This window comes from Micromonospora sp. SL4-19 (assembly GCF_047921475.1).
Taxonomy (GTDB): Bacteria; Actinomycetota; Actinomycetes; order Mycobacteriales; family Micromonosporaceae; genus Micromonospora.
Genome location: NZ_JBLROB010000001.1, coordinates 1 through 56,571, shown reverse-complemented (window position 1 = coordinate 56,571; position 56,571 = coordinate 1). Strand labels below are relative to the sequence as shown.

At 71.8% G+C, this 56,571-nt stretch carries 52 protein-coding genes and 1 pseudogene (1 of these 53 only partly in view); 31 read left to right on the top strand and 22 right to left on the bottom strand.

The features are described from left to right. Positions 1-181 carry the 5' end (the start) of an ABC transporter permease gene (locus ACNAVT_RS00265; RefSeq protein ID WP_416291637.1) on the bottom strand. 602 nt of this gene lie to the left of the window's left edge, so the window shows 181 of its 783 coding nt (coding positions 1-181); the start codon lies at positions 179-181; its stop codon lies off the left edge, out of view. Further along, the gene (locus tag ACNAVT_RS00260; RefSeq protein WP_416291636.1) at positions 178-1,080 is read right to left on the bottom strand and encodes an ABC transporter ATP-binding protein; all 903 of its coding nucleotides are present in this window, start codon (positions 1,078-1,080) and stop codon (positions 178-180) included. Before ACNAVT_RS00260 ends, ACNAVT_RS00265 begins: the two co-directional genes overlap by 4 nt. A 133-nt stretch (positions 1,081-1,213) precedes the next feature. Here ACNAVT_RS00260 and ACNAVT_RS00255 point away from each other — a divergent pair, with 133 nt between their 5' ends. Together ACNAVT_RS00255 and ACNAVT_RS00250 are read left to right on the top strand one after the other, a co-directional pair. Then, positions 1,214-2,458, top strand: a complete 1,245-nt coding sequence (locus ACNAVT_RS00255) for a sensor histidine kinase (protein WP_416291635.1) — start codon at positions 1,214-1,216, stop codon at positions 2,456-2,458. After that, the gene (locus ACNAVT_RS00250; protein ID WP_416291634.1) at positions 2,434-3,141 is read left to right on the top strand and encodes a response regulator; all 708 of its coding nucleotides are present in this window, start codon (positions 2,434-2,436) and stop codon (positions 3,139-3,141) included. Before ACNAVT_RS00255 ends, ACNAVT_RS00250 begins: the two co-directional genes overlap by 25 nt. A 62-nt stretch (positions 3,142-3,203) precedes the next feature. Here ACNAVT_RS00250 and ACNAVT_RS00245 read toward each other — a convergent pair whose 3' ends face one another. After that, a complete protein-coding gene (locus ACNAVT_RS00245) occupies positions 3,204-3,977 on the bottom strand; it encodes a D-Ala-D-Ala carboxypeptidase family metallohydrolase (protein WP_416291633.1) in 774 nt (257 codons plus the stop codon). 336 nt (positions 3,978-4,313) lie between these two features. On the opposite strand from ACNAVT_RS00245, the gene ACNAVT_RS00240 reads away from it, so the two are divergent. Then, entirely contained in the window at positions 4,314-4,952 is a 639-nt protein-coding gene (locus ACNAVT_RS00240; RefSeq protein ID WP_416291632.1) for a DUF6642 family protein, read from the top strand. Between the two features lie 34 nt (positions 4,953-4,986). Here the strand turns inward: ACNAVT_RS00240 and ACNAVT_RS00235 are convergent, their stop codons facing one another. Together ACNAVT_RS00235 and ACNAVT_RS00230 are read right to left on the bottom strand one after the other, a co-directional pair. Further along, entirely contained in the window at positions 4,987-6,501 is a 1,515-nt protein-coding gene (locus tag ACNAVT_RS00235; RefSeq protein ID WP_416291631.1) for a hypothetical protein, read from the bottom strand. A 14-nt stretch (positions 6,502-6,515) separates the two neighbouring features. After that, positions 6,516-6,872, bottom strand: a complete 357-nt coding sequence (locus ACNAVT_RS00230) for a hypothetical protein (RefSeq protein WP_416291630.1) — start codon at positions 6,870-6,872, stop codon at positions 6,516-6,518. Between the two features lie 146 nt (positions 6,873-7,018). Here ACNAVT_RS00230 and ACNAVT_RS00225 point away from each other — a divergent pair, with 146 nt between their 5' ends. Further along, complete coding sequence (locus ACNAVT_RS00225) at positions 7,019-7,483, top strand: PPOX class F420-dependent oxidoreductase (RefSeq protein ID WP_416291629.1); 465 nt, start codon at positions 7,019-7,021, stop codon at positions 7,481-7,483. Between the two features lie 6 nt (positions 7,484-7,489). Here the strand turns inward: ACNAVT_RS00225 and ACNAVT_RS00220 are convergent, their stop codons facing one another. Both ACNAVT_RS00220 and ACNAVT_RS00215 read right to left on the bottom strand, forming a co-directional pair. After that, a complete protein-coding gene (locus tag ACNAVT_RS00220) occupies positions 7,490-8,131 on the bottom strand; it encodes an NAD(P)-dependent oxidoreductase (protein WP_416291628.1) in 642 nt (213 codons plus the stop codon). A gap of 98 nt (positions 8,132-8,229) precedes the next feature. Continuing rightward, on the bottom strand, positions 8,230-9,462 hold the full coding sequence (locus tag ACNAVT_RS00215) for a serine hydrolase domain-containing protein (protein WP_416291627.1): 1,233 nt from the start codon (positions 9,460-9,462) through the stop codon (positions 8,230-8,232). Positions 9,463-9,527: 65 nt separating this feature from the next. On the opposite strand from ACNAVT_RS00215, the gene ACNAVT_RS00210 reads away from it, so the two are divergent. From ACNAVT_RS00210 to ACNAVT_RS00190, 5 genes are all read left to right on the top strand, one after another. Further along, positions 9,528-10,121, top strand: a complete 594-nt coding sequence (locus tag ACNAVT_RS00210) for a pentapeptide repeat-containing protein (protein WP_416291626.1) — start codon at positions 9,528-9,530, stop codon at positions 10,119-10,121. Between the two features lie 54 nt (positions 10,122-10,175). Then, on the top strand, positions 10,176-10,628 hold the full coding sequence (locus tag ACNAVT_RS00205; protein ID WP_416291625.1) for a pyridoxamine 5'-phosphate oxidase family protein: 453 nt from the start codon (positions 10,176-10,178) through the stop codon (positions 10,626-10,628). A gap of 78 nt (positions 10,629-10,706) precedes the next feature. Continuing rightward, positions 10,707-11,144, top strand: coding sequence for a nitroreductase family deazaflavin-dependent oxidoreductase (locus tag ACNAVT_RS00200; protein WP_416291624.1), 438 nt, complete (start codon positions 10,707-10,709; stop codon positions 11,142-11,144). 188 nt (positions 11,145-11,332) lie between these two features. Continuing rightward, positions 11,333-12,301 (top strand): hypothetical protein, encoded by a 969-nt coding sequence (locus ACNAVT_RS00195; protein ID WP_416291623.1) that lies wholly within the window; start codon positions 11,333-11,335, stop codon positions 12,299-12,301. Between the two features lie 291 nt (positions 12,302-12,592). Then, the gene (locus ACNAVT_RS00190) at positions 12,593-12,874 is read left to right on the top strand and encodes a HesB/IscA family protein (protein ID WP_416291622.1); all 282 of its coding nucleotides are present in this window, start codon (positions 12,593-12,595) and stop codon (positions 12,872-12,874) included. A 10-nt stretch (positions 12,875-12,884) separates the two neighbouring features. Here the strand turns inward: ACNAVT_RS00190 and ACNAVT_RS00185 are convergent, their stop codons facing one another. Beyond that, complete coding sequence (locus tag ACNAVT_RS00185; protein WP_416291621.1) at positions 12,885-13,988, bottom strand: beta family protein; 1,104 nt, start codon at positions 13,986-13,988, stop codon at positions 12,885-12,887. Between the two features lie 25 nt (positions 13,989-14,013). After that, positions 14,014-15,381 (bottom strand): RNA-guided endonuclease InsQ/TnpB family protein, encoded by a 1,368-nt coding sequence (locus tag ACNAVT_RS00180; RefSeq protein WP_416291620.1) that lies wholly within the window; start codon positions 15,379-15,381, stop codon positions 14,014-14,016. Between ACNAVT_RS00180 and tnpA the strand changes: the two genes are divergently transcribed. Together tnpA and ACNAVT_RS00170 are read left to right on the top strand one after the other, a co-directional pair. Next, positions 15,322-15,738, top strand: coding sequence for an IS200/IS605 family transposase (gene tnpA / locus ACNAVT_RS00175; protein WP_416291619.1), 417 nt, complete (start codon positions 15,322-15,324; stop codon positions 15,736-15,738). The genes ACNAVT_RS00180 and tnpA overlap by 60 nt on opposite strands. A 161-nt stretch (positions 15,739-15,899) precedes the next feature. Further along, positions 15,900-16,481 (top strand): YcxB family protein, encoded by a 582-nt coding sequence (locus tag ACNAVT_RS00170; RefSeq protein ID WP_416291618.1) that lies wholly within the window; start codon positions 15,900-15,902, stop codon positions 16,479-16,481. 105 nt (positions 16,482-16,586) lie between these two features. On the opposite strand, the gene ACNAVT_RS00165 is transcribed toward ACNAVT_RS00170, so the two are convergent. The 3 genes from ACNAVT_RS00165 to ACNAVT_RS00155 form a co-directional block, all read right to left on the bottom strand. Further along, positions 16,587-17,102 (bottom strand): PepSY domain-containing protein, encoded by a 516-nt coding sequence (locus ACNAVT_RS00165; RefSeq protein ID WP_416291617.1) that lies wholly within the window; start codon positions 17,100-17,102, stop codon positions 16,587-16,589. An 81-nt stretch (positions 17,103-17,183) separates the two neighbouring features. After that, entirely contained in the window at positions 17,184-18,458 is a 1,275-nt protein-coding gene (locus ACNAVT_RS00160; RefSeq protein WP_416291616.1) for an ATP-binding protein, read from the bottom strand. After that, the gene (locus tag ACNAVT_RS00155; RefSeq protein WP_416291615.1) at positions 18,455-19,150 is read right to left on the bottom strand and encodes a response regulator transcription factor; all 696 of its coding nucleotides are present in this window, start codon (positions 19,148-19,150) and stop codon (positions 18,455-18,457) included. The genes ACNAVT_RS00160 and ACNAVT_RS00155 overlap by 4 nt, the downstream gene beginning before the upstream one ends. Positions 19,151-19,586: 436 nt before the next feature. Between ACNAVT_RS00155 and ACNAVT_RS00150 the strand changes: the two genes are divergently transcribed. From ACNAVT_RS00150 to ACNAVT_RS00135, 4 genes are all read left to right on the top strand, one after another. Next, complete coding sequence (locus ACNAVT_RS00150; protein ID WP_416291614.1) at positions 19,587-21,935, top strand: M14 family zinc carboxypeptidase; 2,349 nt, start codon at positions 19,587-19,589, stop codon at positions 21,933-21,935. A 133-nt stretch (positions 21,936-22,068) separates the two neighbouring features. Continuing rightward, positions 22,069-23,349, top strand: a complete 1,281-nt coding sequence (locus ACNAVT_RS00145; protein WP_416291613.1) for a YibE/F family protein — start codon at positions 22,069-22,071, stop codon at positions 23,347-23,349. Positions 23,350-23,447: 98 nt separating this feature from the next. Continuing rightward, on the top strand, positions 23,448-23,918 hold the full coding sequence (locus ACNAVT_RS00140) for a septum formation initiator (protein ID WP_416291612.1): 471 nt from the start codon (positions 23,448-23,450) through the stop codon (positions 23,916-23,918). A gap of 270 nt (positions 23,919-24,188) precedes the next feature. Continuing rightward, a complete protein-coding gene (locus tag ACNAVT_RS00135; protein ID WP_416291611.1) occupies positions 24,189-24,581 on the top strand; it encodes a cupin domain-containing protein in 393 nt (130 codons plus the stop codon). 9 nt (positions 24,582-24,590) lie between these two features. On the opposite strand, the gene ACNAVT_RS00130 is transcribed toward ACNAVT_RS00135, so the two are convergent. From ACNAVT_RS00130 to ACNAVT_RS00120, 3 genes are all read right to left on the bottom strand, one after another. Next, a complete protein-coding gene (locus ACNAVT_RS00130) occupies positions 24,591-25,778 on the bottom strand; it encodes a threonine synthase (protein WP_416291610.1) in 1,188 nt (395 codons plus the stop codon). 8 nt (positions 25,779-25,786) lie between these two features. Further along, complete coding sequence (locus ACNAVT_RS00125) at positions 25,787-26,821, bottom strand: DNA polymerase ligase N-terminal domain-containing protein (protein WP_416291609.1); 1,035 nt, start codon at positions 26,819-26,821, stop codon at positions 25,787-25,789. A gap of 135 nt (positions 26,822-26,956) precedes the next feature. Beyond that, positions 26,957-28,165: an RNA-guided endonuclease InsQ/TnpB family protein gene (locus ACNAVT_RS00120; RefSeq protein ID WP_416291608.1), complete on the bottom strand. Its 1,209-nt coding sequence runs from the start codon at positions 28,163-28,165 to the stop codon at positions 26,957-26,959. Positions 28,166-28,320: 155 nt separating this feature from the next. Between ACNAVT_RS00120 and ACNAVT_RS00115 the strand changes: the two genes are divergently transcribed. Beyond that, a complete protein-coding gene (locus ACNAVT_RS00115) occupies positions 28,321-29,106 on the top strand; it encodes an aldo/keto reductase (protein WP_416291607.1) in 786 nt (261 codons plus the stop codon). 75 nt (positions 29,107-29,181) lie between these two features. Here ACNAVT_RS00115 and ACNAVT_RS00110 read toward each other — a convergent pair whose 3' ends face one another. Beyond that, on the bottom strand, positions 29,182-30,309 hold the full coding sequence (locus ACNAVT_RS00110) for a GH12 family glycosyl hydrolase domain-containing protein (protein ID WP_416291606.1): 1,128 nt from the start codon (positions 30,307-30,309) through the stop codon (positions 29,182-29,184). A gap of 291 nt (positions 30,310-30,600) precedes the next feature. Between ACNAVT_RS00110 and ACNAVT_RS00105 the strand changes: the two genes are divergently transcribed. Beyond that, the gene (locus ACNAVT_RS00105; RefSeq protein WP_416291605.1) at positions 30,601-31,707 is read left to right on the top strand and encodes an FAD-dependent monooxygenase; all 1,107 of its coding nucleotides are present in this window, start codon (positions 30,601-30,603) and stop codon (positions 31,705-31,707) included. Between the two features lie 141 nt (positions 31,708-31,848). Further along, on the top strand, positions 31,849-33,606 hold the full coding sequence (gene ctaD, locus ACNAVT_RS00100) for a cytochrome c oxidase subunit I (RefSeq protein WP_416291604.1): 1,758 nt from the start codon (positions 31,849-31,851) through the stop codon (positions 33,604-33,606). A 407-nt stretch (positions 33,607-34,013) separates the two neighbouring features. Here ctaD and ACNAVT_RS00095 read toward each other — a convergent pair whose 3' ends face one another. Genes ACNAVT_RS00095 through ACNAVT_RS00080 form a run of 4 tightly spaced genes read right to left on the bottom strand, consistent with a single transcriptional unit; the run spans position 34,014 to position 39,869 of the window. Then, entirely contained in the window at positions 34,014-35,252 is a 1,239-nt protein-coding gene (locus tag ACNAVT_RS00095; protein WP_416291603.1) for an MFS transporter, read from the bottom strand. Between the two features lie 40 nt (positions 35,253-35,292). Beyond that, the gene (locus tag ACNAVT_RS00090) at positions 35,293-35,874 is read right to left on the bottom strand and encodes an isochorismatase family protein (RefSeq protein ID WP_416291602.1); all 582 of its coding nucleotides are present in this window, start codon (positions 35,872-35,874) and stop codon (positions 35,293-35,295) included. A 13-nt stretch (positions 35,875-35,887) separates the two neighbouring features. Then, positions 35,888-37,174, bottom strand: a complete 1,287-nt coding sequence (locus ACNAVT_RS00085; RefSeq protein WP_416291601.1) for a nicotinate phosphoribosyltransferase — start codon at positions 37,172-37,174, stop codon at positions 35,888-35,890. Between the two features lie 16 nt (positions 37,175-37,190). Further along, positions 37,191-39,869 carry a LuxR C-terminal-related transcriptional regulator gene (locus tag ACNAVT_RS00080; RefSeq protein WP_416291600.1) on the bottom strand — a complete coding sequence of 893 codons (2,679 nt, stop codon included), beginning with the start codon at positions 39,867-39,869 and terminating at the stop codon, positions 37,191-37,193. 199 nt (positions 39,870-40,068) lie between these two features. On the opposite strand from ACNAVT_RS00080, the gene ACNAVT_RS00075 reads away from it, so the two are divergent. The 11 genes and pseudogenes from ACNAVT_RS00075 to rdgB all read left to right on the top strand — a co-directional run bounded on the left by ACNAVT_RS00075 (position 40,069) and on the right by rdgB (position 49,280). After that, the gene (locus ACNAVT_RS00075) at positions 40,069-41,637 is read left to right on the top strand and encodes a hypothetical protein (RefSeq protein WP_416291599.1); all 1,569 of its coding nucleotides are present in this window, start codon (positions 40,069-40,071) and stop codon (positions 41,635-41,637) included. A gap of 115 nt (positions 41,638-41,752) precedes the next feature. Continuing rightward, positions 41,753-42,043, top strand: a complete 291-nt coding sequence (gene clpS / locus ACNAVT_RS00070) for an ATP-dependent Clp protease adapter ClpS (protein ID WP_416291598.1) — start codon at positions 41,753-41,755, stop codon at positions 42,041-42,043. 2 nt (positions 42,044-42,045) lie between these two features. After that, positions 42,046-42,543, top strand: a complete 498-nt coding sequence (locus ACNAVT_RS00065; protein WP_416292796.1) for a DUF2017 domain-containing protein — start codon at positions 42,046-42,048, stop codon at positions 42,541-42,543. Positions 42,544-42,598: 55 nt separating this feature from the next. Further along, entirely contained in the window at positions 42,599-43,087 is a 489-nt protein-coding gene (locus ACNAVT_RS00060; protein ID WP_073832356.1) for a Mov34/MPN/PAD-1 family protein, read from the top strand. 70 nt (positions 43,088-43,157) lie between these two features. Next, positions 43,158-43,502 (top strand): MoaD family protein, encoded by a 345-nt coding sequence (locus ACNAVT_RS00055; protein ID WP_416291597.1) that lies wholly within the window; start codon positions 43,158-43,160, stop codon positions 43,500-43,502. Between the two features lie 11 nt (positions 43,503-43,513). Next, positions 43,514-44,479 (top strand): PLP-dependent cysteine synthase family protein, encoded by a 966-nt coding sequence (locus tag ACNAVT_RS00050; RefSeq protein ID WP_416291596.1) that lies wholly within the window; start codon positions 43,514-43,516, stop codon positions 44,477-44,479. A gap of 211 nt (positions 44,480-44,690) precedes the next feature. Continuing rightward, the gene (locus ACNAVT_RS00045) at positions 44,691-45,437 is read left to right on the top strand and encodes an MBL fold metallo-hydrolase (RefSeq protein WP_416291595.1); all 747 of its coding nucleotides are present in this window, start codon (positions 44,691-44,693) and stop codon (positions 45,435-45,437) included. Between the two features lie 92 nt (positions 45,438-45,529). Beyond that, positions 45,530-46,673 (top strand): annotated as a pseudogene (locus ACNAVT_RS00040) (glycosyltransferase family 4 protein). Between the two features lie 11 nt (positions 46,674-46,684). Continuing rightward, a complete protein-coding gene (locus ACNAVT_RS00035) occupies positions 46,685-47,827 on the top strand; it encodes a glycosyltransferase (protein WP_416291594.1) in 1,143 nt (380 codons plus the stop codon). A 113-nt stretch (positions 47,828-47,940) separates the two neighbouring features. Beyond that, positions 47,941-48,666: a ribonuclease PH gene (rph, locus tag ACNAVT_RS00030; protein WP_416291593.1), complete on the top strand. Its 726-nt coding sequence runs from the start codon at positions 47,941-47,943 to the stop codon at positions 48,664-48,666. Then, the gene (rdgB, locus tag ACNAVT_RS00025; protein ID WP_416291592.1) at positions 48,663-49,280 is read left to right on the top strand and encodes an RdgB/HAM1 family non-canonical purine NTP pyrophosphatase; all 618 of its coding nucleotides are present in this window, start codon (positions 48,663-48,665) and stop codon (positions 49,278-49,280) included. Before rph ends, rdgB begins: the two co-directional genes overlap by 4 nt. A gap of 26 nt (positions 49,281-49,306) precedes the next feature. On the opposite strand, the gene ACNAVT_RS00020 is transcribed toward rdgB, so the two are convergent. Further along, on the bottom strand, positions 49,307-50,695 hold the full coding sequence (locus ACNAVT_RS00020) for a DUF6186 family protein (protein ID WP_416291591.1): 1,389 nt from the start codon (positions 50,693-50,695) through the stop codon (positions 49,307-49,309). Between the two features lie 232 nt (positions 50,696-50,927). Between ACNAVT_RS00020 and ACNAVT_RS00015 the strand changes: the two genes are divergently transcribed. Further along, positions 50,928-51,599, top strand: a complete 672-nt coding sequence (locus ACNAVT_RS00015; protein ID WP_416291590.1) for a DUF305 domain-containing protein — start codon at positions 50,928-50,930, stop codon at positions 51,597-51,599. Between the two features lie 84 nt (positions 51,600-51,683). Here ACNAVT_RS00015 and ACNAVT_RS00010 read toward each other — a convergent pair whose 3' ends face one another. Next, positions 51,684-53,459 (bottom strand): LVIVD repeat-containing protein, encoded by a 1,776-nt coding sequence (locus ACNAVT_RS00010; RefSeq protein ID WP_416291589.1) that lies wholly within the window; start codon positions 53,457-53,459, stop codon positions 51,684-51,686. Positions 53,460-53,922: 463 nt separating this feature from the next. Between ACNAVT_RS00010 and ACNAVT_RS00005 the strand changes: the two genes are divergently transcribed. Continuing rightward, positions 53,923-56,571: M36 family metallopeptidase (locus ACNAVT_RS00005; RefSeq protein WP_416291588.1), on the top strand; the 2,649-nt coding region annotated here is incomplete at its 3' end.

Genomic DNA, 56,571 nt, shown 5'->3' with positions numbered 1-56,571 from the left:
CGAGCGCGAAGAGCTGGACGGTGACGATGCCGGCCGCGATCAGGCCGATGGTGATCAGCAGCCAGCGTCCGGCCCGGGTGTCGGTGAGCTTGCGCAGCTCCACCTCGGTCAGCCGGGCCAGGGAGGGTCCGGCCATGCTGGGCCGGTGGGCGGTGCGGGTGGGTGCGGTGATGGTGGTCATTTGACGGCCTCTTTCGTCGACGCGCCGGCGGTGAGGGTGAGGAAGAGCTGTTCGAGACCGCCGCTGCCGGCCGGGCGCAGCTCGGTGAGGACCACGCCCGCGTCCGCGGCGGCCTGCCCCACCGCCTCGGGTTCGGCCCGGACCAGATAGCCGCCGTCGGTGCCGGCGGCGGCGGCGGCCAGGCCGGCCCGGTCCAGGGTCAGCCGCAGGACGTGCTGGTCCCGGGCGCGGACCAGGGTGCCCGCACCGGCCAGCAGTTCGTCCTTGCCGCCCTGCGCGACGATCCGGCCGCCGCCGATCACGACGAGGCGGTCGGCAACCGCCTCCACCTCGCGCAGCAGGTGCGAGGAGAGCAGCACCGTGCCGCCCCGGTCGGCGAAGTCGCGCAGCAGGCCGCGCATCCAGAAGATGCCTTCCGGGTCGAGGCCGTTGGCCGGCTCGTCGAGGATCAGCACCCGGGGGTCGCCCAGCAACGCCAGCGCCAGGCCGAGCCGCTGCCGCATCCCGAGGGAGTACGCCCCGACCCGCCGCTTCGCCGCGGTCGCGTTCAGCCCGACCAGGTCGAGCTTCGCGGCGACCTGCCGCCCGTCCACGCCCATTGTCCGGGCGGCCAGGGTCAGCGTCTCCCGGCCGGTCCGCCCGCCGTGCTGCGCGGACGCGTCGAGCAGGACGCCGATCTCCCGGCCCGGGTTCGGCAGCTGCCGGTAGGGCAGTCCGGCGACCGTGGCGCCGCCCGAGGTGGGTGGGGTCATCCCGCAGATCATTCGCATGGTGGTGGACTTGCCGGCACCGTTCGGGCCGAGGAAACCGGTGACCGTGCCCGGCTCACAGTGGAACGAGACATCCTCGACGGCGACGTGCGGGCCGTACCGCTTGGTGAGGTGGTCGACTTCGATCATGTCCTCGAGCCTGCCGGCGCCACCCGGCCGGGCGCTGCGGCCGGCGGTCGGGAATCGCCCCTACCTCGGTCTACGCAAAGGCGTCGACTTTGGTAGGTGGTGGCGCGCGATGCGCGGTTCCTAGCATGGACGGGTGAGCAGCGCCGTCGTACCCGAGCACCCCTGGCTGCTGCCGGGCTCCCTGGTCCCCGCCGCCCGGGCGATCCGCCGGACGACCCGGGACTGGATCGTCGACAGCGTGGCGTTTCTGTTCTCCCTGCTCTGGGTGCTGCTCGCCGTCGGCGACTCGGTGAGTCCGGATCCGCAGCTCGCGCTGAACCGCGGACCGTCCTGGCTCATCGGGGTCGACCTCGTCGTCGGGATCCTGGTCAGCGCCGCCGTGTGGCTGCGCCGCCGCTGGCCGGTCGGGCTGGCTGTCGCCACCGTGCCCGTCACGCTGTTCTCGGCCACCTCGGGGATCGCCCTGCTGATCATCGTGTTCACGGTCGTGGTGCACCGGCCGCTGCCGGTGGCCGCGGCGGTGGTCGGCTGGCAGGTCCTCGCCACCCCGATCTACGTCGCGATCCGTCCCGACCCGGTGCTGCCGTTCTGGGCGGCCGTCGTGTGGACGGTGATGTTCATCGGCGGGGTGGTCGCGTGGGCGTTGTTCGTCCGGGCCCGCCGCCAACTCGTGCTGTCCCTGCGCGAGCGGGCGGACCGGGCCGAGGCCGAGCAGCAGCTCCGCGTCGACCAGGCCCGGCAGCTCGAACGCACCCGGATCGCCCGGGAGATGCATGACGTGCTCGCGCACCGGATCTCGCTGCTCAGCCTGCACGCCGGCGCCCTGGAGTTCCGCCCGGACGCCCCCGCCGAGGAGGTCGCGAAGGCGGCCGGCGTGATCCGGGCCAGCGCCCACGCCGCGTTGCAGGACCTGCGCGAGGTGATCGGCGTGCTGCGCGCCGAGGGCGGCGCGGCGGAGACCGCCACCCCGGAACGACCGCAGCCGGCGCTCAGCGACCTGCCCACCCTGGTTGCCGAGTCCCGGGCCGCCGGCGTCCGGGTCAGCGTGGTGGACGAGGTCGCCGACGCGGCGGCCGTGCCGGTCGCGGTCGGGCGCAGCGCGTACCGGATCGTGCAGGAGGGGCTCACCAATGCCCGCAAGCACGCGCCCGGAGCGGTGGTGACGGTCCGCCTGGCCGGCGGCCCCGGGGACGGTCTCGCCGTGGGGATCCACAACCCATGGCCGGTGGGCACCCCGGGCTCCCCCATCCCCGGCACCGGGACCGGGCTGGTGGGCGTCGCCGAGCGGGTCAGCCTCGCCGGCGGCCGGCTGGAACACGGGCGGGACGCCCACGGCGACTTCCAGTTGACCGCGTGGCTGCCCTGGCCGGCGGCGTGAGCGCGCAGGAGCCGGTGCCGGTCCGGGTGCTGATCGTCGACGACGACGCGCTGGTCCGGGCCGGCCTGTCGATGATCCTCGGCGGGGTGCCGGACGTCCGGGTCGTCGGGGAGGCGGCCGACGGTGCCGAGGTGCCGGCCGCCGTCGAGGCGTACGCGCCGGACGTGGTGCTGATGGACATCCGGATGCCCCGGGTGGACGGGCTGACCGCCACGGAGTCCCTGCGGGCGTTGCCGCGGCCGCCCGAGGTGCTGGTGCTGACCACGTTCGACGCCGACGACCAGGTGCTGCGGGCCCTACGCGCCGGCGCGGCCGGCTTCCTGCTCAAGGACACGCCCCCCGCCGAGATCGTCCAGGCGATCCGCCGGGTCGCGGCGGGGGAGGCGACCCTGTCTCCGGCGGTGACCCGCAAGCTCATCACGCACGTGACCGCCCCCGCCCCGGCCGGGGTCGGACGGGACCCCCGCCGGGAGCGGGCGCTGCGGCTGCTGGACGGGCTCAGCGAGCGGGAGCGGGAGGTCGCGGTCGCGCTCGGGCACGGCCGGACCAACGCCGAGATCGCGGCGGAGCTGTTCATGAGCGTGGCGACCGTGAAGGCGTACGTGTCGCGCCTGCTGACCAAGCTCGACCTGAACAACCGGGTGCAGGTGGCGCTGCTCGTCCACGACGCCGGCCTGGTCTGACCGCCGTTCCAGGGAGCCCACCACCCTGCGTCGGGTCGCCGTCGGCTCAGCCGTTGCCGGGCTCAGATCCCGCAGTTCGAGGCGGACCAGACGGTCGTGTTCGAAGCGGCGTCGGCATTGTTCTCCCGGCGCGAGTCCACGTGGACGTGATTGCTGTGGCCCGGGTAGCCGGGACCGAAGATCCCGCTGAAGCCGTGGCTGCGGGCCGACCGGGCCACCTGGCACAGCGACGAGGTACGCGAGGTCACGTCGGCCGCGTCGCCGTAGAGGTGCTGGCTCTCCGACGCGCCGCCGATCTGCCGGTTGCAGGCGAGGGCGCGGAAGCCGCTGTTCACGTAGAGGGGCTTGTCGCCGAGGCTGCGGCGCAGCGCCTCCAGCTTCCACATGGTGCGCAACGCGTTCTGCCGGGTCGCGGTCGGCGAGAGCGGGCCCCCGCTCCACCCGCCCTTGCCGCAGCCGTTGTCCAGCTCCGCATAGCTGAAGTGCTTCGGGGTGCAGTCGCTGTCCTGCAGGTCGTAGATCTTGGCGAATGTCTGCGGGCCGGCGATGCCGTCGGCGCGCAGTCCGTACGCGGATTGGAAGCGCCGGACCGCGGCGGCCGTCTCGGGACCGTACCTGCCGTCGATCTTGACGATGTCCCGGTACGCGGCCCAACCGGCCACCCGGATCTGCAGCTGACGGACGTCCTCACCGGAGCGCCCCTGCGACAGGGTCCGGTTCCAGGTGTAACAGCCGTCGGCGTGGGCCGGCGGCGCGGCGACGACCGTGGCGATCGCGGCCCCGGGCAGGGCCAGCGCGAACGCGACGGCCACCCGCTTGAGCGTGTTGACGCGCACAGAAATCCTCCCGACAGGAGAGTGATTGGGGTGTGATCAGGACATCGCCCCGGGACGTCCTGTCCCGTTCACCCTTGCACTGCCTCGTCCCATCAGCGGCGGTTTACGCGAATCCCTCTCATAATGCCTGGTAAAAGGCGCTAGATGCTTTTTGCGCGAACTGCGAACTCTCGGTTCCGGTTGGACGGCGGCCCCGTTCGACCAAAGGCGGAAAGAGATGACGGAAACGACACTCGGTGACACCGAGGGTGATATTGCCGGGCACCCGGCAGCCGGTAACGTCTGCGCCGGGACCGGGACGGCTTCCCAGGCGACCTTCGTGGCGGGGGGTGGGCGTTGGCACGTGGTGGCGTGTTCTGCGTCGAAGGGCAGTGGCACCGGGACCTCAACGAACGCGGCTCCGTCCTGCCCACCCTCGAACTGCTCGAACGGCTGGGCAAGATCCGCTTCATCCACAAGGACGCCGCCACCCGCGACGAGCTCTTCTATTTCATCGACCGTTGGCTGCTCAAGCAGTACGCCGACTACCGGGTCGGCTTCTTCGCCATGCACGGTGAACCGAGCCGGCTCTGCCTCACCGACTGGGACTCGGTCGAGCTGGCCGACGTGGCCGAACGGATGGCCGGACGCTGCGACGGGCGCCGCCTCTATTTCGGCAGCTGCTCGGTGCTGCGCGCCTCCGACGCCGCGTTGCGGGACTTCCTCGACGTGACCGGGGCGGCTCTGGTCTGCGGCTTCACCCGCGACGTCGACTGGGTCGAGTCGGCCGCGTTCGAGACCGTGCTGCTCGACGTGCTGGCCAACGGGCAGCGGCACAACGCCGCCGAGCTGCGGATGGGCTCGGCGCACTGGGCACCGCTCGCCGCGTACCTCGGCTTCCGGGTGATCTACGCCAACGGCCGCGCCTGGCGGCCCGCTGTCCGCCCGAGGGTCCCGGCGCAGCCCTCCCGCCGGGCGGCCGGACGCCCGGGCTGACCTCGACGGCCGTCCCGGGCTGACCCGCGCACGGTCACAGCGACTCGCTCTCCTCCTGCTCTTTGCGAGACCACACCATCCGCTCGACAACCCGGTGGGCGTCGCTGTTCGACCAGGCGACCTCGAGCTCGCGGCTCTCCGCCGTGACGGACACGCTGACCTCCATCTGCTGACCGTTGACGAGGGCGACCGTGAACCGGGAATCGGCGAAGCGACGGACGTAGCGACCGGTCACCTCGTCGAAGATCGGGCCCGTGGCCTCGGTGGTCTTCGGAAGCACGACCGTCTGGCTGGAGATGCTCACGACGTCCTGGTAGTGGAAGGTGGCGGTCGACTCGGTGAGAAGCTGACGTGTGGCGAGCGCCAGGTCACACTTGAACACTGACACCCGGTGGGCAGACAGGTACAGCACCAGCACCTGGTAGTGGTCGGAGCGCAGTTTGCCGTCCCGGCCGACCCGACTCTTGCTGATCGTGGTCCGGCGACGGATCACCCGCACGCCCGTGCCCCCGCCCTGTGACACGATCTGCTCGATCATCTCGTCCTTCTCGAGCCGGGAGATGCCAACCGCCGCCTGCGGCTCGACCAGCAAATCCCCGGACCCGGCACTCAGGGCTGAGTTGAGCCGCAATCGTCGCGCGCCGCGCGCCACGATCCGCTCCACGTCCTCCCTGAGCCAGCGGTCCATCTGTTCGTCGGACGGACTGCCCTCCGCCGCACTCCGGGCTTCCTCGTAGCGGCGGCGAGCGCGCCTGTCCTGCTGGTTGTCGCGCCAGACCCCGATGCCGATCATGCCGAGGATCAGGCCGGCCGCAGGCAGGAGAAGAAGAAGGGCCAGCACGACGTACCACCGCGTCTCGACATAGAAGCCGCCGCAGGGCAGCACGATCAGGACGATGGCGGAACACATCATGGTGCCGGCGAGGAGACCGCGATCGGGTGGTGGTACCGGCGGTATGGCGACGAAGTACTTCGGAACACCCACTCGTCTCTCACGGGTGGCGACGGGACCGGGGGGTTCCGGCACGAAGGCCGGCAGGATGATGCCCAGTAACTGGCAGTGGGCGCGTAGCTCTCGCCAGGTCGGTCCGGGAACCGCGACCACGTGCTGCTCGATGAGGTGCAGTTCAGCCATGGTGAGTGGATCCGGCGAAGCCTTGGAGGCGAGCTTGGCCAGGTCCGCGGGAACGCTGATTCCGACCGAACGGTAGTAATCGTCACGGATGAGCCCTGCCAGCACCTTGGCAAGAGCGGTTGCGGACGCCACGAGATGGTGAGTCAGTTTTGCAGCCTGTCGCGGGGTGCGATACGACGGAGGGTGCCGTGCCAAAGTGGCGATCACGACGAGGACGTTCGCCTCTGCGCGCAGCGTTCGTTCGTGTTCCGGCCCTTGGGCGAGGAACTTCTCGAAGCACCGAGCCGCCTCGCGGTAGGCACGTTCTGCCAGCAACTGGCGCCCGGCCGTCAGCCAGTCCCGGCTGTCTCCGATATTGAAGATCTGGTCGGCGTTTTGGACGTTCCCGCTCTGGAAGAAGGTCTGGTCCGTCATGGCGCCGCCCGAGGTCAGCTTCCCGCGCTGCTGTGGATCAGGCCGATGATTTTGCTGATCGCTTCCAGCAGGGGAGCCGCGCCGATGGCCGTACCGAGAATGCGTCGAGTGCGTTCCAGTCCGGATATCGCGGCGACGCCACCGCCTGCGGCGAGTTCTCGCCTGGTGGAGACCAGTTCCTCCGCGACGGCCCGAGCGATCTTCTCGTCGAGCCCCCCGCTCAAGCCTGCCGCTCGCACCCTTTCGTGGAGTTCACCTAGCGCGCGCAGCGCCTCCTGCCCAGAATCGCTGACGGCGGCAGAGAGACTTCCGTGGTTGATGATGACATCGCTGTTCTGGATGTTCCCGTATTGGTTTCCCTTGACCTCCATCGTGGATCTTCCCTTCCACGGAATTGGTGGGGGAATAAAGATAGGCCAACCTCGGATACGAACTGACTTCATGTCGACTATTTGACACGGCAGGTTCTCCTCGTACCGCATTCTGTGCCGCCGCGGGGCCCTGGTAGAAACGACGCATGGCACGCACGATCGCGACCAACACCCGGGTCGACCGCGACGCTCTGATCGAGTTCCTCCGCCCCCGGCACAAGGTCGTGCTGATGACCACCCGATCCGACGGCCGGCCGCAGTCCTCGCCGGTCTCCTGCGGAGTCGACGCCCAGGGCCGGCTGGTGATCTCCACCTACCCCGAGCGGGCCAAGGTGGCCAACATCCGCCGTGACCCCCGGGTCTCCGCCTGCGTGCTCTCCGACGAGTGGAACGGGCCCTGGGTGCAGGTGGACGGCACCGCCGAGGTGCTCGATCTGCCCGAGGCGCTGGAGCCGCTGGTGGACTACTTCCGCAGCATCTCCGGCGAGCACCCGGACTGGGACGAGTACCGCCAGGCCATGGTGAAGCAGGGCAAGTCCCTGATCCGGATCACCATCGACGCCTGGGGACCGGTCGCCACCGGCGGCTTCCCCGCCCGGCTGGCCGACTGACCCGGCTCAGTACGCCGCGGTGAAGCGCGTGTTGCCGAACCGCGGGTTCTCGATCTCGTCGACGATCGCCACCGCCAGGTCCTCGTAGGTGAGCACCGACCGGCCCTGCGCATCGGTCACCGGATGGTCGGTGCCGGTGCGGTAGTGGCCGGTCCGCTCGCCCGGATGGAACTCCAGCGGCGGCGGGGAGACGTACGTCCAGGTCACCCCGTCGGCCGCGGAACGGTACACGGCCAACGCGTCGGCCTGACCCAACGCCGAGTCCCGGTATTCCGCGGGGAAGTCCGGCTCGTCCAGGTACGGGGTGCCCTTCGGCGTCAGCAGCGTCGCCCCGCCGCCCATGTGGATCACCCGGGGCGGGTCGGGCAGCTCACGGAGCGTGTCGACCAGCGTCCGGGCGGCGTCGCGCCACAGCTCCCGGTCGCCCCCGCCGATCGCCACCACGAACACGTCGGCGTCCTCGGCCAGTTCGCGGGCGCTGTGCGCCGAGGTCGCGTCGCCGGTCACCGTGCGCACCCCGGCCGGCAGGTAGCTGGTCGCCTCCGGGCGGCGCACCGCCGCCGTGACCCGGTGCCCCCGCTCGACAGCTTCGGCGGCGATCCGCGACCCCGCGGTCCCACCGGCGCCGAACACGACGATGTTGCTCACCTGACCGCCTCCCGCCCGACGTGTCCCTCGCCCCAGGCTAGAAAGGTGGACGCCCGGCCGGTGCCGTAACGGCGATCCCGGCCGGGCGACGAGCCGGGTCAGTCGATCAGCGCGGAGTAGACGAGCTGGCGCAGCTGCGAGCGCAGCGGGTACGTGCTGGACGGCATGAGCTGGGTGAACAGCAGCGCGGTGACCTCCTCCACCGGGTCCACCCAGAACGCGGTGCTGGCCAGCCCACCCCAGTAGTACTCGCCCACGCTGCTCGGCACCCGGGCCGGCACCGGGTCCAGCACCACCGCGAAGCCGAGGCCGAAGCCGATGCCGTCGAGCACCGTCTCGGCGAAGCCCTCCGGCTCGAACGAGGCCAGGTCGCGCCCGCCGGGCAGGTGGTTTCGGGCCATGAAGCGCACTGTCCGGGGCGACAGCAGACGTACGCCGTCCAGCTCGCCGCCGCGCAGCAGGAACTGGGTGAAGCGGTGGTAGTCGGCGGCCGTGGAGACCAGCCCGCCACCGCCGGAGAACCAGCCCGGTTCGGTCAGCGCGGCGCGGCCGATGCCGTCATGGCGCGTCGCCTGTCCAGTGGTCGGGTGCGGGGCGTAGAGCGCGGCCAGCCGCTTGGCGTCCGGCTCGTCGACCCACCACCGGGTGTCGGTCATGCCCAGCGGCCGCAGGATCCGCTCGGCGAAGAACGCGTCCAGCCGCTGCCCGGAGATCACCTCGACCAGCCGGCCCAGCACGTCGGTGGAGACGCCGTAGTTCCAGCTCGCACCCGGCTGAAAGAGCAGCGGCAGCCGGGCCAGGCCCTCCGACGCCCCCGCCAGGTCCGTGCCCGGCGGCACCCCGAGGTCGAAGCCCGCCGCCCGGTACAGGCCGTCGACCACCGTGCTCTGGGCGAAGCCGTACGTCAGGCCGGCGGTGTGGGTGAGCAGGTGCCAGACCCGGATCGGCTCGACCGCCGGCACCGTGTACGGCTTGAGCACCGACCCCTTGTCGTAGACCCGGACGTCGGCGAACTCCGGCAGCCAGCGGCTGATCGGGTCGTTGAGCTCGAGCCGGCCCTCCTCCCAGAGCATCATCGCGGCGACCGAGGTGATCGGCTTGGTCATCGAGTAGATGCGCCACAGGGTGTCCGGCTCGACCGGCGCGCCGGCCTCCCGGTCCCGCAGCCCGTAGGTGGCGGAGTGGGCGATCTCGCCCCGGCGGGTCACCACGATCTGCCAGCCGGCGAGCCGGCCGTCGTCGACGTACCTGCCGAAATGCTCGTCGATCCGCGCCAGCCGCGCGGGGTCGAAACCGATACGGGTCGGGTCGGTGCTCACTGCGACGCTCACGCCGCCGAACCTACCGGTCGGTACTCCCACCGGGAAGTGTCGGCGGGCACCACTAATCTGGCCTGATGCCGGAGCCGACTGAGGACGCCACCTACCGCCACGAGGACTGGTACGCCGAGGAGTTGGCCGATCGGCACTTCGTCCGCTGCTCCTTCTTCCACGTCGACCTCACCGAGGCGGTCAGCCAGGGAGCAGTCTTCACCGAGTGCGTCTTCGGCAACGTCGCCTTCAACGCCTCCCGGCACACCGACTCGGCCTTCACCCGCTGCACCTTCAAGCGGTGCAACCTCTTCGAAGCCGAGTTCACCGGCTGCAAGCTGGTCGGCAGCAGCTTCGACCAGTGCGACCTGCGTCCACTGCGGATCAGTGGCGGCGACTGGTCGTTCGTGGCTCTGCCCGGCGCCGACCTGCGCGGGGTGCGGGTCACCGACGTCCGCATGCGTGAGGTCGACCTGACCGGCGCCGACCTGACCGGGGCCACCCTCACCGGGCTCGACCTCTCCGGCGCCCAACTGCACGCCGCCAAGCTGATCCGCGCCGACCTGCGTGGCAGCGATCTGACCGCCCTCGACCCGACGGTCGTGGAGCGGGCCGGGGCGATCGTCGACGCCGAGCAGGCGATCGTGCTGGCCCAGGCGCTGGGCTTCGAGATTCGCTGAGTCACGGGCGAAAGTCGCCGTACGCTGTCAGGTTTTCCTGCCAGGCTGGCCCGCATGGCATGGTGGTCCGACCTGGTGGCATCCGAACCCGACTTCGCCGCGCGCGTGCGCGCCCGCTTCGCCGTCCGCAAGCACGGCACCATGGCGACCCTGCGGCGGGACGGCTCGCCGCGGATCAGCGGCACCGAATTCGACTTCACCGACGACGGCCAGCTCCGGCTGGGCAGTATGGCGGGCGCGCTCAAGGCGCTCGACCTGCGGCGCAACCCGCGCGTGGCGCTGCACAGCCCGACCGAGGACACCCCCGAGGACGACCCGGCATCGTGGGGCGGGGACGCGAAGATCGCCGGGTTGGCGCACGAGGAGCCGCCGGCCGCGGACGGCTCGCACCGGTTCCGGATCGAGTTGACCGAGGTGGTGCTCACCCGGGTCGGTGACCCGCCGGACCACCTGGTGATCGAGAGCTGGCATCCCGACCGGGGCCTGCGGCGGCGCGAGCGGCGCTGACCGCACGTTGCCGCGCGCTGGAGACCGGCCGCGGGTAGCGTGGGCGCGACGCGTCCGCCGACGACCCGGGAGGCACGGATGACCGCGAGCGAGCAGGTCCAGGACAGCCCCGAGGGATGGGTCGCCGACCACATCCAGCGGTACGTGGAGACCGCCGGCGCGGAGGGCCACGAGTGGCGGCCGGGCGTCTTCACGCTGCTGCTGACCACCCGTGGTCGACGCTCCGGCCAGCTGCGGCGCACCGCGCTGATCTACGGCCGGGATGGTGACGACTATCTGGTGGTGGGCTCCCAGGGTGGCGCTCCGCAGCACCCCGCCTGGTATCTGAACCTGCTCGCCGACCCCCAGGCGCGGGTGCAGGTCGGCGCGGAGACGTTCGCCGCCCGCGCGCGTACCGCAACGGCGGAGGAGAAGCCGCGGATGTGGCGCACCATGACGGCCATCTGGCCGGCGTACGACCAGTACCAGGCACAGACCGACCGGGACATCCCGGTGGTGGTGCTGGAACGGGTCTGACGTCTCCTCACCTCGCGGGTAATCGACCTGGCACGGGTCCGGCGGCAGAATTCGTGCCAGGCCCTGCGCCGTGGAGTCGGCGCATGTCACCGGGGAGGAACCAGGCTCGCGCCTGGTCCCCTGTCCGGGGGAGTCAGTCCCCTCCCGCTCGTGAGGGCCCGTGGGCGCGGCGGCGCCAGGGTGGACGTATGACGCTCACCGTGCCGCCGTCGACCACCGCCACCCGGCACCGTTCCGCCTGGCTGGCGTACGCCGCCGTGGCCTGGGCGATCGGCTACGGCGCGCTGCGCGCGGCCTGGGCGGTGATCGGGCACCCGTCGTTCGGGCCGCTCGGGACCGACCTGGTGGTGGTCACCGGCTGGTGGTCCGTGGCGCTGCAGGCAGGCGCGGTGGCGGTCGGCCTCGGGCTCGCCCGGGCCCGTGCCTGGCAGCCGGGGCTGGTCGGGGCGGCCTGGGCGGTCTGTGGCGCGGTCCTGCTCTCCTGCGTGCTGCTCCTGCTGGATCTGGTCGGTTTCCTCATCCTTCACCTGAGCCCGGCGTTCACCCTGGCCGGATTCCTCAGCCGGGCCGCAGCGCTCACCGGCGTCCTGCTGCTGCACGCGGCGGCGCTCGCGCACCTTCGCCGATTCCGCGGGGACTGTGGCCGGTGCGGCCGGACTCGCGAGTCCGGTGGACCGGTGCCGCGCTGGGCCCGGATCGCGGCGTGGGCAGCCGCCGCCGGTTGCCTGGTGCGGCTCGCCGCCCAGGTGGCGGTGGGGTTCGGGGATCTGCCGCTGGCGCAGGGCGCCTCGGTGGTGGCGTTCGAGGTGGGGTTCCTGCTCGCCGGAGTGCTGCTGCCGCTGGCGTTGGTGTACCGGTGGGGGAGGGTATGGCCGCGGTGGGTGCCGCTGCTCGCCGGCCGTACGGTGCCCCGCCTGGTGCCGCTTGTGCCGGCGGTCGTCTTCGCGGTGGGGCTGGTCGCCTACTTCGGCGTCGGCCTCGCCCAGCTCGCCGTCGAGACCGCGACCGGCACCGTCGAATTGGGCGACGGGCGCTACCCGCTGGCCTTCTTCTGGTTCGCCGAGTCCGGCTACTGGGCGTGGGGCTGGGGGATGGGCATCGCCGCAGTCGGCTATCACCTGCGGACCCGTCAGGCCTGCCGGCACTGCGGTTTGTGACGCCGGGACGAGGTGCCCGAACCCGACCCAGTACCCCGGTGGGCGGTCCCGGAAACGCTGGTCCGGCACCCCTGTCACCCGTTCGTGGCGGGATGTGGCGGCCCCGATGTCGACTGACTCCGCTCTATTTGACGGATGCCCGAACAGGGGGCACCGTAGGCCATGAGGGGGAGCTCGACCTGCCCCGATTTGTACGGCGAAGGCCGATTCGCCGCCCAGGGTCCGGGTCCGGCCGCACGCGAGCCGCGTCAACCCGTCCGTGATCCCGAAGCAGCCACGAGGAGTTCCGCCATGCTGACCATGACCGAAAACGCCGTCCTGGTGATTCGCGACCTGACCGAGCAGCAGGACGTCGCCGATGCGGGCGGGCTGCGCATTGCCGCAGACACCTCGGCCGGTTCGCTCTCCATCGAGCTGGTGCCGCAGCCGACGCAGGGCGACCAGGTGGTCGACAACCAGGGGGCGCGGATCTTCCTCGACTCCGACGCCGCCCAGCTGCTCACCGACACCTCCGTCGACGCCACGGTCGACGAGGAGGGGATCGTGCAGTTCGGCTTCACCAGCAAGGAGTGACCGCGGCGGCTCACCCGGCGCGACGGGTCTCCCCGCCGCGCTGCGTGCGGCCGGAGCGGCCCCGTTCGGACGTGCCCCGGCCGGCGTGCCAGGGCTCGCCGGCCTGATCCCGCTGGGGGCGGGGCAGGGTGGCCAGCACCTGCGCCAGGTGGTGCGACGTGCTCCAGGCGATCCAGTTGGCCGGCGAGCCGGCACCCGCGCCGTGCCGGGCCCGCCGCAGGATCTCATGGTCGCCCCAGGAGAAGCCGGCCCCGGCGGCCGGCCAGTGCGGGGCCGACACGAGCGTGTGGCACAGGTCGGCGAAGCGTTCGTCACCCCGGCCGCCCCGGCGCGACCAGCGGTAGATCCACCACGCCCCGTCCGTGGTGTACCGCAGCGTCGGCAGCCGGTCGGCCGGCCCGTCCGGGCCCGGCGCCGCGCAGGCGACGCCGTAGTCGCCGTACCCGACGTCCAGGTCGGACAGTCGCTGCCACAGCTGCCAGTCGAAGCGGTCGAGGCGTACCGGCTCGTCGGTGGGGAGACGGGCCAGCGTCGCCGGCATCCCCCCGGCGACCACGGTGACCGAGCGCCAGGCGTGCCGGCGGGACCAGGCGGCCAGCCGCCGGATCCGGGGCTCGGCCAGCCGTACGTCGGCCGGGCAGCACACGTCCCCCGCGTCGATGAGCAGGTCGCACTGTTCCGGCACCAGCCGGACGAGCCGCCAGACCCGCTCCACCGCACTGGTCGTCGCGTCCGGGCCGGCCCGGACCTGTCCGGTCCGCAGCCGCACCACCGCCCGCCCGGCGTACGCCCGCGCGGCGACGCCGTGCGCGACCAGCCGCCGGTTGCTGTCCGCGAGCCCGATCACCGGCACCAGCGGTACGCCCCAGCGGACCAGCTCGCTCTCCGAAGTGTCCGGCAGCGCCGAGACGTCGACGGCGGGGAGCAGCCCGGCCGGCAGCCGACCGACCTGGTCCGAAGTGGCCGGATCGCGCGCGTGGAGGTCGAGAACCGGGGCGAGCAGCGAAGCGGTGGCCTCGTCGAGATGGGCCAGCGCCTCCAGCTCACCCCGGCGGGCGACCAGTATCGGGCGGTAGATCGCTTCCGCCGCCCGACCATCGTGGACGCGCACCATACTTCAATTTGACATCCTCTCCCGCTTAAAGGCGAGAGACTCCCGCGTCCAGCGCCGTACGTCGCCGGCGCTGGGTGGGTGGTCGACAGGACGCTTTTCGACTCCTGTCCCGGACTGCCCGCCCGGTGAGTGGGGACACCGCCTCGGTGGCGTCCCGGATGTTGATTGCTGCGTTCACGTCAGCGTTCGCCTGGTATCCGCAAGACCCGCACCGGAACGTCGCTTGGCTTTTGCGGTTGTTCCGATCGGTGTTCCCGCAGCGGCTGCACCGCTGGGAGGTGAACGCGGCTGGCACCTTGACGATGCGGGTGCCGGTGGTGCGTGCCCGGTTGGCTAAGGCTGTCTCGAACAAGCCCCAGCCTTTGTCGAGGATCGCCCGGTTCAGGCCGGCCTTCGCGGCCACGTTGATGCCGGGCTCGGCGATGGTGCCCTTCGCGGTGGCGGTCATAGCCGAGATGTTGAGCCGTTCCAGCTTGACGGTCGCGTGCTGGGCGCAGAGACGGTTCGCGGCCCACATCACGAAGTCACGGCGCCGGTTACGGATCTTTACCTCGGTTCGGGCGATCTCGGCACGGGCCTTACGGGCCCGGTTCGAGGTCTTCCCGCCATGCTTGCGGCGGGCGGCCTCCTGCCGGCCGGCCTTCGACTTCAGCCTGGCCAACTCCCGCTCCTGACCCGGGTTGGTGAACGTGCGGTTCCACATGCGCCCGTCGGACATCGCCACGGCGACCTTGACACCGCGGTCGACGCCGACGACCGTGCCGGGCCGGGCGTGCGCCTCGGGCGTCTTGACGCCGGCATGGACGCCGAACCCGACGTGCCAGGCAACACCGTCGAAGGACACCACCGCGTTACGGGCTGTGCCGCCCAAGGGGCGGGACCACCGGAACTTGACATCGCCGATCTTCGGCAGGCTGACCACGCCCCACCGGCGGTTGACCCGCCGCACCGCAATTGCCTGACCCGGGAACGGGACCGACAACTGCGCCGACTTGCGCTTGCGTGTCGGTGGCCCGGCTGGATGCTGCGGATTCCACCAGTTGCGGTACGCCTGGTCGAGGTGGCGCAACACCTGCTGGCCGGACTGTGCCGGCAGGTCCGCGACCCAGTCGAGTTCCTTACGCGCCTGAGTCAGGTAGGCGCACTGCGCGGTGACCCCGAGGGTGACCTTGCGCTGCTGCCAGGCGAACTGGCGCTGCTCCAACGCGGTGTTGTACAGCCAGCGGCACGTGTGCCCCCACGAGGCCAGGCGCTGCGCCTGTTCCTGCATGGGATTAAGCCGGAACCTGCGGCCCGTGTCCGCCTTCACATTCCACATCATACACTTGGTTTCATGACCGCCGATGACCCGATTCGCGCCGGCAGACACTGCACCTTCCTGCTTCACGCCCACTTGGTTTTCGTCACGAAATACCAGACACGCGTCTTCACCGACGAACACCTGCACTACCTCGAACAGGTGATGCGGGAGGTATGCGAACAGTTCGAGTGCGAACTGGTCGAGTTCAACGGCGACGACAACTTCGTCCACCTGCTGGTGACCTTCCCACCCAAGGTGGCGCTGTCGAAACTGGTCAACTCCCTCAAAGGCGTGTCCTCGCGCTACCTGCGCCGCGACTTCCCCGAGATCCGCCGCTACTTCTGGCGGGGCACCCGGCTGTGGTCCGGGTCCTACTTCGCCGGCTCCCTCGCAGGCGCACCCATGACCGTCCTGCACCAGTACATCGAACAGCAGAATCGGCCGGCGTAGAGCACGCTTGGGCCTTGACGGCCCTCCCGCGCGGGCCTTCACCCCGCACCCCCGCCCTAAAGGGCGGAGCCTGACCCGCATCTCGGTAGCGGGCTGCTCACGTTCCCTCCCCGGTCCGCCGTGACGGCACGTACCGCCAGCCGCGCCTATGCTTGATCACCATGTCCGCCTTCGACGCCACCGCCCCGGCCCAGGTACGGGCCGAGTACACACTCACCGTCGACGACCTGATCGACGGGGGCGTCGCCGCGAACCGGGTGGCCCGCCGCCCGTGGTACCTGCGCCGTCCCTTCGGGTACGTGGTCGGTGTCGTGGTCGGCCTCGCGATCGTGGTGTCCGGCGGCCCTCCTGCGACCGGTGACCGCTGGCTGTCGGCGGCGGTGCTTGCCGTTGTCGTCGTGGTGGCACTCGGCGTGGCCTACCTGGTGCTCCGGCTGCTGGACCCGGCGAAGCTCACCCTGCGGTGGACGTCCCGGCAGCTGATCCGGGGCAATCCGCAGCTGGCGCATCCGTTGCGGGCCGCCGTCGGCGATGACGGCATCCACGTCGCCTCGGCCACCGGCGACACGACGGCACGCTGGGCCCAGTATCCGTACCACGTGGAGACACCGCGCTCGTTCGTGCTGCTCGCCTCGGACCGCATCGGGACCACCGTGTTCGTGCTGCCGAAGCGGGTGTTGGAGGAGACCGACGTGGCCGCGCTGCGGGCGCTGCTCGCCGCGCACACCCGACCGCTCGGCTGATCGGCGGTAACCACCCGCCGACCAGGCCGCGCCGCACCACGCGCTGATCCGTCGGGGTCCGGGCAGACCAGGCCTGCCCGGACCCCGACGGCGGTGACGGCCCATTCAGTCGTCGCTGCCGGTGCGGTCGCCACCGTGGTCGTCGCTGCGGCTGCGGTCGCCGCCGTGGTCGTCCGACCGGGTGCGGTCGCCGCCGTGGTCGTCGGCCCGCTTTCGCTCGGTCTCCACCACGGTGCCGTCGCCCCGGTCGACCTTGACCTCGTACCTGGTGTCGCCCTTGACGATCTTGACGCTCCACACCCGCGCGCCGTGCTCCAGCTCGGCCTCGATCTCGACGATCCGGCCCCCGCCGATACGGGCGAGCGCGGTCTCGCCGGCCTGCTTCCGGCTCACCGCCCCGCCGGCGGTCCCGGGAGTGCCCGCGGTGCGGCTCGGCATGGCTGCGGCGGACGTCGCGTCGTCGTCCGGCTTGGGGTTGTCCTCGGTCGTCGAGCCGGCCGTCGCGGCGGCGAGCGCACCGGGCGCCGTCCGGTCGGCCGTGGTCAGGCCCAGCGCCGCACCGCTCACCGCCAGCACCGCGGCCCCGCCGGCCGCCGCCAGGACCAGGGAAGTCCGTCGCATCATCTCCACCTTTCCTCGGTTGTGTCGTCGAGGATCGGTCCCGAGTGGATAGCGGCGCGCTGCCCGAGGGCTAAGCCTGGGTTAAGGCCGCGGCGGCCCGAGCCGGAGCAGCACCACCGCCCCACCGCCGGACCCGGCGTGCAGCTCCAGCTGGCCGCCACTGGTTCGGGCCGCCCGGTCGGCGATGTCCAGGCCGAGCCCGGTCGACCCGGCGTGGCTGGCACCCCGCCCGAGGGGTCCGGCCGGCATCCCCGGACCGGAGTCGGCGACGGTCAGCGCGACCTGTGCCGCGTCCGGGACGAGCCGTACGGTGAACGGCGACCCGTCCGGCGTGTGGGCGAAGACGTTGCCCAGCAGCGCGTCCACCGCCGCGGCCAACTCGTCCTCCGGCACCGCCACCGGCAACGGGCCGGGCGCGAGGTCGAGGGTGACCGTGCGGCCGGTGTCCTCGGCCAGCACCGACCAGAACGCGACCCGCTCGCGGACGACTGTCGCCGCGTCGCAGCCGGCCCGGCCGTCCGGTGCCGAGCTGCGCCAGCGGGCCTGCCGGATCAGGCCGGTGACCGCCCGTTCCAGACCGTCCGCCGCGGCGGTCAGCCGGGCCGCGTCGTCCGGGTCGCGCAGCGACTCGGCCTCCAGCCGCAGGGCGGTCAGCGGGGTACGCAGCCGGTGCGACAGGTCGGCCACCTGCTCCCGCTCGTCGCGCAGCAGCACCTGGATCCGCCCGGCCAGATGGTTCAGCGCGCCGGCGACCTCCCGTAGCTCGGCTGGGCCGGCCGGGGTGACCCGGGCGTCGAGCTCGGCGTTGGCGAGCCGGTGGGAGACCGCGGAGAGTTCGGTGATCGGTCGTACCAGGGTGCGGGCCAGCCGGTCGGCGACGACCAGCCCGACCAGCACCAGGAGCACGCCGAGCAGGGCCAGCACCAGCCAGGCCCGGGTCACCCCGGCGGTGAGTTCCGACCGGGAGACCAGCGTGCGGATCACTCCGGTCCCGTCCGGGCGGCCCTGGACCGCGATGACCACCTCCCGGCCGTCGTCCGACGCGGCGGTCAGGCTCTGCCCGCGCGTGGCGAGGGCCACCGCGGGCGTCCGTGGCGCCGGCGCGCCGAGCACGGTGCCGTCGGGCAGGAACACGCTGACCGGTCGGCCTTCCGCGGCGAGCTGCTCGACGGTCTGCCGGATGGTGTCCAGGTCGGCGGTGCCGACCACCGGTACCAGGCGCTGCGCGTCGGCGGTGGCCCGGACGGTCGCCCGGTCGGCGGCGACGGTGCGCACCAGCAGCGCGAGCGGCACCAGGAAGGCGGTCAGGATGAGCACGCTGACGGCGGCGACGAGCAGCGCCAGCCGGCCCCTCACCGGATGGCTCCGGGAGCCTCCAGCCGCACCCCGACCCCCCGCACGGTGTGCAGGTAGCGCGGCTCCTGGGCGCTCTCGCCCAGCTTGCGGCGCAGCCACGACAGGTGCACGTCGACGGTCTTGTCGGCGCCGCCGTACGGGATGTGCCAGACCTCGGTGAGCAGCTCCCGTTTGGTGACCACCTGCCCGGGCCGGCCGGCGAGGTGGTGCAGCAGGTCGAACTCGCGCGGAGTCAGCTCGACCGGGACGGCGTCCAGGCTCACCTGCCGGGACCGCGGGTCGATCCGCAGCCCGCCGACCACGAGCACCGGGTCCCCGGCCTCGGCGTTGCCGGCCGTCCGGCGCAGCACGGCCCGGGCCCGGGCGTCGAGCTGCGCCGCGGTGAACGGTTTCACCAGGTAGTCGTCGGCGCCGGCGTCGAGCATCCGGACGATTTCGGCCTCGTCGTCCCGCGCGGTGGCCACGATGACCGGCACCGAGCTGACCGCGCGCAGCATCCGCAACAGCTCACGACCGTCCAGGTCGGGCAGTCCCAGATCGAGCACGACGAGGTCGGGCCGGTCGTCGAGCGCGTCGCGCAACCCGGTCATCGCGGTCGAGGCCGCGGCCACCGCGTGGCCGCGCTCGCGCAGGGCCCGGATCAACGGGGTACGGATCGTCAGGTCGTCCTCGATGAGCAGCAGCCGGGCCACAGGTTGCACGTTAGTCGGCTGGGATCGTCCGGGTCAGTCCCCGTTCCCGTTGCCGATCGGATCCGATCTGGTCCGGGTCGTTGGCGTGCGGGACGGTTGGGTCCTCACACGTCGTCGTTGGGCTAAAAGCGCGGTTCAAGCTGGTCGGATCGAGGGGTAGGCGGTGCGGACAGCCGGGCCGGGATGATCGTTTGATTCGGTCGGGACCAATGTCCGCCCTGTTACCACCGATCTTGACTCCCGACAGAGAGGTGGATCACACTTCCGCCCAGCTGTGGCAAGCCGAGGTCGTGCCGGAACACCCCCGATCAATCGGCCCTCGGGACCCCCGTCGCCTGGAAGGACTCTCATGAGGAGTACAAGAAGAACGATCAGAGCGGGCCGCCTGGTGGCCCTGGTCGCGTTACCGCTGGCACTCGCCTTCAGTGCGCCCGGCATGGCGATGACGTCGGACAGCGGGGTGGCCCCCGACCGGTCGTCGAGCGATGAGCAGAACGGCGTCGGCCTGATGCGCATCGTGGTCGCCGACAAGTCGGGGATCGACCGGCTCAACGAGCTGGGCGTCGACCTCGCCGAGTACGTCAAGCCGGTCGACAACGGCATCGAGGTGCACGCGATCCTCAGCCCGGGCGAGAGCCAGGCGCTGCGGGACATGGGCTTCGACGTGCAGGACGCCATCTCCGACCAGGGTGACTACGCGGCGAACGTGGCTGAGCGGGCCGCCACCATGCGGGCCGTGCAGGCCCTGGCCGCCAGCACCGACACCTTGAACGTGCTGCGGGCCGAGTGGTTCACCAGCCTCGACAACCAGCTCTTCCTCAACATCGAGGTGAAGTCGAGCGCCGGCACCGACTCGACCACGGCGCTGACGGCGAGCTGGGACAGCGGAGCGGGCACCGAGATCGGCTCCGGCGGGACCGCCGCCATGAGCCGGTTCACCGACGCCGGCCAGTACATGTACCACCGGTTCAGCAACCCGGTGGCCATCAACGCCGCACCGACCAAGGCCACGATCACCAGCAACAAGGGTGGCTCGGTCACGGTCGACGTGAGCAAGTGGCTGGGCAGCCCGCGCAAGGTCACCGGTGACCACCCGTACGTGTCGGACTTCGTCGACCACTACATGGACCCGACCGAGGTCACGGCGCGGTTCACCTCGCTGGCCGCGGAGTTCCCGAAGCTGACCCAGCTGATCGACCTGCCGTACAAGACGAACGGCTACCGGCGCCAGGCGCAGGCGCAGTTCGGCACCGCAACGGGGAGCATCGTCTACGTCACCTCGAAGGCGTACGGCTCCGAGGGCGGCAACGACCTCAGCATGTCGTTGGTCAACCCGGGCGCGGCGAACGCCCCGCTGACGGTCGGCGTGTCCGGCAACTCGGTCACGGTGCGCCTGGCCACCAACGGTTCCGGCACGATCACCAGCACCGCGGCGCAGGTCGTTGCCTCGGTCAATGGCAACGCGGACGCCGCCAAACTGCTCACGGCGAGCACCTACCGGGGTAACGCCGGTGCCGGCGTGGTGGCCGCGGCCGCGGCCACCAAGCTGACCGACAACCTGAAGGCGCCGGCGAGCGTGTCCCGCGACCCGTTCCAGATGAAGGTGCTGCGGATCGGCAAGCACCGCGACGGCTCGAAGGTCGGCGTCTTCCTCTACTGCCAGGAGCACGCCCGGGAGTGGGTGACCCCGCTGGTCTGCGTCGAGTCGGCCGAGCGGCTGCTGCGCAACTACGCGCAGGACCCGAACACCCGCAAGATCGTCGATGACCTGGACATCTTCATCCTGCCGGTCACCAACCCGGACGGCGCGCACTACAGCATGTACGACTACAACATGCAGCGCCGGAACATGACCAACTACTGCCCGGCGTCCTCGGCGGACCCCGCCAACCGCAACGCCTGGGGCGTGGACATCAACCGCAACTTCTCGGTCGGTTCCGTCTACGACGGCTACAACGGTGGGTCGACGAGCTGCACCAGTGACACGTACGCCGGCCCGAGCAAGCTGTCCGAGCCGGAGGCGCGCAACGAGGTCTGGCTGGTCGACAACTTCCCGAACATCAAGCTGTCGATGAACACCCACTCATACGGCGGCTACTTCATGTGGCCTCCGGGCGCGTACAAGACCGCCGGGCGTGAGGTGCTCCCGCGGGTGGACCAGGGCACCGAGGCCTTCTTCTGGACCTCCTCCGACTACATCCTCTCCCGTGTGCAGGAATACCGGGGCACCGCGATCTGGCCGGGTCGCACCGGACCGGTGACCGACGTGCTCTACTCGGCGGCCGGCAACAGCGCCGACGAGCACTGGTACAACCGGGGCATCATCGGCTGGGACTTCGAGGTCGGCGCGGACGTCTACGACCCGAAGACCAAGCGGTTCACCGCGGTCGGGTTCCAGCCGCCGTTCGCCGAGGGACACGAGGAGGCGATGGAGTTCGCCAACGGCAACATCGGCATCCTCGAGGTCGCCCGGGCGTACGCGACGGACAAGATCCAGCCGAAGACCGCGGTGAAGATCGTCAAGCAGGAGCCGGGCGCCACCACCTTCACCTTCACCACCAGCGAGCCGGCGAACGTGTACTACACGCTCGACGGCAGCCGGCCGACGTTCAACTCGCCCAAGCTGGCCCTGGCCGGCATGCGGGAGGGTGTCCAGAACCTCACGGTGAACAGCAACACCACCGTCAACTGGTTCTCGGTCGACATCGCCGGCAACGTGGAGAGCAACTACAAGCCGGACGGCAACGGCAAGAACTACAACAAGCAGACCGTGTCCGTCCAGTAACCAATCTCGATCGAACAACGGTGGCCGTCGACCTCGGGTCGGCGGCCACCGGCCTTGTCCGCGAGCGTCGGCTCGGCCTCGTCCGCGACCACCCCCGATCGCGCCCATCTGCGCTTCTCACCCGGAGCAACCGATGCACACCCACATGCGGCCCGCACCCACGCTGCCGGTCGACCCGTCGCGGGAGGCCGTACGCCGGCGCCGGACCCTGCTGCTCCTGACCCTGATCGTGGCGCCGATGGCCGCGGCGACCCTGCTCGGGATGGCGCTGCTCTGGCCCGGCGGGAAACCGGCGAGCGCCGGCGCCACCGCGAGCGTGGGCAGCCTCAGCCACCCCGAGGCGACAGTGCAGAGTGTATCGACGTACGACTGCCCCGCGGCCAACCAACGGCCCGGCCTGGACGGCAGGCAACAGATGGTGACCTGCGCGTCGGTGCAGGCCACCCTGGAGACCGGGCCGGAGAGTGGCGCCGACGTAGCCGTCGACGTGTCCGCGGAGGCCTATCGAGCCGGCCTCGGCCCCGGCGATCGGATCAAGCTGATACGCGTCTTCAACCACCAGAGCGGCCCGGCCGTCTACGCCTTCTACGACTACTCACGGACCCTGCCCCTCACGCTGCTCGCGGCGGCCTTCGCCGTGGTCGTCATCGCGGTGGCCCGGATGCGTGGGCTGAAAGCCCTGCTCGGGCTCGGCGTCGCCTATCTGGTCATCGTCAAGTTCATGCTGCCCGCGTTGCTGGCCGGCCAATCCGGCCTACTGGTCGGCGTGGTCGGTTCGGCGGCGATCATGTTCGTCGTCCTCTACCTGGCCCATGGCTTCTCGGTCCGGACCACCACCGCGCTGATCGGTACGCTGTTCGGCCTGCTGACCACGGCCGGTATCGGGCTCTGGGCCGCCAACGCCGCCCACCTCACGGGCCTCGGTGACCACGACAGCACCGCGCTCGCCCTGTTCGACACCCGGATCAGCCTGCCGGAGATCGTGCTCTGCGGCGTCATTGTGGCCGGACTGGGCGTGCTCAACGACGTCACCATCACCCAGTCCTCGGCCGTCTGGGAGCTGCACGAACTGGACTCGGCCAGCTCCGCCCGCCGGCTGTTCGGCAGTGCCATGCGTATCGGCCGCGACCACATCGCCTCGACCGTCTACACCATGGCCTTCGCCTACGCCGGCGCCGCCCTGCCCGTCATGCTGCTGATCAACGCCTACGACCGCCCGCTGCTCAACGTGCTCACCACGGCCCAGATCGCCGAGGAGATCGTCCGGACGCTGGTCGCCTCCATCGGTCTGGTGCTCGCGATCCCGCTGACCACGGCGGTGGCCGTCGCGGTCGTCAAGGCCGTCGGAAACGCCACGTCGACCCCCGCCCCGGCCCCCGGCGCGGCACCGGCTCCCACCGGCGTCGCCGGGTGACCCACCCGGCCGAACGACCACGCCGTCGCCGGCGCCTCGCCGGCTCTCTTAACGTTCCCCGGTGCCGGCCTTAACCTTCCCTCGGGGACACTCGGTGCATGGGCCGTCGACCGATCCTCGCCGCCGTCGGGTGGTTGGCCACCACCGTCGCCGCCACGCTCGTCGGGGTGGGCGCGATCAAACTGGTCGGGGAGGGCATCACCGGCACCCCGGGCGGCGTACGCGACCAGCAGGAGGTCGAGCGTGCGCTCGCGTCGCCGGAGCCGGCACCGCCGCGGCCGGCCGACCGTCCCAACGGGAGTCCGACACCGACGGCCGCCCCGACGCCGACCGGCAGCCCGGCGGGGGCCAAACGGGTTTTCACCACCCCGGGAGGCACGGCGACGGCGGAATGCGGCCCGGCCGGTGCGTTCCTGATCTCCTGGTCGCCCGCCCAGGGCTACCGGGTGAAGGACGTCGACCGAGGGCCCGACGACCACGTCGAGGTCCGGTTCATCGGACCCCAGGGCGAGCACGAGCTGAGGGTGCGGTGCGTCGGCGGGCAACCGGTGGCCACCAACCACGACTGACGGCGTCCACGCCCCGGAGGGAAGGCCGGCGCGGACGAGCGCACGGCGCCGTCCGACCGAGGTCGTAACGTCGCCGCGCTCTGGCCGTCTCCCACCACCGCAGCCGTACGGCGGTACGACAGCGGGGACTTGGCTCGACCGGCCCAGCGGGCACCGGTCCTGAGGCACCTGATCCCCGTCCCGGGGGTTTCCAAACCACCGGCAGGTGGCGAATTCCACCATCTGCGCATCGCGGCGTGACCGGCGCGTGGGATCGGGTATGTGCCCGTCATGGAGCATTTCACGATCGCGACCGTCGCCGAGAAAAGCCCGGACTTCCGCCGGGTGCTGTGGACCGGGCGGCACACCCAGCTGGTGATCATGACGATTCCGCCGAACGGGGAGATCGGCGAGGAGGTCCACGAGGACATCGACCAGATCCTCACCTTCGTCAGCGGCACCGGCGAGGCCCGGGTGGCCGGTGAGAAGAAGAAGGTCGTCTCCGGCGATCTGGTGGTCGTACCGGCCGGCACGAAGCACAACTTCGTCAACACCGGCCCCAACCCGCTCGTCCTCTACACCGTCTACGGTCCGCCCGATCACGCCGACGGTGCCGTGCACCGGACCAAGGAGGAGGCGGAAGCGGCCGAGGCGGCCGGCCAGGACCAGCCGCCCACCGACTGAGCCGGGTGGTCACACCTGCGGTACGCCGGAGACGTCCACCGTCTCCGGATACTTCAGGCCCGCGCCGGTGTTCAGCACCACCACCCGCTCGCCGGCCCGGATCCACCCCCCGGCGCGCAGTTGTCGGGCGGCGGTCAGGCAGGCGGCCCCCTCCGGGCAGAGCAGCAGCCCTTCCCGGGCGGCGAAGTCCCGCAGGTCGGCGAGGATCTCCGCGTCGTCCACCGCGACCGCGGTCCCACCGCTCTCCCGCAACGCGGCCAGGATCAGCTCGTCGCCGAGCGGGGACGGCACGGTGATGCCGAACGCCAGGGTGTGCGCGTCCGCCCACGGGGTGGCCCGCGGCTCGCCGGCGGCGAACGCCCGCACGATCGGCGCGCAGCCGGTGGACTGCACCGCCACCAGCCGGGGCAGCTTGTCCTCCACCCAGCCCAGCTCGCGCAGCTCGTGCAGTGCCTTGTGGATGCCGATCAGCCCGACCCCACCGCCGGTCGGGTAGATGATCACGTCGGGCACCTGCCAGCCGAGCTGCTCGACGATCTCGTACCCCATGGTCTTCTTGCCTTCCAGGCGGTACGGCTCGCGGAGCGTGCCGGCGTCGAAGACCTGCCCGCCGGACTCGGCGACCAGCCGCGCCACCCACCGGCCGGCGTCGCTGATCAGGCCGTCCACCAGGCGCAGGTCGGCCCCGGCCGCGACGCACTCGCGCCGGCAGATGGTGGGCGCGTCGAGCGGCATCGCGATGGTGGCGCGCATTCCGGCCCGGGCCGCGTACGTCGCCCAGGCCGCCCCGGCGTTGCCGTTGGTCGGCATGGCGATCCGCTCGACGCCCAGCTCCCGCGCCCGGCTCACCCCCACCGCCGCGCCCCGGGCCTTGAACGAGCCGGTCGGGGTCAGCCCCTCGTCCTTCACGATCAGGTCCCCGATCCCGATCTCCTGGCCGTACGCGGGGGCGCGCAGCAGCGGCGTCCAACCCTCGCCCAGCGTGGTGACGTAGCGGGGATCGGCCACCGGCAGCAGCTCCCGGTAGCGCCACAGGTCGGCCGGGCGGAGGCCGAACTGCTCGGGGGTCACCGCCGCGGCCACGGCGGCCAGGTCGTAGCGGGCCAGCAGCGGGGAGTCGCAGTCGCAGAGGTTCCGCAGGGCGTCCGCCGGATGCTCCCGGCCGCAGCGCGGGCACTCCAGGTGCGTCAGGTGCACGATGGTCCTCAGCTCGTGTCGATGCTCAGCCAGTGCCGGCTGCGCCGACCCGGCTCGTACGGGGAGTCGAGGCGCTTGGCCACCACTCCCGGGAGGCCCTGTTCGCGGGCGGTCCGCAGGACGTCCGCGCCGACGGCCGGGAACCATGGCGGAGTCTGCCAGTGCGGACCGGTGAGCGCCAGACCGTCGAGCAGCTCGCGGCGCCGCTCGTACGGCAGGTCGATGCTGGCCACGCCTTCCAACCAGAGCAGGTCGACGGCGAGGAACTGGCCCTCCCGTCTGGTGGGCGCCTTGACCCGCCCGGCCGGGTCGATCCGGACCAGCACGCCGTCCAGCACCGCCTCGGTCGGCGCCAGCTCCTCGGCCAGCCGGCGCAGCCACGGGTACGTGCCGGCGACGTCCGCGTCCGCCTCGTCGAGCAGCCGCAGCCGGCCGCCCGAGACGTACGCCATCGCCCGGATGCCGTCCCAGCGCAGCTCGTAGCCCCACGCGGCCTCGTCCTTCGGCAGTCGCCCGCCGGGGGTCGGGTGCATCGGGCGGACCAGCTCGGGCATCGGGGTCCAGCCCTGCGGCGCGGGTTCGGTGCGGCGGACCATCCAGTCCCGGCCCCGACCCCCGGTGGCGAACAGCACGTACCGGCCCTTCGTCCGCTTCCCGTCGAGCACCACGATCACCTCGTCGTCGCGCCATTTCTCCGCGCGGTACGTCCCGGTGTCGTGGATGGTCATCCGCCCGCCGCCGTACTCACCGGCCGGGATCTCACCGTGGAAGGTCAGATACTCCATGGGGTGGTCCTCGGTGTGCACGGCCAGGTGGTTGCGGCCGGGATCGCGGGGCAGGCCGCGTGGCACCGCCCAGGAGGCCAGCACGCCGTCGTGCTCCAGCCGCAGGTCCCAGTGCAGGCTCCGGGCGTGGTGCTGCTGGATGACGAAGCGGGGCCGGCGCCGGGAGGTCCGCTTCCGCTGCGGGGCCGGTTCCGGCACCGGCTCAGGGGTACGCGCCGCGTCCCGTTTCCGCCGGTACTCCTCCAGCCGGTCAGCCACTCCCCCATTCTCCGGTACGGCCCGACTGATCGCCCACTTCCCGCCGCTGCTGTCCGTTTCGTCGCGCCGCACCCGGGCGGCGGCATGGCCGCGGCCATCACGGGTAGAACAGCCCCCTTGGCATCTCTCCTCCCACTAAGGGGAGAGGATTCTCTGGGTCGCCCCAGAGCTCTCCTGCTTCACCGCCGACCGCCCCGTCCGGGAGGGTTCCCGTTGAGGTCTTACACCAGCTCCACAGGCAGACACCGCCAGCCCGGCGGCCAGGATGTTGCGTGCCGCGTTGATGTCACGGTCGTGGACGACGCCGCACCGGCACGTCCACGACCGAACATTCAGCGGCATCGTCTCGGCCAGCGTCCCGCAGGCCGAGCAGAGTTTGCTGGACGGGTACCAGCGGTCGACGGTGATCAGCTCACGGCCGTACCAGTCGGCTTTGTATTGCAGCATGGTGCGGAACTGCCGCCAGGCCGCGTCGGAGATGGCGCGGGCCAGGCGGTGGTTCTTGAGCATGTTCCGCACGGTCAGATCCTCGATCACGATCGTTTGGTTGTCACGAACGAGTCGAGTGGTCAGCTTGTGCAGGTGGTCGCGCCGCCGGTCGGCGATCCGGGCGTATACCCGGGCGGCCTTCAGGCGGGCCTTGGCTCGGTTGTGGGAGCCCTTGTCTTTACGGGACAGGTTCCGCTGGGCGCGTGTCAACCGCGCTCGGTCGGCACGCTCGTGCCGGGGGTTATCGATCTTTTCCCCGGTGGAGAGTGTCAGCAGGCTGTCGAGCCCGGCGTCGACCCCGACGGCGCCGTTCGCAGCCGGGGCGTCCGGGATAATGTCGTCGCAGAGCAGGGACACGAACCAACGGCCAGCCGCGTCCTGGGAGGCGGTCACCGTGGACGGCGCCGCGCCCTCGGGCAGCGGGCGCGACCACACGATGTCCAGCGGTCCGGTCATCTTCGCCAGGGTGAGCTTCCCGTCGCGGTAGCGGAACCCGCTGATGGTGTACTCCGCCGAACTGCGAGACTTCTTCTTGCTCTTGAACGTCGGGTAGCCGGCTCGCTTGGCGAAAAAGTTCGTGAACGCGGCCTGCAGATGCCGCAGCGTCTGCTGCAACGGCACCGAGGAAACCTCGTTGAGATAGGCCAACTCCTCGGTCTTCTTCCACGCGGTCAGCATCGCCGAAGTGGCGTGGTAGCTGACCTGTTCCCGCCGCAGCGCCCACGCCTCGGTGCGCGCGGCCAACGCCAGGTTGTAGACCTTCCGGACGCAACCGAACGTGCGCGCAAGCTCGGCGGCCTGCGCCTCGGTCGGGTAGAAGCGGTACTTGAACGCCCGCTTCACGGTCCTGGACAAGACTCACACGTTAGCACGCTTGTTCGGGAACCATGTGGTCGCATGTGGGCAGACGCCCATCCGCCTTGGCAGCGGATTGGCTTCTCCTGCCCTGCTTCGCAAAGGTTCCGTTTCCTCCCCCGCCTGAAGGCGGGGGTATCCACGGGAGGAAGTCGATGACCAGTCCTGAACAGCCCACCGTCCCGCTCTCCGGCGAGATCCGGATGCCGCTGCTCGGCTTCGGCACCTGGCAGGCCACCGGCGAGGCCGGGTACGGCGCCGTGCTCGCCGCCCTCGACGCCGGCTACCGGCACATCGACACCGCCACCATGTACGGCAACGAGCGGGAGGTCGGCCGGGCGGTCAAGGAGAGTGGGCTGCGCCGGGAGGACGTCTTCATCACCACGAAGCTGCCGCCCGAACGGGTAGGCCGCGAGCGGGAGACCATCGAGGCGAGCCTCGCCGCCCTGGACACCGACTACGTCGACCTGTGGCTGGTCCACTGGCCGCCGGCCACGCCCGTGGAGTGCATCCCGGTCTGGCGGGAGATGCTCGCCGCCCGGGACCAGAACCTGGCCCGGGCCGTAGGGGTGAGCAACTACAGCATCGGCCAGATCGACGAGCTGATCCAGGCCACCGAGGAGATCCCGGCGGTCAACCAGATCCGGTGGAGCCCGTCGCTGTACGACCGGCAGGTGCACGCCGCGCACCGGGACCGTGGCGTGTGGGTGGAGGGCTACAGCCCGCTCAAGACCACCGACCTGTCCGACCCGGTGCTGGTCCGGGTCGCGCAGGCGCACGGCGTCTCCCCGGCGCAGGTGGTGCTGCGCTGGCACATCGACCACGAGATCGTGGTGATCCCGAAGTCGGTCAACCCGGACCGGATCCGGGCCAACGCCGACGTCTTCGGTTTCTCGCTCACCGCCGAGGAGATGCGCGACATCGACGCCCTCGGACGGTGAGCCCGGGCGTCGGGGGCGACACCGCGACGAGCAGGGGCGCGACCCGGACGGATCGCGCCCCTGCGCCGTCACGGGTCAGGTCCGCGAACAGGTCGTCCCGTTGAGGGTGAAGCTGGTCGGCGAGGAGTACGTCCCGCTCAGCGTCCCCTGGTAGCCGAAGCTGGTCGAGCCGCCTGGCGTCAGCGTCCCGTTGTAGGCGAGGTTCCGCGCGGTCACCGCGGATCCGCTCTGGGTGACGGTGGCGTTCCACGCGCTGGTGACCTGCTGACCGGCGGGCAGGGTGTAGGTGAGCGTCCAGCCGTTGATCGTCGATGAGCCGTTGTTGGTGATCTGCACGTCGGCGGTGAAGCCGTTGTTCCAGGCGTTCGGGGTGTACTTCACCGCGCAGCCGCCGGTGGGCGGGTTGGTGGTCGGCGGAGTCGTCGTCGGCGGGGTGGTGCCGCCACCGGTGTTCACGCTCTGCGAGAACGAGTTGACCGCCAGGCCCACACCGCCCTGCCACGGCTCGAAACCGGCCTGGATGCTGGTCAGGTACCAGTCGCTGGTGATCGCGCCGCGGTTGCGGGTGTCGTTGACGAACTCCATGACGTCGAAGCTCATGCTGGGGATCGCCGACGACGACAGGTAGGAGATGACGTTGTTCGACCCGTTGCCGCCTCGCCAGACCTGCCAGCTCCGGCCGGCCAGGGTGACGTTGCCGACCGGGGAGCCGATCGGCTGGATGGAGCCCTGCCGGTTGAGCCAGATCATGATCTCCATCTGGTTCACCCCGTCCCGCTTCGGGCTGGGGTCGAGCCAGATGTCGTAGGCGGCGTCGTAGGTCGCGCCGCTGACGTAGTTGTAGCTGATGCTGCTCGGCGCGCTGCTGATGTTCTTCACCTGGACCGGCAGGTTGGTGCCGGGCGAGCAGTTCGTGTAGTGGCAGCCCACGAAGATCGACGGGTAGGAGACCGGCGCTCCGCTGGTGTTCCCCGTCCCGTCCTGCCGGGTGATGGAGAAACCGGTGGAGGTCACGTTGATGCACTGCTGGGCACTGGTGCCCCAGCGGTTGTTCTGCACGACGTACTTGCCACCGACGGTAGTGGACCCGTACTGCTCACAGATCTGGGTGTCGGCGGAGGCGGTGCCGCCGAGGATGACGGCGACGAGCGAACCGGCGGCCAGCAGGCCGGCGGCCGCGAGGGCCCTCAGTGGACGCTTCATGATGCTCCTTGCCTCCGGCGCGGGGGCGCCGGGTTCGGGTCGGGGGTACGGCCGGGAGCGCTCCCATGCGCTAGTGCCACATTTACATGCTTGAAACTCCGGCGCAACCGGACCGGTCAGGTCGATCGCCGGAGGGCATCCCCCGGCCGGTGCGGGACTCCCGCCCGCGGGGCAGGTGGATCGCGTCGAGGAGCGGTGTCTCAGGCCCGATGAGCCCTACCGAACATCGATTGCGGCGAGTAATGTCTTGCCTTCAACGCGTGCCGAACCCCTCCGGAGGCGTACCCCACGATGGGTGGTTCCCCCCTGCGCATCCTCGTCGTCGGCGCGGGCATCGCCGGTCTCGCCGTGGCCCGGGCGCTGCGGCTGGCGGGTTTCCGGCCCGACGTCACCGAGAAGCTGCCGCCGAACGAGCGGGCCGACACCGGGCTCTATCTGCCGGGTAACGCGGCACGGGCACTGCGCCGGCTCGACCTGGACGGCCCGCTCCGTCCGCTCGGCCAGGTCATCCACCGCCAGTGCTTCCTCGACGCGGCCGGCGCCCCGCTCTGCGAGGTCGACCTCGACGCCCTCTGGGCCGGGGTGGGGGAGTGCCGCGCGCTGCCCCGCGCCGAGCTGTACCGGGTGCTGCTCACCGGGGCCGGCGGCGCCGTTCGGCACGGGGCCGAGGCCAACATCGTCGAGCCGATGCCCGGCGGCGTCGCAGTCGGCTTCACCGACGGCACCTCCGGGGAGTACGACCTGGTCATCGGGGCCGACGGCCCACGCTCGGCGGTGCGCACCCTGGCCGCGCTCGGTGGTCCGCCCCGCCCCGTCGGCCAGGTGGTCTACCGCGCGGTGGTCCGTGGCGGCCCGCCGGTCGCCGACTGGACGGCCCTGCTCGGCGAGCGCGCCGGCTTCCTGGTGGTGCCGATCGGCGCCGGGCGGCTGCACTGTTACGCCGACGAGGCCGGCACGGTGGTGCCGGCCGATCCCGTGGCCCGGCTGCACGAGCTGTTCGGCGCCTACGGCGGCCCGGTCCCCGAGGTCCTCGGTGCGCTGGACACGGTGCACGTCGAGCGCACCGAGGAGGTCGAGCTGGGGCGCTGGTTCCACGGCCGGGTGCTGCTCGTCGGCGACGCCGCCCACGCCACCGCGCCGACCCTCTCGCAGGGCGCCGCGATGGCGCTGGAGGACGCCGTGGTGCTCGCCGAGTCGCTGCGCGCCGCCGGCAGCGTGGAGGCCGCCCTGATCGCGTACGAGAGCCGGCGGCGACCGCGTACCCGCTGGGTGCGGGACCGGACCCGGGACCGCAACCGGACCCGCGACGTGCCGGCGGCGTTGCGCGATCCGTTGCTGCGCGGGCGCGGCGGACGGATTTTCCAGGAGCACTACCGGCTCCTGGTGGACCCGCTCTAGGCCGCTCGGCGGGGGGCGATGATCGTAGCCGGCCACCCCACGCGGTGCTGCCACCTTCCGGGGACTATCCTCCTTGCGGATGACGGCTGCGCAACTGACCAGCGCGTGCCGAGCGGGACAACCGAGAACCGGAGGCCATTCGTGACCACCGTCGCACCCAAGCCGGTCGTGACCCGGCCCTGGCCGGTCCGCGAGCCGGTCAAGGGGTCGGCATTCGCGCGGCTGCTGCGCACCACGGACGCGAAGCAGATCGGGATCATGTACATGGTCACCGCGTTCGCGTTCTTCATGATCGGCGGCGCGATGGCCCTGATCATGCGTGCCGAGCTGGCGCGGCCGGGCATGCAGTTCCTGTCGCCCGAGCAGTTCAACCAGCTCTTCACCATGCACGGCACGATCATGCTGCTGTTCTTCGCGACGCCGATCGTGTTCGCCTTCGCGAACTACGTCGTGCCGCTGCAGATCGGCGCGCCCGACGTGTCGTTCCCCCGGCTGAACGCCTTCGCCTACTGGCTCTACCTGTTCGGCGGCACCATGGCCACCGCCGGCTTCATCGCCCCCGGTGGTGCGGCCGACTTCGGTTGGACGGCGTACACGCCGCTGAGCACCGCCGACCACTCGCCGGGCGTCGGCGGGAACATCTGGGTGGTCGGCCTGGTCGTCTCCGGTCTGGGCACCATCCTCGGCGCGGTCAACCTGATCACCACGATCCTGACCCTGCGCGCCCCCGGCATGACCATGTTCCGGATGCCGATCTTCACCTGGAACATGCTGGTCACCAGCCTGCTGGTCATCCTGGTCTTCCCGCTGCTGGCCGCCGCGCTGATGGCGCTCGCCGCGGACCGGCTGATCGGCACCCACGTGTTCGACCCCGCCACCGGCGGCCCGATGCTCTGGCAGCACCTGTTCTGGTTCTTCGGGCACCCCGAGGTCTACATCATCGCGCTGCCGTTCTTCGGCATCATCTCCGAGATCATCCCGGTCTTCTCCCGGAAGCCGATCTTCGGTTACAAGGGCCTCGTCGCCGCGACCATCGCCATCGCGGCCCTGTCGATGAGCGTGTGGGCGCACCACATGTTCGCCAGCGGCCAGGTGCTGCTGCCGTTCTTCAGCTTCCTCAGCTACCTGATCGCCGTGCCGACCGGCATGAAGTTCTTCAACTGGATCGGCACCATGTGGAAGGGCCAGCTCACCTTCGAGTCGCCGATGCTCTTCGCCGTCGGCTTCCTGGTGACCTTCCTCTTCGGTGGTCTGACCGGTGTGCTGCTGGCCAGCCCGCCGTCCGACTTCCACCTGCACGACTCGTACTTCGTGGTGGCGCACTTCCACTACGTGCTCTTCGGCACGATCGTGTTCGCGGTCTTCGCCGGGATCTACTTCTGGTTCCCGAAGATGTTCGGACGCAAGCTCGACGAGCGGCTCGGCAAGGTGCACTTCTGGCTGACCATGATCGGCTTCCACACCACGTTCCTGGTGCAGCACTGGCTGGGCAACGAGGGCATGCCGCGTCGGTACGCCGACTACCTGCCGAGCGACGGCTTCACCGCACTGAACACGGTCTCCACGATCGGCGCGTTCATCACCGGTATCTCGACCCTGCCGTTCATCTGGAACTGCTGGAAGTCGTACAAGGCCGGTCCGGTGGTCGAGGTCGACGACCCGTGGGGTTACGGCAACTCGCTCGAGTGGGCCACCAGCTCGCCGCCGCCGCTGCGGAACTTCGACCGGATGCCGCGGATCCGCTCCGAGCGGCCCGCGTTCGACGTCAAGTTCCCGGAACTGGCCGCCGGGCAGACCCTGGCCGGCCCGCCCGAGGGTGGTGCCAAGCCGCTGACCAGCGAGGCCGACGGTGGCGCCAGCTACCAGGAGGACACCAGCGGCAACCTCGACCGGCGCTGACCCGCTGTCGATACCGCGCGACGGGCGCCGCACCCACCGGGTGCGGCGCCCGTCGCCGTTCCGGCCACCTGCCCCGCCGGCGCGCTCCCGCCATGGGGTGCCGGACGCGGGCACACTCCGCGCGGCCGGCGTCGCCGGCGCGCGGGCCGAGGGGTGACTCCCCGACCGCTACGAACTTGATGACGTTAACGATTCACCTCAACCGGACCGCCTGGCGATCCGTTCACGTCATCAGGTTCGTAGGCGCGACGAGGGGCCAGTCGGCCCGGCATCCGGCAGGCTGGCGTGACGACGCCGCTGGGAGCCGATGCCGCCAGGCGATCCAGCGGCCGGCCACCCGACGATGGCCGCCCTTCTCAGGCAACTTCCGCCGGGCGACCGGGAGCCGGGTGGGGAGGCGCGGGGGATCAGAGGGTAGCGGGGGCCAGTTCCGGGGTGGCCGGATCGGCAGCGGCCTGGCGGCGATGGCGCAGCTCGATCGGCAGCACCGCCAAGGCGACCAGCACGCCGATCGCGCCGGTGACCGCGAAGCCCCACAGCGGTGCCGAGGCGTCGATCACCGCGCCGGCGAGCGGCGCGCCCATCGCGATGCCGACCGTGACGGCAGAGCCGTGCAGGCCCATCGCCTCACCGCGTACACCGGCCGGGGCGAGCCGGCTGACCGCGTCGGCCGTCGAGGCGATCGTCGGCGCGCAGAGTGCGCCGGCCGGGACCAGCGCCAGGCAGAGCAGCCACCAGTGTGCCCCGCCCAGCCCGACCGGGATCGTGCACAGGCTGAGCACCGCCATCAGCGCCAGCGGCGAGAAGGAGCGGCTGACCGCCCCGTACGCGAAGCCGCCCACCAGCGACGCCACCGCCCACACGGTCAGCACGGCGCCGGTCCACCCGACCTCGCCGCCGGCGCGCAGCACGGCGACCACCGCCACGTCGGTGCCGCCGAGCACCAGGGTCGCGGCCAGGCTCACCGCCAGCACGGCGAGCAGCCGGGGCGTCAGCCACTCGCGGCGGGGCACCCGGCGGTGCGGCCCGGCCGGCTCGTCGGCGCTGCGGGTGGGCGGGTTGAGCAGGAAGAAGCAGATCCCGGAGCCGACGATCCCGGCACCCACCGCCCACAGGGTGATCCGCGGGGAGACGGCGGTCGCCAGCGCCACGGCCAGCGCCGGGCCGACCATGAACGACAGCTCCACCGACATCGAGTCCAGCGCGTACGCCGGGCGGCGCCGCTCGGCCGGCACCAGGGCGGCGACCGACTGGCGGACCACCGAGAAGACCGGCAGGGCGAGCAGCCCGGCCAGGAACGCGGCCGGCAGCAGCACCGGGTACGACAGTGCCGGCGCGCTGGCCCAGAAGACGCCCTCGGCGATCGTGGTCAGGATGAGCACCGGGCGCAGGCCGCGCCGGTCGACCAGCCGCCCGAGCAGCGGGGAGCCGAATGCGGCGCCGACGGTCGACGCGGCGCCGACCAGCCCGGCGGCGCCGTACCCTCGGCCGAGGTCGAGCACGACGTGGAACGTGAGCGCCACTCCGGTCGCGGTGAGCGGGATGCGGGCCAGCACCGACACCAGCAGCAGCGACCGCAGACCGGGCAGGGCGAGTGCCTCCCGGTAAGGCTTCAGGTTCATGACGGTCCGTACCTCCGGCGGCAATCCTCGGGCCGGGGTACGACAGCCGCAAGCGATTACCTGGTCAAGCGGTCCTGATCACAGGCTCGCCGACCATGGCGACCCCGGCGCTGTCCATCGCCCGCCGCGCCACGTCGAGCGTCTCCGGCGCGACGGCGGCGGTGAGGTCCAGCAGCACGGTCGTGCGGAAGCCCTCCCGGGCGGCGTCCAGCGCGGTCGCCCGGACGCAGTGGTCGGTGGCGATTCCGACCACGTCCACCCGGTCGACGTCGTGCCGGCGCAGCCAGTCGGCCAGGCACTCGCCGTCGTCCGCGTGCCCCTCGAAACCGGAGTATGCCGCGCTGTGCTCGCCCTTGTGGAAGATCGCCTCGACCCGGTCGGTCTCCAGGTCGGGGTGGAACTCGGACCCGGCGGTGCCGACCACGCAGTGCCGGGGCCAGGAATCGACGTAGTTCGGCGGATCGCCGAAGTGCGGACCCGGGTCGACGTGGTAGTCCTTCGTCGCCACCACGTGGTCCCAGCGGTCCGGCTCGGCGGCGAGCACCCGGGAGATGCCGGCCGCCACGCCCGACCCGCCGGCCACGGCGAGCGAGCCGCCCTCGCAGAAGTCGTTCTGCACGTCCACGATGATCAAGGCGCTGCCCATCGAGCGTTCCTCCTCAGATGGTGGGTACGACGGTCACCGGGATGGCCGGGTCGCCGCCGGAGAGCTTCAGGCCCTCCCACGGAATGGAGATCAGGCACTGCCGCAGGTGCTCCCGCGACTCGTCGAGGGTGGGCAGCGCGACCGGTTCGCCGTCGACGACGAAGGAGCGCTGGAGCAGCCGGTCGTTGGGCTGCCGGTCGGGCACCCCCTGCGGCACGACGATCTCCTCGGTGGCGGTGCCGGTCGGCTTGTGCCGGCGGATGGCCACCTTCCGGCCGCCGATGGTGGACTTGTGCTCCGAGCGCTTGACCACCCCGCGCCCGTCGACCTCGACCAGCTTGTAGACCAGGCCGGCGGTCGGCGCGCCGGAGCCGGTCACCACGGCGGTGCCCGCGCCGTACATGTCGACCGGCTCGGCGGCGAGCGCGGCGATCGCGTACTCGTCGAGGTCACCCGAGACGATGATCTTCGTTTCGGTGGCGCCGAGCGAGTCGAGCAGCTCGCGGGACTGCTGGGCGATCACCGCGAGGTCCCCCGAGTCGATCCGGACCGCCCGTAGCTCCGGCCCGGCCACCGCGATCGCGTTCCGGATGCCCTGGCTGATGTCATACGTGTCGACGAGCAGCGTGGTGTCCTTGCCCAACGTGGCGACCTGCGACGCGAACGCCGCCTGCTCGTCGTCGTGCAGGAGGGTGAACGCATGCGCCGCCGTGCCGGCGGTCGGAATGCCGTACCGCTGGCCGGCGGCCAGATTGGAGGTGAACCGGAACCCGGCCAGGTACGCCGCCCGGGCCGCGGCCACCGCCGCCTCCTCGTGCGCCCGGCGGGCGCCCATCTCGATCAGCGTCCGCCCACGGGCGGCGGTGACCATCCGGGCGGCCGCGGCGGCGACCGCGCAGTCGTGGTTGAGCACCGACAGCACCAGCGTCTCCAGCACCACGCACTCGGCGAAGCTGCCGGAGACGGTGAGGATCGGCGAGCCGGGGAAGAAGAGCTCGCCCTCGGCGTACCCGTCGACGTCACCGGTGAATCGGTAGTTGGCCAGCCACTCGGCGGCCTGGTCGTCCACCACGCCGGTGCGGCGCAGGAAGTCGACCTCCTCGGCGTCGAACCGGAAGTCCCGGATCAGCTCGATCAGCCGGCCGGTCCCCGCGACCACCCCGTACCGCCGCCCCGCCGGCAGCCGCCGGCTGAACACCTCGAAGACGCAGCGGCGGTCGGCCGTGCCGTCGCGCAGGGCGGCGCTGACCATGGTCAGCTCGTAGTGGTCGGTCAGTAGCGCGGGGCGGAGGAGGTTCACCGCTCCAGCCTAGAGTTCACGCCCCACCGTCGCCTTCCTGCCCCGGCATCGACCACAGTGCCGCCCGCAGCTCGGCCCGGCTGGCCACCCCGAGCTTGCTGTAGACCCGCTGGAGGTGGTTCTCCACCGTCCGCGTCGACAGGAAGAGCCGCTCCGCGATGGCCCGGCTGGTGGCGCCGTCGACGGCGAGCCGGGCGACCTCCCGCTCGCGCTCGGTCAGCGTCGGCTGGAGCAGCCGCAGCGCCGGCGTGGAGACCTGGTCGCACCCGCGGAGCAGGGCGGCGAGCCGTTCTCGGGCCGGACCGGTCGCGGCGGCGCGGTCGCCCCGCATCCGGTGCAGGGCCATCGCGGTCGCGTCGGCGGCGTACACGGTCAGGTCCCGGGCGGCGAAGGCGTCGGCGACGGCGAGCAGCTCGGTGGGGGAGTCCTCGACCGCGGCGCGGGCGTACCGGGCGATCAGCGGCGGCAGCATCCCGTCGACCCGCTCGGAGAGCTCGGCGAGGCGCTGCGCCACCGTACGCCGACTGCCGTCGGCGCGGGTCGGCCCGATCGGCGCGGTGGCCCGGTCAAGCCGCACCAGGTCGAGCAGGACCAGCAGCTCGTGGCCGGCGAAGCCGTCCTCGCGCAGCCGGTCGGCCAGCGCGCACAGCTGCTTGGCGGCGGCCGGCAGGTCTCCGGCGTCGGCGTACACCGCGCCCCGGGCCTGCTCCAGCCAGGGGTACAGCACGGCCATGCCCGGCGCGTGGGTCCGGTCCGCCTCGGCCATCGCCTCCGCCGCATGCGCCGCATCGCCGCGCAGGGCTGCCGCCTGGGCGCGCTCGGCATGCGCCAGCCCGGCGTACACCCGGCTGGTGGCGAGCATCGCGCAGGCCCCGAGGCTGGTCTTGAGCGCCTCGTCGGCGTGCCCGCGCAGCCGCGCCGCGTACGCCTGGAGGATGGCCAGGTAACCGGTGCCGAGTCGGAAGTCCCCCGCGCCGGCCAGGTCGGCGAACTCGTCGGCCACGAGCGCGTCGATGCCGGCCAGGTCGCCGGTGAGCGCCAGCCGGGTGCCCCGGGCCAGCTCCATCGCGAGCTGGAGGTAAGGCATGTCGGCCCGCCAGCTCGCCGCCTCGGCCTGCACCCGGGCGATCGCGGTGGCGGTGCGCCGGTGCTGGCCCTGCGCGGCGTGCAGGTGTGCGATCGTGCACCGGGCCAGCTCCCGCGCGGCTGCCGGGGCGGCCGGGCGGTCCAGCACCGCCTGGGCGAGCCGCAGCGCGGTGTCGGTGTCCAGCCGGTGCAGCCGCATGATCGCCTCGAAGGCGCGGGCTCGGGCCTGGTCGGCCGAGTCCGTCAACTCGTCGCCGTGCGCGGCGATCTCCTCCACCGTGGACTCGCGGCTGAGCCCCCAGTAGCTGACCATGCTGTGGACCGTCACCCAACGGCTGTGCCGCCGCTCGTCGTGGATGACGTCGGCGACCGAGTTGAGCACCTGGATCGCCTCGTCGGGCCGGTCGCCGAACATGAGGATGGTGGCGAGCAGCTCCGCCGCGTCGAAACCACCGCCGGCCTCCAGCGCCGCCCGGCCCAGCCGGGTCGCCAGCGGCACGTCGTACCGGCCGAAGGCCTGGGCGGCCGCCTCGAGCAGCAGCGCGGAGTCCTGTGCCGTACCCGAGTCCAGCCGCCACACCGCGACCCGCAGCACGTCGTCGCGGCGGCGCTTGCCCGCCTGCTCCACCAGCTCGGCCAGGGTCGCCTTGAGACGGCGGGTGCGGCTGACCGGGCAGCGCCGGCGCATCACCTCGCCGTAGAGCGGGTGGGCGAGCCGGACGTCCAGGCGCCGGTCGTCGTGGACCATGCTGATCAGGCCGCGTTCCTCCGCGACCTCCACGTCGGCCGGGACGACCGCCTGCTCCAGCAGCTGCAGGCCGAGCGGCTCGCCGAAGGCGACCAGCTCGACCACCGACCGCACGCCGGGCGTGAGCTGGCCGATCCGGGCGTCGATCACGTCGGCGAGGCTGGGCGCCAGCTCCAACCGGCCGGTCCACGTCCAGATCCCGTACGTCCGGTTCAGCTCGCTGCCCCCCGAGGCCGCCAGCACCAGCTCGCGCAGCAGCAGCGGATTGCCCGCGGAGAGCCGGAACAGGCGCTCGGACGACCCGGCGTCGACCGGCCCGTCCAGGATCGAGGCGAGCAGCCTGGTGGTCTCGGTCGGGCCCAACGGGCCCAGCTCGACCAGCTCGACCAGGTCGTCGGTCCACAGGGCACGGATCGGCAGCGGGACCTGCTCGCCGTCGCGCAACGTCCCGATCACGGTCGCGTTCTCGGCGCGCGCGATCAGGTGGACCAGCGCCGCCGAGGGCGGGTCGAGCAGGTGCGCGTCGTCGATCGCGAGCACGATCCGCCGGCCGGCGGCCTGCTCCTGGAGCACGTCCACGGCCCAGCGCAGGACGCCGGCGGGGGAGAGTCCGTGCGGCTGCTCGGCCGGGAGCACCTGGACCAACCCGCCGAAGGGCAGCGCCGCGGTGGTGGCGCTGGCCGAGACGAACCAGATCGCGTACCGGTCGGTGGAGAGGGCCGCCACCCCCTCGCGCAGCAGGCGGCTCTTGCCGACCCCGGCCAGACCGCTGAAGAGCAGGCCGCGCCCCTCGGGGCCGCCGACCGCCGACAACAGCCGGTCGAGTTCATCTGCGCGGCCGACGAGCTCCCACCGACTCATCGATGCAGCATATCGACGGTAATCGTCCGCGTCCGCGTCGTCACGCAACGAAGTTGAGTAATCTGTTCCTCAACCGTGAGTATCCGGAGTGTTCGGTGTCGGGAGCCCGACAGTCGTACTCTTCCGGCATCCGGCTGCCCCGACCGGATCATTCCCATGCGACCGGCCCGCAACCCGGTCGCCCGACGGAGGTCTCCTGATGAAGCCGGGTCCACTCCCTCCGGTCGGCGTGCCCGACCCAGGTGGGCCGGCCGAGTCGCCGCGCGGCGGGCCGCTGCCCACCGGGCGCGGGGTGACCGACCCCGGCCCCGACGACCCGCTCGCCGTCGTTGTCGCGGGTCCGGCCGGTGCCGGTCGCCGTGAGCTGGTCGCCGGCCTGCTCGGCCTGGAGCCCGCGATGCTGGCCGTGCCCGCCGGCAGCTACCTGCTCGTCAACCACGCCAAGATGCCGACCCGTGCCGCGTACGTGCCGGGCTACCGTCAGCCGCACTCGTACGGCGCCGATCCGCTCGCCGCCGGCCCGGCGCTCGCCCGCCCGCCCCGCCGGGTGGAGCTGAGCCTGCCCGACCCGCTGCTGCGCCACTTCACGGTGCTCGAAGCGCCGGACACCGGCTCCCTCGGCGTCGCCGGCACCCGGGTGCTGCTCGACGCGGTGGGCCGGGCCGGTGCCCTGCTCTTCGTGATCTCCGCCGACCAGGCGTTCACCGCCGCCGAGCTGCATCTGCTGGCGGAGGTCGCCAGCGCCCGGGTCGAGGTGGTCTTCGCGGTCACCCCGGGCGCCGGCGGCTGGGCGAACCCGGCGGACGGCCCGACGACGACGGACGACACGGGGGTGCCCGTCCCGTCGGCCGGCAGATCACGGCCGCCGCTGCCCCGGCCGGCAGGATCTCCGGTCGACCCGGTGGAGGTCGCGGCGCACCGCGCCGCCCTGCTGTCCGCGGTGCCCGGCCTCGCCGCGGCCCGCTGGCACCCGGTGCGGCAGCCCGACCACTCGGACCTGCGCCGCACCCTGGTCGGCTGGGCGGCGGACGAGGGACTGCGCCGGGCCAGCGCCCACCCGCCGGAGCCGCCGGGAGCGCAGGGCCGGGTGGCCGTCGCACCGGGGCTCGACCCCGGTGACCTCGCCGAGCGCCTGGACCGCCAGACCCGCAGCTGCGCCCAGCGGATCCGCCAGCACCTCGCGCTGGAGCTGGCCAACATCCACCTCCGGGTGGTGCAGGAGATCGTCTTCGGGGTCGGCAGCGCCGGCCTGCCGCAGCTGCTCGACCAGGAGCTGGAGGCGCTCTCGCTGCTCGCCACCGCCCGGTGCGACGAGGCGGTCCGGGGCATCATCGACGACGCGGCAGCCCGGGTCTTCGGCGCGCCCCTGGCCGAGGGGGTGCGTCGCCGGATCACTCATGCCGTCCGCTGGGGCCTCGCCGACCAACCGGCCGGCCGCGAGCTGGACCGGGTGCTCCTGGTCACCAGCACGGCCGGGGTGGCGGGGCTGGCCGGCGACGGCGCGCTCGACGCGCTGGCCGGCTTCCCCGGCGGGAAGCGCGACGAGGCGCTGCCCCCGGTCGGGGTGGCCCTCTCCGGCGGCTGCTGGCAGCACTGGCGCGTCCCCGGCAACGGCGACCCGAACGGCGCGCGCTCCTGGGCCCAGCGGGCGCTGCGCGAGGTCGAGCTGGAACTGTCCCGCGAGGTGTCCCGGCGCTTCGAGGTGACCCGGGTCTCGCTGGGCACGGTGCTCACCGATGCAGTCGACCACGGCATCCTCCTCGCCTGAGGTGGGGTCCGCCGGCCGGCCGTCCGGGTCGTCGCGCGCGGCCCGGGCGGGTGAACCGGACCGGCCCGACGTTCCGGTTCAACCGTTTCCCGAATCCGGTGGCACGATGGGGGGCATGGCGGCTCCACAGGTTGCGCCGGTCGAGACGCCGGACACTGATGAGGTACCGGTCTCGGACCGGCCGTGGGTGACCATCGTCTGGGACGATCCGGTCAACCTCATGACGTACGTGACCTGGGTGTTCCAGAAGCTTTTCGGATACAGCCGGGAGAAGGCCGAGCAGCTCATGCTGGATGTGCATCACAAGGGCAAGGCCGTGGTCTCCAGCGGGGCCCGCGAGCGGATGGAGCACGACGCGTCGCAGCTGCACGCGTACGGGCTCTGGGCGACGGTGGAGCGGTCGTGAGCATGTTCCGTCGCTACGGTGACCACTACGTGGCCAGCTTCGCTGTGGACGAGGCGCGGGTGCTGCGCAAGGTCGCCTCCGAGGTGGTCGGCCTGCTCACCGACGGCTTCGACCACAGCGACCCGGTGGTCGGCCGGCTCTTTCCCGAGGTCTACCCGGACGACGTGGCGAGCACCGCCGAGTTCCGCCGCTACACCGAGGGGGACCTCAAGACCGCCAAGATCGACCAGGCCGGCGCGATCCTCGCCGCGCTGCCCGACGGCGATGCCGGCGGCGAGGTGCGCCTGGACGCAGAGGCGGCCGAGGCGTGGCTGCGCGCGATCAACGACGCCAGGCTGGCGATGGGCGTCCGGCTGGAGATCAAGGACGGCACCGATCTGGGAGAGGAGCTCGACGAGGCGGTCGCCGCGGATCCGACCTCGTCCCGCGTGTTCCAACTGTCGGTCTACGCGTATCTGGGATATCTGCAGGAATCCCTGCTCAATGCCCTGGTCGACTGAGTCGTGACGGTTACCACCTCGCCCCCCGCAACCCGCAGGCGCTAGGCTGGTCGACGTGCTGAGCATCGACCGGTCGATCATCGACGCGATCGTCGCCCACGCGCGCCGGGACCACCCGGACGAGGCGTGCGGCGTGGTCGCCGGTCCCGCCGGCAGCGACACCCCGACCCGGCACATCCCGATGGAGAACGCCGCCCGCTCCATGACGTTCTACGAGTTCGACTCGATGGAGCAGCTGCGGCTGTGGCGGGAGATGGACGACCGCGACGAGGAGCCGGTCGTCATCTACCACTCGCACACCGCGACGGAGGCCTACCCGTCCCGCACGGACATCTCCTTCGCCGGTGAGCCGGGAGCGCACTACCTGCTCGTCTCGACCCGCGAGCCCGACACGGAGGAGATCCGCTCCTTCCGGATCGTCGACGGCGTGGTGACCGAGGAGCCGGTCCGGATCGTGGATGCCGCCGTGGACCCGCACGCCGTCCAGTCCTACATGTTCGGGCAGAGCCCGGCGACGGTCGACTACGAGTGTTCCGGCCGCTGATCCTTCCAGCGCCGGCACACCTTCTTTCTTCCGTCACCTGGCACGACCCGAACAAGGAGCACGAGACGTCATGGCCATCGAGGTTCGCATCCCCACCATCCTGCGCAGCTACACCGGCGGCGCGAAGGTCGCCGAGGGCAGCGGTGACACGCTGGGCGACCTGCTCACCGACCTGGACTCCCGGCACGCCGGCCTGAAGGCCCGGCTGGTCACCGACGCCGGTGCGCTGCACCGGTTCGTCAACGTCTACGTCAACGACGAGGACGTCCGCTTCCTCGGCGCGCTCGACGCCAAGCTCAACGACGGCGACAGCGTCACCATCCTGCCCGCCGTGGCCGGCGGTGCGTTCGGCTTCGCCGCCGCTGCGGCGATCGCGCAGCACAGCGCGTCGGCTGCCGCGCGCGCAGCGCGCTGACGGCGGCCGTCATGGCGCGGTACGACAGCCTGCTCGACGCCTGCGGCGACACTCCCCTCATCGGGCTGCCCCGGCTCTCGCCGACGGTGCCCGACGGGGCGCCGCCGGTGCGGCTCTGGGCGAAGCTGGAGGACCGGAATCCGACCGGCAGCATCAAGGACCGGGCGGCCCTGTTCATGGTCCGCGCGGCCGAGCAGGCCGGCCGGCTCCGTCCGGGTGACACGATCCTGGAGCCGACCAGCGGCAACACCGGCATCTCGCTGGCCATGGTGGCCAAGCTGCGTGGCTACCGGCTGGTCTGCGTGATGCCGGAGAACGTCTCCACCGAGCGCGTCCAGCTGCTCCGGATGTACGGCGCGGAAATCATCTTCTCGCCGGCCGCCGGCGGCTCGAACCAGGCCGTCGCCACCGCGAAGCAGATCGCGGCCGAGCATCCCGACTGGGTGATGCTCTACCAGTACGGCAACGAGGCCAACGCCCGGGCGCACTACGAGACGACCGGGCCGGAGCTGCTGCGCGACCTGCCCACGATCACCCACCTCGTGGCGGGCCTGGGCACCACCGGCACCCTGATGGGCATCGGGCGCTACCTGCGGGAAAAGGTCGACGGCATCCAGATCGTCGCCGCCGAGCCGCGCTACGGCGAGCTGGTCTACGGCCTGCGCAACATCGACGAGGGCTACGTTCCCGAGCTCTACGACGCCGGGGTGCTCTCCCGGCGCTTCTCGGTGGGCACCCGGGACGCGGTGCTGCGTACCCGCCAGCTCGTCGAGGTGGAGGGGATCTTCGCCGGCTTCTCCACCGGCGCGATCCTGCACGCCGCCCTCGCGGTGGCGCACGAGGCGGTGCGGGACGGCCGTCAGGCCGACGTCGCGTTCGTGATCCCCGACGGCGGCTGGAAGTACCTCTCGACCGGGGCGTACGGCGGCACCCTCGCGGACGCCGAGGACGCCCTGGAGGGGCAGCTCTGGGCCTGACGGCCCGCGGATCGGGTCGGTCGGCGCCGCCGCCGGCCGACCCGGCCGTGCCGATGCCCCGGGGTGTCACGTTGATGACAACTTCCGGTGAACGATTCTTGCCGACCGGGCCGACGCGTAGGCTGCGCACCGTGGCGAACGCGTCGGTAGAGATCATCGGCGGAGCGGCCGCCGGCGTGTCGACTGCGAATTGTGACATCGAGGCGATCGGATGCGATTGACCGTCCTCGGCTGCGCGGGCAGCTTCCCCGGCCCGGAATCCCCCTGCTCCGCATACCTGCTGGAGGCGGAGGGCTTCCGGCTCCTGATCGACTTCGGTTCGGGGGCGCTGTCCACCCTCCAGCGCTACGTCGGGCTGCACGCCCCCGACGCCATCCTCCTCACCCACCTGCACTGCGACCACATGCTCGACGCGGTGTCGTACGTGGTGGTGCGCCGGTACGCCCCGGACGGCCCGTACCCGCCCCTGCCGGTCTACGCGCCCTCCGGCGCCCCGGACCGGCTGGCCGCCGCGTACGGGGAGGTGGACGGCACGGTCGAGGACGTCTACCAGTTCTACGGCCTGCAGCCCGGCACCTTCCCGATCGGTCCGTTCACCGTCACCGTCGACCGGATGAACCACCCGGTCGAGACCTACGGCGTGCGGCTGGAGCACGGCGGCCGGGTGTTCTGCTACTCGGCGGACACCGCGCCGTGCGAGGCGCTGCTGCGCCTCGCCCAGGACGCCGACCTGTTCCTCTGCGAGGCCAGCTACCTCGACGGCGTGGAGAACCCGCCGGACCTGCACCTGACCGGCCGGGAGGCCGGCGAGGCGGCGACCAAGGCCGGCGCCGGCCGGCTGCTGCTCACCCACCTGGTCCCGGCGTGGGGCAGCGAGGCGCACACCATCGAGGCGGCGGCCGGGGCGTACACCGGACCGCTGGAAGTGGTCCGCCCCGGCGCCTGCTACGACGTCTGACCACGGCGGCGGCGCGACGCGTTGCCGCAGTGTTCGCCGCCCCGTCAGCGGCCGGTCGCCTGGCGCACCCGTCCGGGCCGCACCCTCGGGCCATGCGGATCGCCATCGTGACCGAGTCGTTCCCGCCGGACGTGAACGGCGTGGCGCACTCCGTCCTCCGGACCGCCGAGCACCTGCTGGCCCGGGGCCACGAGCCGCTGGTCATCGCGCCGGCACCGCCCGGGGGCCGGCGCCGGGCGGCGGAGCCGCACCCGTACCCGGTGGTGCGGATCCCGAGCCTGCCGCTGCCGCGCTACCAGGGCTTCCGGCTCGGCGTACCGGCCGCCGGGCTGGCCGACGCGCTGCTCGGCCACCAGCCGGACGTCGTCCACCTCGCCAGCCCGTTCGTCCTGGGCGCGGCGGGGGCCGCCCTGGCCACCCGGCACGGCCTGCCAACCGTCGCGGTCTACCAGACCGACGTCGCCTCCTACGCACGGGCGTACCGGGTGGGCTGGGGGTGAGGCGGCGGCCTGGCGGCGGATCCGCGAGATCCACAACTCGGCGCAGCGGAACCTCGCCCCCTCCACCCGGGCCGCCGCGGACCTGATCGCCAACGGCGTGCAGCGGATCTGGCTCTGGCGACGCGGCGTCGACGCGGAGCGGTTCGACCCGGCCCGGCGCAGCGACCCGCTGCGCCGGACCCTGGCACCCGGCGGTGAACTGCTCGTCGGCTACGTGGGGCGCCTCGCCCCGGAGAAGCGGGTGGAGCTGCTGGCGGCGACCGCCCGGCTGCCCGGGGTACGGGTCGTGGTGGCCGGCGACGGCCCGGCTCGCCGCCAGCTCGAACGGGCCCTGCCCGGGGTCGGTTTCCTCGGGGTCCAGCACGGTGCGGCGCTGGCCCGGCTCTACGCCAGCCTCGACGTCTTCGTCCACACCGGGCCGCACGAGACGTTCGGGCAGACGTTGCAGGAGGCCGCCGCGAGCGGGGTGCCGGTGGTGGCCCCGGCCAGCGGCGGCCCGGTGGACCTGGTCGAGTCGGGCGTGACCGGGCTGCTGGTGCCGCCCGGCGACGGGGACGCGCTCGCCGACGCGGTGGCGGAACTCGCCGCCGATCCCGCCCGCCGTGCCGCGTACGGCCTGGCCGCCCGGGCGGCGGTCAGCCGCCGCAGCTGGGGCGCGGTCGGGGACGAGCTGATCGGGCACTATCGCGCCGTCGTCGCCGGTACGCCGGCCGCCGGCCTCGCGACCCGGCAATGAGCGGCCGGGCGATGCGGATCGTCCGGGTGGCGAACTTCGTGACCGGCCGATCCGGCGGTCTGCGTACCGCGCTGCGCCACCTCGGCGAGGGCTACCTCGCCGCCGGCCACGAACCGGTGCTGGTGATCCCCGGTGAGCGGTACGGCGACACCCGGCGGTCGTGGGGCCGCGAGATCACGCTGCCCGGGCCGGAGGTGCCCGGCAGCGGCGGCTACCGGCTGCTGACCGACCGGCAGCGGCTGGCGCGGGTGCTCGCCGACCTGGCCCCCGACCGGCTGGAGGTGTCCGACCGGAGCACGCTGCGGTGGACCGGCCGCTGGGCCCGCGCCCACGGCGTGCCGTCGGTGATGGTCTCCCACGAGAGCCTGACCGGGCTGCTCGGGCAGTGGCGGCTGCCCGCCGGCGCGGCCCGCCGGGTCGCGGACCGGCTCAACCGGCAGACCTTGCACCGGTACGACCGGGTGGTCTGCACCACCCGGTGGGCGGCCGAGGAGTTCGAGCGGCTCGACGGGCCGCCCGTCGCGCTGGTGCCGCTCGGCGTCGACCTGACCACGTTCCAGCCCCGGCACGCCGACCCGGCGCTGCGTGAGCGGTATGCCGACCACACCGAGGTGCTGCTGGTGCACTGTGCGCGGCTGTCGGTGGAGAAGCGGCCGGAGCTGGCGGTCGCCGCCCTCGCCCGGCTGCGCCGTGCCGGCGTACCCGCGGTGCTGGTGATGGCCGGCGACGGGCCGCTGCGGCCCGCCCTGGCCCGGCGCGCGGCGGGCCTGCCGGTGCACTTCACCGGCTTCCTCCCCGACCGCGCGGGCGTCGCCGCGCTGCTGGCCAGCGCGGATGTGGTGCTGGCGCCCGGGCCGGTGGAGACGTTCGGCCTGGCCGGGTTGGAGGCGCTCGCCTGCGGCACCCCGGTGGTGGCCAACGCGGCCAGCGCCCTGCCCGAGGTGATCGGATCGGGTGGGCTCGCCGCCTACGGCAACCCCTCGGCGATCGCCGCGGCCGTGGTCCGGCTGTTGGAACGCCCGGAGGCGGCCCGGCGCGGGGCGGCCCGGCGCCGGGCCGAGGCGTTCGGCTGGCCCGCGGCGGCCGCCGGCTTCCTCCGCGCGCACGGTGTGGAGGCCGACCCCGCGCCGTCCGACGCCTCCGCCGTCACCTGACCCGCCCCCGGCAGCCACCCCCCCCGCGCCCGGAACGCCCGGCGGACCGACCCGCCGCCGGCTTCGACGGCACCGCGGCCCGGTTCGATCACGGCACCACATAGGGTGCAGGCATGGCGCGACCTGACGGGCGGCAGCCCGACCAACTCCGACCGGTGACCCTGACCCGGGGCTGGAGCACCCACCCGGAGGGCTCAGTCCTCGTCGAGTTCGGGGCGACCCGGGTGCTGTGCACGGCGAGCGTGACCGAGGGGGTGCCGCGCTGGCGCAAGGGGTCCGGGCTCGGCTGGGTGACCGCCGAGTACGCGATGCTGCCCCGGGCCACGAACACCCGCTCGGACCGGGAGAGCGTCAAGGGGAGGGTCGGCGGTCGTACCCACGAGATCTCCCGGCTGATCGGCCGGAGCCTGCGCGCCTGTGTGGACCTGAAGGCCCTCGGCGAGAACTCGATCGTGCTCGACTGCGACGTGCTCCAGGCCGACGGCGGCACCCGGACCGCGGCGATCACCGGCGCGTACGTGGCGCTGCACGACGCGGTGACCTGGCTCGCCGAGCGCAAGGCCCTCGCCGGCAAGGTGGAGAAGGTGATGCATCGCTCGGTGGCCGCGGTCAGCGTCGGCATCATCGAAGGCCAGCCACGGCTGGACCTCTGCTATGCCGAGGACGTGACCGCCGAGGTCGACATGAACGTGGTCTGCACCGGGACGGGCGACTTCGTCGAGGTGCAGGGGACGGGCGAGGCCGGGATCTTCGCCCGTGAGCAGCTCGACGCCCTGCTGGACCTGGGCGTCATGGGCTGTCTGGAACTGGCCGACGCGCAGCGGAAGGCGCTCTCATGAACAAGGTGCTCCTGGCCACCCGGAACCGGAAGAAGCTCGTCGAGCTCCAGCGGATCCTCGACGGCGCGCTCGGTGCGCACCGCATCGCCCTGCTCGGGCTCGACGACGTCGAGGCGTACCCGGAGCTGCCGGAGACGGGCCTGACCTTCGGCGAGAACGCGCTGATCAAGGCCCGGGAAGGCAGCCGGCGTACCGGCCTGCCGACCATCGCCGACGACTCCGGCCTGGCCGTGGACGCGCTCAACGGCATGCCGGGCGTGTTCAGCGCCCGCTGGGCCGGCCGGCACGGCGCCGACCAGGCCAACTTCCAGCTCGTCCTGGACCAGATCGCCGACCTGCCCGACGAGAACCGCGGCGCCTCGTTCGTCTGCACCGTGGCCCTGGTGCTGCCCAACGGCAAGGAGCACCTGGTCGACGGCCGGCAGGCCGGCCGGCTGCTGCGCGCGCCGCGCGGAGAGGGCGGCTTCGGCTACGACCCGATCTTCGTCGGCGAGGGGCAGGAGCGGACCAACGCGGAGCTGACCCCGGAGGAGAAGGACGCGGTCAGCCACCGGGGCAAGGCGCTGCGCGAGCTGGCCAAGCTGGTCGCCAAGGTGCTTCCGCCGGCGCCCTGACCCACCGGGCCAGGCCGGGCAGCCGGTCACCAGGGCTTGGTCACCGTGTCGCCGAGCTCGCCGACAGCGGCGCGATCCTCGGTCGCCAGAATCGTGATCATGCGGTTCGCCTCGGCGAGGCTGACGTGGCGGCCGGTCACGGTGGCAGTCTCCGGGTGCGGCGTCTCCAGCCACAGCCGATCCGACTCCCAGCACATCTGCACCACCGCGCCCGAACGGCCGACGCAGCTGAGGAAGTCGCGGGTGTGCGGCTGGAGCTTGTGCGCGATCGCCATGGTCTCCATTGCCTCCAGCGCCACCGAACTGCCGCGGCCTGTGGGGTGCTCGTAGGTGGCCTCGAGGAAGTCGGCGGACCGGGAGGTCGTCGTCTCCGGGCCGCCCAGCAGCGCCAGGCCGTCGTAACGGTCGACCGTGGCGGGAGGGCGATCCGGGTCGTCGAGCCCGCCGATCAGCGTGCCGCCCTCGCGTCGGACGGTGACGGCGACGGCGTCGGTGGACAGGCGCACTCGGGCGTCGGCGGGCATCCACGGCAGGTGCAGGGCGGCCAGCCGGGCGGCGGATTGGACGCCCTTGTGGGGTGCGTACGGCCCGGACCAGGACGTCAGTAGCTCGACCTCGACCTCGACGTCGTCGTCCCGGCTGGGTGGCACGGCGGCGAGCCGGCCGACCCGCCGACGCCGCCAGACCATCGGCACCTGGATTCGCGCCCCGACGTCGCCGGCCCAGTGCACGGTCAGTCCCTCGGCCCGCAGCACCGCCGCCACCTCTTCACCGATCTCCACCGACGGCGGTCGCTCGAAGAGCCCGTACGCGAGGAACACCGGCGATCCGTCCACGGCGCGCTCGGCGTCCTGCTGGTGATAGAAGGCGTAGCCACGCGGGACGACTCCCTCGGGCACCTCTGCCCCGATCTCGCCGAGGCCGCAGTTCTGGCAGCAGGTGAAGTTCTCCCGAGCCACGATGCCGGCGGCGGAGAGCGCCCGGAATGCGGCGGTGAGCCGGTCGCTGTCAGTCACCTCCGGCCAGCTCTCCTGCTCGGCGAGGTGCGCGGTGAGCTCCTCGGCCACCGCGGCCCAGGCCAGCTCCTCGATCCGGGCCGGCTCGGCCTCGCCGTCCAGATACTCCACCGTCTCGGCGACGATCGCCGCTGCCGGCAGCACGGCGAGCGCCACCTGACGGCGGACGAAGGCGCGGATCTCGTCGTCGACTGCCGGACCGCTGCCGTCCGGCGTGCTGTCCGGGCTCGGGGCGTCAGCCGTCAGCACGGCGTCGTCATCGTTCACGGCGGCGAACGGTAGCAGCGGGATCTGACAGCCGCGCGGGTACGGACGCCACCGGGCCAGGAAGTGCCAGCCGAGCCAGACCCAGACGCCGAGCACGGGGGCGCGGCCGGCGGTGCCGCTCTTGGCGGGCACGGTAGACGGTGCTGAGGCCCAACCGGGCGACCGCATTCCGCTCGCTGCATAACGAAGGGTGACTATTCGACCCGTCGCTTGTGGATCAACCGCGGTCATCCGGATAATTCGGCTATCCGTGGGCCTGCGGGCAATCTGCGCACATCTGGCTGGTGGCCTGGTGGCGGCGGCGGACATGAGGCACTATGGCCTTCACATTTGCGCAGCTCAAGCTCGGATAGGTATGTGATCCATGGCCCCGTCTCGCCGCTTGATCATTTTTGCTGTTATTGGCACGGTTGCCGTCGGCTCGGGGGTGTCTGTTGCCCTTTGGGCCAACAGCGACCCGCCGGACCGTCCGCCGGCCGCCCATGTCGTCCAGCCGGGCGCGCCGGGCCAACCGGGTAGGTCATTGTCCGGGAACGACCTGACTCAGGTCTCGCCGCCCGGGTTCGCCGCGGCCGACACGCTGTTCATCGAGGGAATGATCCCGCACCATGCTCAGGCACTGGAGATGACCGCGCTCGTGCAGGGGCGTACCGACAACCCGGATCTGACGATGCTCGCCAAGCGGATCGACGTGTCGCAGCGTGAGGAGATCACGCGGATGCAGCGGTGGCTCGATGAGCGGGGCGTGCCGACCACGGGGCCGCACGTGGGCCATGCCGGGCACGACAAGCTCATGCCCGGGATGCTCACCGACGAGCAGTTCGCCCAGCTCAAGCAGGCGCGCGGCGCGGAGTTCGACCGGCTCTTCCTGACGTTCATGATCGGCCACCACCAGGGAGCGTTGACGATGGTGGAGGAGCTCTACGCGACGGGTGGGGGGCTCGAGCCGGCGAGCGACCAGTTCGCCCGCGAGGTCAACGCCGACCAGAGCATCGAGATTCAGCGGATGCAGGGGATGCTGGCCAAGATGGGCTGACCTCCGCACCGGTGGTCGGAGAAAAGGTGAAGGGCACCTCGGCTCGATGGCTTCGAGCCGAGGTGCCCTTCGATCAGGGACAGGTCAGAGCGAGCCCGCCAGGTCCAGGACCGCCTTCTTCAGCTGCTGGTGCTCCGGCGCACCCAGCTTGTTGGAGAGTGCCCGCAGCTGCGCCGCAGCGGCGGACCGCTTGCCGTCGGCCGCGAAGCCCTCGGCCCGCTCCAGGAACATGTCCACCTGGAACTTCAGCGGGTGGCCGATCGCCTCGGCACGGACGAGCTGGTCGTAGTGCGCACGCGCAACCGCGAAGCTCGGCGTCCAGGTGATCTTCGGCTGGCCCTGGGCGTTGAACTCGCTGAGCTGGACCTCCGAGGCGGCCTGGATCTCCGCCTTCGACAGGTGCTCGCTGGGCGTCAGCTTGAACACGTCGAAGCCGCGGGCGATCTCGTTGCCGTAGAGGTTGCCGTTGTACCAGTACGCCGACCAGAACCCACCGAGGACGAGCGAGTTCGGGTTGACCGGGCCGCGGTCGAAGTACGCGATCTCGTGCGGGTTGGCCGAGTCGGTGAAGTCGAACACCGAGATGCCGCCCTGGTACCAGGCCTGCATCATGATGTCGCGGCCGGGCACCGGGATCAGCGAACCGTTGTGCGCAACGCAGTTCTCCTGCAGCGTCTGCGGAACCGGCAGCTTGTAGTAGCTGGCGAACTTCATCTTCCGGTCGACGATGTCGAAGATGGCGTTGGCGCCCCACTCCGGCTGGTCGGTGTCCCGGCAGCGGGCACCGCTACCGCCGCCCCACTCGTCGGTGAAGATCACCTTGGTGCCGTCGTTGTTGAACGTCGCCGAGTGCCAGTACGCGAAGTTCGGGTCGGACACCTCATCGATCCGGCGGGGGTTCGCCGGGTCCGAGATGTCGATCAGGATGCCGTTGCCCTGGCAGGCGCCGGCGGCCAGCCCGATCTCCGGGTACGCGGTGATGTCGTGGCAGGCGTTGGTGTTCGGCGTGGGCGACCAGGTGCTGCCGGACGGGTGCCGGGGCGTCTGGGGCCCGTTCTGCAGGCCGTCGAACCGGCCGGTCTCCGGGTTCGTGAAGAGCCGCGGCTCGTTCACGACGGCGGCCAGCTGGGGCGCCGCCACCGGCACCTTGATGACCTCGATCCGCCACCGCGACGGGTTGTCGCCGTCCGCGGCGTTGTTGTTGCAGCCGGCCATCGTCGTCGCCGGCCGCACCGAGGTGGTGCCGGAGACGTAGACGTAGACGTTGCTGGGGTCCTTCGGGTCCGTCACCACGGTGTGCGTGTGCGAACCGCGGCAGAGCTGAACGGCCGCGACCTGCACCGGGTTGAGCACGTTGCTGATGTCGAAGACCCGGACGCCCTGGAACCGGGTGCCGACGTTGGCGTTCGTGCCACAGTCGACCCGCCCGCGGCTCTCCTCGACCGACATGAAGAGCAGGTTGCCGTGGACCGAGAGGTCACCCTGCCCACCCGGGCACACGACGCTGGTGACCAGCTTCGGGTCGCTGGGCGTGGAGACGTCGAGGATGTTGAACCCGTTGTAGTTGCCCGAGAACGCGTACTTGCCCCCGAAGGTGAAGTCCGAGTTGTAGAAGCCACCGTTGCCGGGGTTCGCCGGGTCGACGAAGCCCGCCTCCTTGTTCCGGTGCGCCACGTGCTCGAGGTTGCTGATCGCGGACTGGGCGTCGAGCCAGCCGGCACCGAGCCCGATCCGTGGATCGGGGTCGGTGGTCGCCGCCGACGCCGTGCCGGGCAGGACGCCGGCCAGGAGCAGCCCTGCGGCCGCCAGGCCGAGCGCCCGCCGTCCCAGGCGGGACTTGGAACGCCAATTTTGTGTCATGTGCTGCCTTCCGATCGAAAGACGTGACGCAGTGTCCTGGTGGTGGGAGGACGGCGTCGTGTAGGTAAGGACCGTACCGTTGATCAGTCGTTGGTCAAGAAGCCTGCGGGATATGCACATATTTGCGTAGCCGAACTTTGTCCGAGTGGATGTACGCAGGTCAGCGCACGGCCAGCTGTGTGTTGTAGACCTGGGACGGGGCCTCCGCAACGGTGTGACTGACGGGTCGCGACAGGCGTCGAAGTTGGTGGCTGAATCTTTCGCCAGTCGTCGGATGATCGGTTTGCAAGGTACGCATTAGCGTCGATGCAATTCACCCCGCGCCGGTCTGGTTACTGAACGTGATCGTGGTGGTGTGGGCGCTGCGGGCCTGCGTGGCGGACCGCTGCGGCGGTTGTGAGTAGGCGCTCCATGCTGTCTTTTCCAACCCCCGAAGGGAGCAGCGGTGCCCCCCAATTTCCGCGTGTCCCGTGGTCGCCGCAACGCCGCGTTGCTGCTGTCCACAACCCTGGTCGCTGCCATGACGACAGTGGCCGCGACGCCTGCCTGGGCTGATCCTGACCAGGCCCTGACGAACCCGATCTTCCTGACCGGCCCGAACAAGGGCGCCCCGAACGACATCGCCATGAGCTACCTGCGGGAGCACCCGGCGGTCTACGGTGTGGCCGCCTCGGACCTCGCCGATCTTGCGGTGTCCTCCAGCTACACCAGCCGCCACAACGGGGTGACGCATGTCAACCTGACGCAGCGGTACAAGGATCTGGACGTGTTCGGCGCGACGGCGACGGTGAACATCGCCCGTGACGGTAGCGTCGTGTTCGTTGGTGACACCCTGGTGTCGGGCCTGTCGGGCAAGGCTTCCGGCACGGCCGCGCTGGATGCGGTCGACGCGGTGCAGGCCGCTGCCGACGCTCTGGATCTGGCTGACCCGGCCAACCCGAAGGTGATGAGCCGTGCCGACGGGCCGGCCCAGCGTACGGTCGTGTCCGGCAGTGGGATCTCTGAGCAGCCGATCCCGGCCAAGCTCGGTTGGCAGCCCACCGACGACGGGCTGCGACTGGCCTGGCAGCTGGTCATCGACGACTCCTCAGACCCGCACCTGTGGAACGCCAGCATCGACGCCGAGACCGGCGACCTGCTCAACGCAGACGACTGGACGACCCACGAGGACGTCAAGGAGATCGCCGACAACCTCGACCGCAGCGCGCCGGGACGGGCGACGACGCTCCCCAGCACGGCCTTCGGCTCGCGCAACCCGGTGCAGGACGGATCGAGCTACCGGGTCTTCGCCGGCTCGGCCGAGAGCCCGAACGACGCGCCGCGGACCCTGGTGACCAACCCGGCGGACGGGACCGCCTCGCCGTACGGCTGGCACGACACCAACGGGGCCCCGGGCGCTGAGAACACCACCACCCAGGGCAACAACGTCCACGCGTACCAGGACCAGGACAACAACAACGCGCCGGACTTCGGCAGCAGCCCGGACGGCGGGGCGAACCTGAACTTCGACTTCCCGCTCGACCTGGGCGAGCACGCCCAGAACTACCGGGACGCCGCGACCGCCAACCTGTTCTACTGGAACAACATCATCCACGACGTCACCTACCAGTACGGCTTCGACGAGGCGTCGGGGAACTTCCAGTCCAACAACTACGGCCGGGGCGGCACGGGCGGCGACTATGTCCGCGCCGAGGCGGCTGACGGCGGCGGCACCAACAACGCGAACTTCTCCACCCCGGCGGCCGACGGCGGCGCCCCGCGGATGCAGATGTACCTGTGGCCGGGCACCCAGTTCGGCAACCCGAACCAGATCGTCGTGGACGGCGTCGGCTCGTTCGACGCGTCCTGGTCGCGGTTCTCTCCGGCGCCGTCCGTGGCCGGCCTGCCGGGCCACCGGTTGGTGTACGCCGGCACCGGCTGCACCGCGGCGGCGTACCCCGGCACGCTGCCGGCCGGCGGCTGGATCGCCGTGGTCGACGGCGGCACCACCGCCTGCACCTACCTCCAGCGCGCCCAGGTAGCCCAGTCCGTCGGCGCCAAGGCGGTCGTGGTCGCGCACAACGCCAGCGGTAGCGCACCGGTGCTGACCGGGGCCATGACGACCGCGCCGGTCGCCATCCCGGCGGTTGCCGTGACTCAGGCCGACGGCAACGCCATCAAGGCGGCCATCGCCGCCGGCGACGTCACCGGTTCGGTACGCAAGCACCCGAACCACCCGGGCATCCGGGACGGCGACTTCGACGCCGGTGTGATCATCCACGAGTACACCCACGGCATCTCCAACCGGCTCACCGGTGGCCCGGGTGTCAACTGCCTGAGCGGCGACGAGCAGATGGGCGAGGGCTGGAGCGACTACGTCGCGCTCACCATGCTGCTCGACCCGAAGTTCGACACGGCCGACGGGCAGCGCGGCATGGGCCCGTACGTGCTGTTCCAGGACGACCGGCACGGCGCCGGCATCCGGCCGCGGCCGTACTCGCGGAACATGGAGATCCAGCCGTTCACCTACGACGGCATCAAGACCGGCGGCTGGCTGAACGGCACCTCCCTGGCCACGCCGCACGGCATCGGCCACGCGTGGACCTCCGTGCTGTGGGACATGACCTGGAACCTGATCGACCGGCACGGCTTCAGCCCGAACATCTACGACTCCTGGAACACCGGTGGCAACAACCTTGCCCTCCAGCTGGTCGTGGACGGGTTGAAGCTGCAGGGCTGCGGCCCGGGCTTCATCACCGGCCGTAACGCGATCATCGCCGCGGACGCGGCGCTGACCGGTGGTGAGAACGCCTGCATCATCTGGGGTTCCTTCGCCCGCCGCGGGCTGGGTTACAGCGCCGTGCAGGGCACCACCAACCGCAACGACAACAGCGAGGCGTTCGACACCCACCCGTCCTGCCGGGGTGACTTCGTCGGTCGGTCCGCGCAGCCGGAGCTGAACACGGTCATCGCCGGTGACGCCGCGCCGATGAAGTTCAAGCTGGCCGCCAACCGGGGCCTGGACATCCTGGCCAGCGGCTCGCCGTACTCCCGGCTGGTCGACTGCGACACCCTCAAGACCGTCAACCCGAGCGGGCCGATCACGCCGCGGCCCACCCCGGTCGCCGCCCGT

Excerpts from the sequence above, each read along its gene's own strand:
- ACNAVT_RS00260 (WP_416291636.1), bottom strand. The coding sequence starts at position 1,080 with ATGATCGAAGTCGACCACCTCACCAAGCGGTACGGCCCGCACGTCGCC.
- ACNAVT_RS00235 (WP_416291631.1), bottom strand. The coding sequence starts at position 6,501 with ATGACGGACCAGACCTTCTTCCAGAGCGGGAACGTCCAAAACGCCGAC.
- ACNAVT_RS00230 (WP_416291630.1), bottom strand. The coding sequence starts at position 6,872 with ATGGAGGTCAAGGGAAACCAATACGGGAACATCCAGAACAGCGATGTC.
- ACNAVT_RS00225 (WP_416291629.1), top strand. The coding sequence starts at position 7,019 with ATGGCACGCACGATCGCGACCAACACCCGGGTCGACCGCGACGCTCTG.
- ACNAVT_RS00210 (WP_416291626.1), top strand. The coding sequence starts at position 9,528 with ATGCCGGAGCCGACTGAGGACGCCACCTACCGCCACGAGGACTGGTAC.
- ACNAVT_RS00205 (WP_416291625.1), top strand. The coding sequence starts at position 10,176 with ATGGCATGGTGGTCCGACCTGGTGGCATCCGAACCCGACTTCGCCGCG.
- ACNAVT_RS00200 (WP_416291624.1), top strand. The coding sequence starts at position 10,707 with ATGACCGCGAGCGAGCAGGTCCAGGACAGCCCCGAGGGATGGGTCGCC.
- ACNAVT_RS00195 (WP_416291623.1), top strand. The coding sequence starts at position 11,333 with ATGACGCTCACCGTGCCGCCGTCGACCACCGCCACCCGGCACCGTTCC.
- ACNAVT_RS00190 (WP_416291622.1), top strand. The coding sequence starts at position 12,593 with ATGCTGACCATGACCGAAAACGCCGTCCTGGTGATTCGCGACCTGACC.
- ACNAVT_RS00185 (WP_416291621.1), bottom strand. The coding sequence starts at position 13,988 with ATGGTGCGCGTCCACGATGGTCGGGCGGCGGAAGCGATCTACCGCCCG.
- tnpA (WP_416291619.1), top strand. The coding sequence starts at position 15,322 with ATGACCGCCGATGACCCGATTCGCGCCGGCAGACACTGCACCTTCCTG.
- ACNAVT_RS00170 (WP_416291618.1), top strand. The coding sequence starts at position 15,900 with ATGTCCGCCTTCGACGCCACCGCCCCGGCCCAGGTACGGGCCGAGTAC.
- ACNAVT_RS00165 (WP_416291617.1), bottom strand. The coding sequence starts at position 17,102 with ATGCGACGGACTTCCCTGGTCCTGGCGGCGGCCGGCGGGGCCGCGGTG.
- ACNAVT_RS00150 (WP_416291614.1), top strand. The coding sequence starts at position 19,587 with ATGGCGATGACGTCGGACAGCGGGGTGGCCCCCGACCGGTCGTCGAGC.
- ACNAVT_RS00145 (WP_416291613.1), top strand. The coding sequence starts at position 22,069 with ATGCACACCCACATGCGGCCCGCACCCACGCTGCCGGTCGACCCGTCG.
- ACNAVT_RS00140 (WP_416291612.1), top strand. The coding sequence starts at position 23,448 with ATGGGCCGTCGACCGATCCTCGCCGCCGTCGGGTGGTTGGCCACCACC.
- ACNAVT_RS00135 (WP_416291611.1), top strand. The coding sequence starts at position 24,189 with ATGGAGCATTTCACGATCGCGACCGTCGCCGAGAAAAGCCCGGACTTC.
- ACNAVT_RS00115 (WP_416291607.1), top strand. The coding sequence starts at position 28,321 with ATGACCAGTCCTGAACAGCCCACCGTCCCGCTCTCCGGCGAGATCCGG.
- ACNAVT_RS00110 (WP_416291606.1), bottom strand. The coding sequence starts at position 30,309 with ATGAAGCGTCCACTGAGGGCCCTCGCGGCCGCCGGCCTGCTGGCCGCC.
- ACNAVT_RS00105 (WP_416291605.1), top strand. The coding sequence starts at position 30,601 with ATGGGTGGTTCCCCCCTGCGCATCCTCGTCGTCGGCGCGGGCATCGCC.
- ACNAVT_RS00090 (WP_416291602.1), bottom strand. The coding sequence starts at position 35,874 with ATGGGCAGCGCCTTGATCATCGTGGACGTGCAGAACGACTTCTGCGAG.
- ACNAVT_RS00080 (WP_416291600.1), bottom strand. The coding sequence starts at position 39,869 with ATGAGTCGGTGGGAGCTCGTCGGCCGCGCAGATGAACTCGACCGGCTG.
- ACNAVT_RS00075 (WP_416291599.1), top strand. The coding sequence starts at position 40,069 with ATGAAGCCGGGTCCACTCCCTCCGGTCGGCGTGCCCGACCCAGGTGGG.
- clpS (WP_416291598.1), top strand. The coding sequence starts at position 41,753 with ATGGCGGCTCCACAGGTTGCGCCGGTCGAGACGCCGGACACTGATGAG.
- ACNAVT_RS00065 (WP_416292796.1), top strand. The coding sequence starts at position 42,046 with ATGTTCCGTCGCTACGGTGACCACTACGTGGCCAGCTTCGCTGTGGAC.
- ACNAVT_RS00055 (WP_416291597.1), top strand. The coding sequence starts at position 43,158 with ATGGCCATCGAGGTTCGCATCCCCACCATCCTGCGCAGCTACACCGGC.
- ACNAVT_RS00050 (WP_416291596.1), top strand. The coding sequence starts at position 43,514 with ATGGCGCGGTACGACAGCCTGCTCGACGCCTGCGGCGACACTCCCCTC.
- ACNAVT_RS00045 (WP_416291595.1), top strand. The coding sequence starts at position 44,691 with ATGCGATTGACCGTCCTCGGCTGCGCGGGCAGCTTCCCCGGCCCGGAA.
- ACNAVT_RS00035 (WP_416291594.1), top strand. The coding sequence starts at position 46,685 with ATGCGGATCGTCCGGGTGGCGAACTTCGTGACCGGCCGATCCGGCGGT.
- rph (WP_416291593.1), top strand. The coding sequence starts at position 47,941 with ATGGCGCGACCTGACGGGCGGCAGCCCGACCAACTCCGACCGGTGACC.
- rdgB (WP_416291592.1), top strand. The coding sequence starts at position 48,663 with ATGAACAAGGTGCTCCTGGCCACCCGGAACCGGAAGAAGCTCGTCGAG.
- ACNAVT_RS00015 (WP_416291590.1), top strand. The coding sequence starts at position 50,928 with ATGGCCCCGTCTCGCCGCTTGATCATTTTTGCTGTTATTGGCACGGTT.
- ACNAVT_RS00010 (WP_416291589.1), bottom strand. The coding sequence starts at position 53,459 with ATGACACAAAATTGGCGTTCCAAGTCCCGCCTGGGACGGCGGGCGCTC.